A 57,671-nucleotide genomic window follows, 5' to 3' on the forward strand; every position below is an offset into this window, starting at 1 on the left:
CAGATCGAACTGGATCGCGCTGGTTGCGGCCAGGTGCTTGTTCGCCTCCCACTGCTCTGCCATGAGGTCGACGGCGCGCTCGTAGAGCCGGTGCCGCTGCCGGGGCAGCTCCGCGCCGCGGTTGAGCAGCGCGATGAGCGTGAGCAGCAGAGGGTTGCTGCACAGCTCGCGCACGGGCCTGCTCTCCTTGAGCGTCTGGCGAAGGCGCTCCAACCGCCGCGCCGCGGCCTCCGGTGCGCCGGGGAAGGCGAGCCGGTGCCAGCGCTCCAGGAAGGCATCGATCTGCCGATCATCGAACTCCTGCAGCGTGTAGGTCGCGAGCCCGGCTTGCTGGAAGAGCGGCTGTGCAGGGCGAGCGCCGACGATCCGGCTCGTCACGACGCCACGCCCTGCGTAGCGGTCGCGCGCGCCCACGATCATGGCGGCGTAGTCGCGCCGGGCGTGCGGGTCCGCCACCTCGTCGAGCCCGTCGAACAACCAGAGGAGCCGTCCCGCTTCGGCGAGTCGACGCAACGGCTCTCCGCGGAGCGAGAGATTGCGCTCCCGGTGGACCTCGTCGAGGTAGTCGAAGAAGTCGCACGAGCGGCCCGCCTGCCTGCACGAACGGTAATGAAGATCGAAGCGACGGAGCTCGATGCGCACTGGCACGAGGTCGGCGGGCAGATCGCCGAGCGACTCGCCTGGAGCAGACAGCTTGAGGACGAGCCACCGAGTGAGCGCGCTCTTGCCTGCCCCTGGAGCGCCCAGAATGAGGACCCAGGGCTCCCCCGGCGAGGTCACGACCTGATCGATCGGCCGCTGCGCGCCGGTGAGGGCGATGCGAGACCTCGCGTCCTCTGCGCGGCCCTGTCGCGGGGCGCCGACGAGGCCTTCCTCTGCCAACTCGCCACCGATATCGCGCGGCAGGTCCAGGCGCGGCGGCTCACGCCGCGCGGTCTGCGGGAGAAAGACGTGCAGGAGGTCGAGCCCAGCCGGCACGTCCGCGTCCTCGCCCATCGTCGCGAGGTCGAACAGCGCCTCCCGCCGGTACGCATTCGCCCAGTGGCGACGGTACGCATCGACCATCTGCGCGAGATCGGCGAGCGGCGCCGCAACGGCTTCAGCACGACCCGAGAAGGTCCCCTCGACCCGCTCGAACGCCACCCTCTTCTCGATCCGCCACGCGCGCCCCTCCGGGTCGGACCTCAGGCACCCGATCCACCGCTTCTGGTCGGGGACATAGGCCCGCGTGCCATAGGTCAGCCGGTCCGGGTAGACTTGCACGACCTGGTACTGGTTCGGCACCTCCGGCGGCCGCTCCGGCACCTTGACGCCCGCGCTGCCGATCCCGAGGACAGGCACGTCGTTGTCGAGCCACCCGAGCTGCTCCTCGTGAAGATGGCCGTGCACCACGAGGTTCAGGTAAGGCCGAAGCATCCCCTTCAGGTCTTTCGCGTCCTGCCTCGCGGCGTCGTTCTCCCCGGGGTGCAGCGGATCGTGATGGATCGCCGCGATCCGAAGGAACCCCTGCTCCTTGTACGGCCGCAGCTTGCCCGCGAAGAACCGGAGCTGCTGCTCGCCCGCGAACCCGTAATGGTCCTCGGGCCGATGGCCCTCGGCAATCGCCGAGTTCAGCCCGGCGACCACAACCCGGAGGTCCGGGTACTCGAACAGGCTCCACGGCTCCGCCTCGGTGAACTGGATCCCGGTCTGCCCTTCGTAGAAGCGGGCAAAGAACTCCGCGTAGGGCCGCAGCTTGGGCCAGTAGGGCAGTGACGGCCGCTCCTCGTTGCCTTCTCGCTCGGCGAAGTACGCCTGGCAGAGCTTCCAGTTGACGTCGTGGTTTCCGGGGACGACGACCACCCGGCGCGGCGCCAGCTCCGTGAGCTCGGTGAGGCCGTGCGCGAAGGAGAGCAGCTGATCGAACTGCGACTTCATGCCGTACTCGGTGAGGTCGCCGGTGAGCAGGACGAGGTCCGGACGGATCCCTTCCTCGTCGCGCAGCCGATCGAGGTCATCCCGAAGACGGTGGAGGAGGCTGCCGGGTGAGTTCGGCCCTTCGAACCGGTGATGCGGTCCGAACTGCATGTCGGACAGATGAAGCAGGGTGATGGGCTTCTGCTGGACCACGCGCGGGTCACCTCCAGCTCACGAAGTTACCACAGCACCTCTCGTCTGCTGCTCGTGCTCGGCCACGATCACCGGCGCTCCGGGGCGAGTGCGCGGCCGATTGCGCGCGCTGCAGCGACCGGCTCTCGCGCACCGGCGTCTCGACGAGCTCACGCGCAAAGCTCGGGCACGAGCGGCGCTTCCTGGCCTGCCCAGAGCAGCATCACGCCCGTGCAGCACGGGCTAGAGGGGACGCAAGAGGGCGTCGGGGCGCCGCGGGAGCGCACCCGAGGCGGCGCAGGGGGGCCGCGGGCCGGCGCAGGAGGATGCCGGGGCTGCGCAGGAGGCACGCCGGGACCACGCAGGAGCATTCCGGAGGCGGCGCAGGAAGGCCGCGGGCCGGCGCAGGAGGATGCCGGGGCTGCGCAGGAGGCACGCCGGGACCGCGCAGGAGCATTCCGGAGGCGGCGCAGGAAGGCCGCGGGCCGGCGCAGGAGGATGCCGGGGCTGCGCAGGAGGCACGCCGGGACCGCACAGGAGCATTCCGGAGGCGGCGCAGGAAGGCCGCGGGCCGGCGCAGGAGGATGCCGGCGCTGCGCAGGAGGCACGCCGGGGCTGCGCAGGAGGGTGCCGGGGCTGCGCCGCCGGCGTTCGTACCAGCTCGGCCCACGCCTTGATGCCCGCGTGCTCGCCCGCGCTGGAACCCCGGACGCGCGCCCGAATGCCCCCGATCGCTCCTCAGAACGCGTTGTGCCCCGTGATCGCGTTCCCGAGGATCAGACAGTGCACCTCGTCCGTACCCTCGTACGTGTACACGCTCTCCAGGTTGAGCATGTGCCGGACGACCGGGTAATCGAGCAGGATCCCGTTCGCCCCGAGCACGCTCCGCGCGGTCCTCGCGATCTTGAGCGCCCACCCCACGTTGTTCCGCTTGCACAGCGACACCTGCACCGGGCTGATCCCGCCGGCGTCCTTCTGCCGCGCGAAGTGCAGCGCCATGATCTGCCCCTTCGCGATCTCGGTCGCCATCTCCACGAGCTCCGCCTGGATGAGCTGCCGCGACGCGATCGGCTGGCCGAACTGCGTCCGCTCGCGCGCATACGACACGGCCGTCTCGTAGCAGGCGCGCGCCGCGCCCAGCGCGCCCCACGCGATCCCGAAGCGCGCCTGCGTCAGGCAGCCCAGCGGGCCCTTCAGGCCGACCACCCCCGGCAGCATGTTCTCTTCCGGGACGCGCACCTCGTTGAGGACGATCTCGCCGGTCGGGCTCGCGCGCAGGCTCATCTTGCCGTGGATGAGCGGCGTCTCCAGCCCCTTCATGCCCCGCTCGACCACGAAGCCGCGGATCGACTCGGGCCCTCCGTCATCCACCTTGGCCCACACCACGCAGAGGTGCGCGATCGGCGCGCTCGTGATCCACATCTTCGTGCCCGTGAGCACGTACACGCCGCCGTCCTTGCGGGCGCGCGTCTTCATCGAGCTCGGATCCGAGCCGCTGTCGGGCTCCGTCAGGCCGAAGCAGCCGATCAGCTCGGCGGCGGCCATCTTCGGCAGCCAGCGCTGCTTCTGCGCCTCGGAGCCGTACTTCCAGATCGGGTACATCGCCAGCGAGCCCTGGACGCTCACGAAGCTGCGCAGGCCGCTGTCGCCGTACTCGAGCTCCTGCAGCGCGAGGCCGTAAGCGACCGAGTTCATGCCCGCGCAGCCGTAGCCCGTCAGCGAGCCGCCGAGCAGGCCGAGCGCGGCGATCTCGGGGATCAGGTCGGTCGCGAACTCCTCGCGCGCGAACAGGTCGGCGGCGCGCGGAAGGTACCGCTCGCGAACGAAGCGGCGGACGGAGTCGCGCACCATGCGCTCTTCCTCGGAGAGCAGCGGATCGATCGCCATGAGCTGATCGAGCGAGAGGGGCTCCTGCGTGGCCATGGACAACGCGTGTAGCCTGCCTCGGGACGGCGCGGAAGGGGCAGCGCCGGCGCGGCCGGCTCAGGAGCACCCGCGCACGGAAGGCCAGCTCACGGACGGATCGAGACGAGCGTGCCCTTCCGCAGCGAGAGCGCGCCGTGCCACGCGGCCGGCACCTCGGGCGTCGTCCACTCGAACAGCCAGGCGGCGTCGAGCGGGGAGAGGTTCACGCAGCCGTGGCTGCGCGGCGTGCCGAACTGGTCGTGCCAGTACGCGGCGTGGAACGCGAAGCCCTCGGTGAAGTACTGGACGAACGGCACGTCGCGGAAGTCGAACGGATCCTCGTCCTCCTCGTCGCCATCCATCGTGACCGTGACGTGCTTCGTGTGGATGCGGAACAGGCCCTGGATCGTCGAGCGCGTCGTCTTCGGGTCGCCGAGGCCGTCGGCGCCGGTCGAGACGAGGGTCACGTACACCGGGCGGGCGCCCTCGTAGGCGACCAGGACCTGCTGGTTGATGGAGACGTCGATCCACTTCCGCCCGCTCACCGCCCACGCGGGCGCGCTGCGGAGCGGGTCGACGCGCAGGACGTCGTCGACTCGGACGAGCCCGCCGCCGTGCGTCTCCAGGTACTCGACGCCGCCGAGCCGCCGCGCGGCGCCGGTCAGCGGGAGCGCCTCGCGGAAGCCGAGCGGGGCACGGGTGAGGTGGCCGCGCGCGTCCGGGACGAGCCGCGCGGCGTGGCGGCGCTTCGCGAACGCGACCGGGAGCGTGACGTCCGCCTCGAGCCGGAGCCCGGCGAACGCGCTCGGCCGGATGACGCGGGTGCGGTCGAGCGGCAGGACGGCGAGATCGGTGGTGAGGCCGAAGCGGCGCCCGTCGTGGTCGAAGGTCGAGAGCAACGCGAACCCGGAGCGGGTCCGGGCGTGGCCGAGGACGAGCGTGTCGGGCGACCGGCGATCACCGGCGAGCCCGGGCGCCGGCCGGCCGTAGAGCAGCACCGAGGGGGTCGGGTCCAGGGGCGGCGGGGCCACGAAGTCGGGCGCGCGCGCGGCGCTCGCGGCGCGGAGGAGGTGCGGGCCGAGGTCGGGCTCGACGCTGCGCTGCTCGTCCTCGGTCGGCAGGCGAGCGTAGAGCGGCGGGGTGGGGGAGCGCGACATCACGTACGGGTAGGGAAGGCCGTTGAGCCAGGCCGCGCGCTCCGCGTCCGGGGAAGCGAGGGCGCCGGGCGCTGCGTCGGCCGAGGTGGGGAGGGCCGCGCGCGCTGGGGCGGGCGCTGCGGGGAGGGGCACGGGGGCTGCGTCGGGCGCGGCGGCCACCGGGACTGCGTCGAGCGCAGCGGGCGTGGCCTCGCCGGGGACGTCCAGCGCGGCGAGCGCGGCCGCGCCGGCGATGGCCGGCATCGTGGCCCCGCGATCGGCGTTCAGCGCGGCAGTGCGGGTGTCCGGCGCCGTGGGCGTGGCGGCCCCGGCGAGGAATCGACGGACCGGGCGGCGGGACGAGGCCTCGACCGCGAGGTCGTGGATGTTGAGCGTGGCGCTGGCGCCGATGCACACGTAGCCGTTCGGCTCGACGCGGTACCAGCCCCCGCCGCACGACTTCCTTCCGGACGGCGCCGGACGGCGCGCGACCACGGCGCCGGCGCGCAGGTAGCCGATGCGCCGGCTGGTCCAGCTCGGCTCGGCGAAGATCCATGTCTCCCTGGCGATGCTCGCGAGCTCGTGGACATCCTCCTCCGGCTGCGGCGTGGTGACCGGGGGCGGCTCGAGGCTGGGCAGCTCGTCCGAGCCGTCGTCGACGAGCTGCGGCGGCAGCACCGCCAGGGCGAGCGGATCGACGCCGGGCGCCGCCAGGTCCTTGGCCGGATCGGCCGTGGCGCTCGCGGCCGGATCCATCGTGGCGCTCGCGCTGGGCGGCGCCGCGTGCCCTGCCGGATCCGCGGAGGTCACCGGATCCGTGGGCGAGGGAGCCGGGGCCTCGAGGGAGGGCGCCGCCGCGCCGAGCGGCGCCGTGACGGCCGACGCGGGCGCCGGGGCAGGGGACGTCGCGGCTGGTTCCGGTGCAGGGCGCGGGCAGCTCACGCTGAGCGCGGAGAGCGCAATCGCCGGCAGCAGGAAGAAGCCTCGCACGCGCATACGGAGCGCGCGTATCAGGAGGCGCGGGGACGGGCCAAGTTCGAGGGGGTCCGCCCGGGAGGGCGCGGGCTCACGCGCGAGCGCCTCATCACGCCGAGGCGCTCGCCCCGGTCCCGCGAGGGCCGGCGAGCGCCTGGGCGCCTGGACGCGACGCGGCGCGGCTGACCCGCGCCGCCCGACTTCAGCTCACAGGTCGCGCGCGCACGTGGCTCCGGAGAAGTAATACCGATTGATGGCCGGGTACGAGACCTTAAAGGTCGTCGTCTGCACCGCGCCACGGGCCACGTAGCTGCCGCCATGCAGCCAGCGTGTGCTGGCGGCGTTGTCGAGCAGCGAGCAGTCGTTACAGGGCATCGGCACCTGATAGGGGTCGGCGCTGTCGCGGGTGGCCTTGTACGCCTCGCCGGCCAGGTCCATGTGACCCCACCGCCCGGCGCCCTGGGGAAAGAGGCCGACGTCCGTGAGGTCCGCCGGCGTGCAGGAGTAGCTCGGCCCGAGCGAGTTGATGCAGGTGCCCGAGACCGAACCGTCGCCCTGGCAGCACCAGGCGGCGTCGTTGGCGGTGATATCGTTGGCGCTCGAGCCACCCCACGGAAAGATGCGCTGCTGGCTACCGCCCGCAGCAGCGTAGTTTATCTCTGCATAGGTCGGCAGCCGGCCGCCGTCCCACGCGCAGAACGCAAACAGCTCGTACCAGGTCGCGCAGACGAGGGGCTTGTTCTCCTTGGTGTCCGGGCTATTGCTCCAGGATGAATAGCCCCAGTCAGCGCAGATGAGCGCCGAGCGGAGCGCGCTCGTGTCGGCCGTGAGCTGCGTGTTCCACCTCGGATCCCAGCCGCTGTTCGGGATCTTCGGATGGGCGCCCGCGCCGGCGGGCGGCGGGTTGGCCTGCGTCGGTCCGCCCGTCTGCTCGATGTACTGCCGGAAGCGCCCGACCGTGATCATGTACTTGTCGAGGTAGAAGTCGCTGACCGTCGCCGGCACGCTCGCATCGTTGAGCCGGTTGAACGTCCCGCCCGGGACCGGCAGGCTAGAGCAGCAGCTGTCGTTGTGATTGACGCCGCAGTTGTTCCCCGCGCCCGGCGTGTTGTTGTTGCAACTGACCGACACGCCAGGCACGCCGCCACCACCTCCGCCACCCGCGCCGCCGGCGCCACCCGCGCCGCCGGCGCCACCCGCGCCGCCGGCGCCACCCGCGCCGCCGGCGCCACCCGCGCCGCCGGCTCCGCCAGAGCCTGAGGCCGAGGAGCTGGAAACAGAGGAGCTGGAGCTGGAAACAGAGGAGCTGGAGCTGGAAACAGAGGAGCTGGAGCTGGAGGCCGAGGAGCTGGAGCTGGAGGCCGAGGAGCTGGAGGCCGAGGAGCTGGAGGCCGAGGAACTGGAGGCCGAGGTGCTCGAGCCGGATCCCGTCGCGCTGTCATAGCAGACCGTGAGCTTCGGCTCCTTGTCCTCCCACCGGTTGTTTTCGTTCTCGCTGGTTCGGATGGTGGTGCGATTCGCGGTCTGCTCGAAGAGGATTCCGTAGTTCGCGACGGTGCCGTTCACCCAGCTCTGCACGGTCGCCGTGAGGTTGACCGTTTGGTAGGCGTAATTCTGGCCCGCCGTGAAGCTCCCCAGGACTGCGGGATCCCATGCTTCCGAGTGCGTGTTCCAGTTGGCGGTGGTCTCCTCCCAGGGCAACGTGACCCGGTGGATGCGGACCACCTCGGGCGTCGTCGGGTTTGAGGCGCTCACGGAGAGGTTCGCCGAGACGATGCTGGCGCCGGAGGGAATGGACGAGAGGTCGAACGCCATCAGCCCGCGCACGCGGCCCGAGGCGTCCTGGCCAACATTCATGTCGTACCCGTTATCCCCCCAGGTCTTAGATGCCTCAAAGATGGTCACATCCTTGACCACGTTCGTCGCCCCGATGCGCTGGAGCGTCACGCAGTTCGTCACCGCCTGCTGCGCGTCCAGGATCTGCTCGTCCCCCGCGTCGTACGCGCCGACGCACCCCGCGAGCGCCGCGCTCGAGGCGGCGGCGAAGGAAGCCAGGACCAGACTCCGAGACCCTCTCATCATCGTGCGATTCCTCATGGTGCTCTCCGATCCGCGTCGCCGGGCGACAACGCCCGCGATGTTGGTTGTGATGCCATCGCTGGAGCGCCAGAGAGCGCCCCAAAAAGCCATCATCTACCTGCGCGCCGCAAAGCATCTCCTGTCACCAGGTCAGCGGTCGGATCGTTCTGGCGTCGATCGGCACGCGAGGAAAACGATACCGTTTTACGTCTTCGGATCGAATACGTCAATCACGAATCGCTATTTGTTGCGCGCGGCTTGCTGAGCCTGCCTATTGTGCAGGGGTAAAACTAAACAGTATCGCTCAGACGGCATGTGGTTGTCGAGCGCCGCGGGGGATTTCTTTTGTGTCTGCTCGCAGCCGTTTGCCCAGGCAGGCCGGCAAGCAGGCCACGCGGCGCCTGTTTCCGCTCTTGCTGTCTTATTTTTGGCAGCGCTGTGCCTTCGGGCGGCGCCCGATGTGTAACTCGATGTGAGACCGGATGTGTGGGCGACGAGCGGTCGAGTAAGGGTGAGGAGCAGCGGAGGCTGCTTCTACCCACCTGATTGCCCAGAGTCCTACTGTCGGTATCTGGTCTTTTCGGCCGGCTTTCCGGTTTCCGGGCGGCCGCCGCGTTTATCCGGCTGCGCGCCCGTGGCCGGCCGCCGCGGCCAGGCCTTCCTCGACCTCGGTGACGATCATCGTCGCGAGGAGATCGAGCAGGTCGCGGCCCTCGTCCTCGGAGGCCTCGCGCGGAGCGCCGGTGTACGCGGCGTCCATGCCGAGGGCGCGGAAGGTCTTCGCCCCGGCCTTGATGCCCTCCGACAGGCTCACGCCGACGTCCGGCAGGGCCGCGGCGATGTCCCTCCGGACGAGCGCGGCGTCCGCGGCGAGGACGAGCGAGGTCTCGTAACGTCCCGCGTGGCAGGCGCCGCTCCGGAACTCGGCGGAGAGCGTCCGCGCCCAGCGGCGCGCGAGCGGGCACGCCACCGAGACGCGGCCCGCGGGCAGGTCGGACGTCGCGGCCCGCACGGCCCGGTCGTGCTCCGGCTCGAGGTGGTTGTTGATGAAGCAGACGTGCGACAGGCCGGCGGCCAGGTACGCGCCCGCGACGGCGCGCAGGAACGCGGTGAGCGCGGGCGCCGGGATCGAGATGGCGCCCGGGAAGCCCGCGGCGAAATCGGTCACGCCGTAGCCGACGGGCGGCGCGATCAGCGCGGCGACGCCGCGCTCCCAGAGCCGGCGGCCGGCCCGCTCGGCGGCCGCCTCGCTGATGACCGTGTCCGTGCCGAGCGGCAGGTGCGGGCCGTGCGGCTCCACCGACCCGACCGCGACCAGCGCGACGCACGGCGCGCCGGCCGAGAGGAGGCGGCGCAGCTCCTCGGTCGTCAGCTCGGCGAGGCGCGGCGCGGGGTGCACGCGCGTCACCTGCCCGCCGGGTTCTCGCCGGCGAGCTCGCGCTGCCGGAGGACCTTGCGGTCGACCTTCCCGCGGTCGTTCCGGGGGAGGTCGTCGACGAAGGCGACCCAGCGCGGGTACTTGTGCTTGCTCAGCCGGTCCTTCACGAACGCCTTGAGCTCGTCGGCGAGCGCGGCCTGCCCCTCGTCGGTGGCGACGCGGGCCCGCGCGTCGTCGCGGACCACGACGAACGCCTTCGGCTTCACGAGGCCCGCCTCCTCGGCGCCGATCACCGCGGCGAGCGTGACGGCCGGGTGCTCGGTCAGGCACTCCTCGACCTCGGTCGGCGCCACCCAGACGCCGCCCACCTTGAGCAGCTCGTCGGCGCGCCCGCTGAACCAGAGATACCCCTCGGCGTCCATGCGGAAGAGATCGCCGGTGCGGCACCAGTGCCCGTGAAAGGTGCCCCAGCTCTTGTCGCGATCCTGGAAGTAGCCGAGCGCGACCGAGTCGCCCTTCACCCACATGACGCCGGTCTCGCCGGGCGGAAGCTCGGGCGCGCCCGGCCCGACCGCGTCCGAGGAGAGGATCTTGATCGTGTACCCCTCGACGACGCGACCGAGGGATCCCGGGCGCACGTCGCCGGGCCGGTTCGTGCAGTAGATGTGGAACATCTCCGCGGAGCCGATGCCGTCGTAGACCTCGGCGTGGAACCGCGCGCGGAAGCGCTCGAGCAGCGCCGGCGGGAGCGCCTCGCCTGCGGAGAGGTGGAAGCGCACGGTGGAGAGGTCGAGCCGCAGCGCGCCGCGTGCCGCGCGGGCGTCGTCGTCGTCGAGCAGCTTGCCCATCATGGTCGGGACGTTCGTGACCACCGTGGGGCGGTAGCGCTCGATGTAGTGGGCGATCGACTCGGCGGTGGGCCGCTCGACGAAGAGGCCCGCCGTCGCGCCGACCGCGAAGGGGAACATCAGGTTGGTGCCCGTGGCGTAGCCGAAGAAGAGGCGCGGCACCGAGAGGGTGATGTCGTCCTCGCGGTAGCCGACCGTGGCCTTGGCGTAGCGCTCGGTGTTGAACGCGAAGTCGCGGTGCGTGTGGATTGCCGCCTTGCTCTTGCCGGTGGAGCCGGACGTGAAGAGCCATATCGCGACGTCGTCGCGCCGGGTGGGGCGGGGCCCTCGCACCCCGCCCGTGGTCGCGGCGCGCCCGGTCGCGAGGGCGCTGTGCAGCGACACCGCCTTCAAGCGCGCGAGGGCCGGCGGGATGGTGACGTCGCCCTCGAGGTCACCTCCGGTCGGGACCTCCGGCGCGAGCACGAGGGTCCGGAGGTCCGCCGCGGCGAGCGCCCCTGCGATCGCCTCGGCGACGCGCGGGATCGTGATCACCGCCGCCGCCCGCGTGTAGTCGACGAGGTACGCGAGGTCGGCCGCGGGCGCCTCGGGGTTGCCCATCGCGACCACGGCGCCGTGGTGGAGCGTCGCGAAGAACGACCAGACGAATGCCGGCGAGTCGTGCAGGAGGAGGAGCACCCTTTGCTCGGCCGCGACCTCCGCGAGCGCGAGGTGAGCGCGGAGGCTGCGGACCTTCTCGGCGACGTCCTCGTAGGTGTGCCGCTGCTCTCCGAAGCGCAGCGCGACCTTACCGCCCCTCCCCTCGCGCAGCCGATCGAAGAGGTAGTAATCCGCGAGGTTGAAGTCGTCAGGAAATGTCGTTGCATTCATGTTCACGGCTCCTCTCGATCCCTCCCGCCCAGCCCCACCCGCTCTCTCCCAACTCCCGTCTCCCGTCTCCCGTCTCCCGTCTCCCGTCTCCCGTCTTTCGTCTCCCGTCTTTCGTCTCCCGTCTCCCGTCTTTCGTCTCCCGTCTTTCGTCTCTCGTGCTCGTCTCTCGTGCTCGTCTCTCGTGCTCGTGCTCGTGCTCGTGCTCGTGCTCGTTCCGTCCCCCTCCCATCCTCTCCGGCCCCCCGGGCGCACTCCTCCTCACCCCCACCGCGGCGCCGTAAGCCTCCTCTTCCCCTCCACCGTCACCACCCCCGGCTCCCCGATCCCCACCCGATCCCAGAGCTGGCACGTCACCACCCGGTGCCTCTGATCAAGCCCCTCGCAATAATTCGAGTACACACAGCGGCGAACCTCCGCCCCACGCCCCACCCGCATCTTCAAGAACCAGTCAGGATCCGCCAGCGTCTGCCGCGCCGCCCCGATGAGGTCGCCCTCCCCGCGCGCCAGGATCCCCTCCGCCTGCACGAACGTGCAAATCCCTCCCGCCACCACGACCGGCGTCTCGAGCCCCGCCTCGCGCACCGCGCGCCGGATCCGCGCCTGCTTCGGGATCTGCCGCCCGAACGGCCCGGCCGCATCCGACAGCGCGGTCGGCATGCACTCGTACCCGCTCGGGCCGGTATACGGATACGCCGCCTCGCCGACCTTCGGCTGCTTCGCGTCCTCGAACTTCCCGCCGGTCGAGAGCGAGAGGAAATCCATGCCCGCGCGCGCGAAGGCGAGCGCGAAGAAGATCGCGTCGTCGACCCGGCTGCCCCCCTCCACGACGTCGTCGCAGAGGAAGCGGCAGCCCACGGTGAACCGCGCCGACACCGCGTCGCGCACCGCTGCGTAGACCTCGAGGGGGAGCCGCGCGCGTCGCTCGCGCTCGCCGCCGTAGCCGTCATCGCGCGTGTTCAGCGCCGAGAGGAACGACGCCATCGTGTAGGCGTGCGCGTAGTGGAGCTCGACGCCGTCGAAGCCCGCCTCGCGCGCGCGCGCCGCCGCCGCGGCGAACAGTCCGGGCAGCGAGCGCGGCAGATCGCGGATGTGGGGGAGCGCGACGTCGGTGACGCGCTCGCGCTCGCCGAAGCGCAGCGCCTCGAGCTCGCGGCGGTCGAGCACGGCCTCGAGCCGCTCGTCGTCGAGCGAGAGCAGCCGCTCGCGGACCTCGGCCTCCGGCGCGTCGCCGATCCGCTCGTCCCCCAGCGCGTCGGCGAGCGCGCGCCGGTGCGCGCCGGTGATCGCCAAGAACTCCCGGAGGAACCTCTCCTTCGACGGGCGCCTGCGGATGCGGAGGAAGTCGATGAGCTGGAGGAACACCCGGGTCCGCCCCGCGCTCCGCGCGTGGACCGTCCGGACGAGCTCGCGGAGCCCCGGGATGAACCGATCGTCGCCGGCGCGCAGCAGCGGACCGCTCGGCACGTCGCGGATGCCCGTGGCCTCGACCACGAGCGCGCCCGGCTGGCCGTCGGCGAAGCGACCGTACCAGTCGAGCACGTTCGCGGTGACGAAGCCCTCCTCCGTCGCCCGCCAGGGGACCATCGCCGGTACCCACGAGCGCTCGGCCAGCTCGAGCCCGGAGGCGAGCCGGAGCGGCGAGAACAGCCGCGCGCGCGCCGCCTCCTCCTGCGTCGGGGGCTCGTCGCGGGGCAGCGCGTGGCGGATCCTCTCCTTCGGCTTCCACATGGCTACCGCGCCCGGTCCGGAGCGGGCTCTTCCGCCGCGACCTCCGCGGCGGCGCGCTCCAGGATCCCCTTCGCGATGATGAGCTTCTGGATCTCCGTCGTCCCCTCGTAGATCCGGAGCGGCCGGATCTCGCGGTAGAGCCGCTCCACCTCCGTCCCTTCGACGACGCCCATCCCGCCGTGGAGCTGGACCGCGCGGTCGATGATCCGCTGCGCCGCCTCCGTGGCGAACATCTTCGCCATGGCGGCCTCGGTCGACACGCGCGCGCCCGCGCCGCCCGCCTCCGCCGCCGTGTCGCGCTTGTGCGCAGCGCGCGCCACGAGGAGGCGGGCCGCGTCGAGCTCGGTCGCCATCTCGGCGAGGTAGGCGCGCACCATCTGCTGCTCGGACAGGGGCGCGCCGAACTGCCGGCGGCGCGTGACGTGCGCGATCGCCTCGCGGAGCGCGCGCGCCGCCATCCCGTTCGCCGCCGCGCCCACCGAGATCCGGAACGCGTCGAGCGTCTGCATCGCGAGCCTGAACCCGCCGCCCACGTCGCCGAGGCGCGCGCCGTCCGGCACGCGGCAGCCGTCGAAGCGGAGCCGGCCGATGGGGTGCGGGACCGACATCGGGAGCGGCTCGGCGGAGACGCCCGGCGCGTCGAGGTCGACGAGGAACGCCGTGATCCCGCGGCGCCCCGCGCCTTGACCCCCGGCCGGGCCGCCGTCGTCTCCCGGCGCCGCGCCCGTGCGCGCGAACACCACGGCGTGGTGCGCGAGCGGCACGTTCGAGATGAGCACCTTCTCGCCGTCGAGGACCCACCCGGCGCCGTCGCGGCGGGCCTGCGTCCTCAGCGAGGCGACGTCGCTGCCCGCCTCGGGCTCGGTCAGCGCGAAGGCGCCGACGCGGCGCCCCGACAGCACGCCGGGCAGGATCGCGCGGCGCTGCGCGTCGCTGCCCGCCAGCACGACCGGGTAGGCGCCGAGCCCCTGCACCGCGAAGATCGCGTCGGCGAGCGGCGCGACCTGGCCGAGCGCCTCGCGGACGAGGACCAGCGATCTCACGTCGATGTAGGCGGGGTGCGCCGGGCGGCCCGCCGGCGCGCCGCCGAGCGCCTCGGGGACGAGGTGCGCGTAGAGCCCGAGCGGCTCGCCCATGCAGCGCGCCAGGGCGGCGGGGTCCGACGCGCCCGCGAGCGGGGCGAGCGCCTCCGGGGTCAGCCGCGCGGCGAGCGCCGCGTGGCGGTCCTCGAAGAAGACCGCGAGGTCGTCCGAGGAGAGCGCGAGCCGCTTCATGACCGGGGGGTCGCCGTGCCGGTGTTCCGGGGGGTCGCCGTGCCGGTGTTCCGGGGGGTCGCCGTGCCGGTGTTCCGGGGGGTCGCCGCCTCGTCCAGGCCCTCGGAGGCCGCCTCGTCCAGGTCGGCGCCTTCGAACCGCGGCGGCCGCTTCGACCGGTTCGCCTCGTAAGCCTCGCGGAAGTCGGGGTGCGCCATGCAGAGCGCCTGTGCCTGCGCCTCCGCCTCGATCGCGGCGGCGAGCGGCATCGTGCGCTCGCTCTCCAGCATCTGCTTCGTGATCGCGTGCGCGAAGGCGGGCCCGCGCGCGAGGCGCTCGGCCCAGCCGCGCGCCGTCGCGAGCGCCTCGCCGTCGGGCACGACGCGGTTCACGAGGCCGATGCGGAGCGCCTCGTCGGCGTCCACGAGATCGCCGAAGAGGAGCAGCTCGGCGGCGCGGCCCTGGCCGACGAGGCGCGGCAGGAGGTACGACGCGCCCATGTCCGCGCCGGACAGGCCGACCTTCGGGAAGATGAACCCGAAGCGGGCGCTCGCCGCGGCGATGCGCAGGTCGCAGGCGGCGGCGATCACCGCGCCCGCGCCGACGGCGACCCCGTTCACCGCGGCGATGACGGGCCGCCGGAGCTCGCAGATGCTCTGGATCAGCGCGCCGGTGACGCGGGTGAACTCGAGCAGGCCCCGCGCGTCGCGCGCGAAGAGCTCGGCGATGATCCCCTCGACGTCCCCGCCTGAACAGAAGCCGCGCCCCGCGCCCGTGAGCACGACCGCGCGCGCGGTGGAGCGCTCGAGCGACCGGAACGTGGCCGCGAGCTCGCCGTAGATCTCGAAGGTGAGCGCGTTCAGCCGATCGGGGCGGCTCAGCGTGATCTCCGCGACGCCGCGGCTGATCTCGAGCTGGAAGGAGCGGGGGGTGAGCGTCATGGACTGCCTTTCGTTTGGGTGCGCGTCGTGTGTCGGGTCTGTGCGCCGCGGCGCCGGGTCTCTGTGCCGCGGCGCCGGGTCTGTGCGCCACGGCGCCGGGTCTGTGCGCCATGCCGCCGGGGCGCGTGCCGCGCGCGCCTCGCGCGGTCAGGGCTTGGAGCGCGTGCGCCGCGGCGGGCTGCGCGCGCCGCGCTCCGCGTGGGCGCGGGCGCTGCCGGGGCGGGACGGGACCGCGATGTCCTGCTCGCGCAGCGTCGCGCGCAGCTTGTCGAGCAGCCGCGTCAGGGTGGAGAGCTCGGCCTGGCTGAGCGCGGAGAACACCTTCGCGACGCGCGCGGCGTGGCGCCGCTCGGCGTCGCGGAACGCGCGCTGGCCCTTGGCGGTCAGGTGCACGCGCCAGGCGCGGCGGTCGCTCGGATCGGCCCGCCGCTCGACCATGCCGTCGCGCGCCGCGCGGTCGACGAGCCCGGTCAGGTTGCCGGCCGTGACGAGCATGCTGCGGGAGAGCGACGCCAGCGTCTGCCCGTCGCTGCGCACGAGGTTCGCGAGCAGGTCGAAGCGCGGGAGGGTCATCTCGTGCTCCAGGTCCTCGCGGATGGCGGCGAGCGCGCGCTTGTGGACCGCGAGGATGCGGACCCAGGCGCGGACGGCGGCCTGATCGCCGCGCGCGCTCTCGGGCGGCGGGGCCACGGCGAGCGGCCGCCGCGCCGGCGCCCCGCGCCTCATGCGCCGCCCTCGCCGCCGCCGGGCGGCCGGGCGCCCTCGCCCTCGCCGGGCGCGCGGGCGCCCTCGCCCTCGCCGAGCGCCGCGACGGCCTCGATCTCGACGAGCGCGCGCGGCTCGAGCAGCCCCGCGACGCCGACGAGGGCCATCGCCGGGAAGTGCTTGCCGAACCGCGCCCGCCACGCGGCGCCGATAGCGCGGCGCGCGGCCCGGTAAGCGTCGAGATCGGTCACGTAGACGGTCATGCGCGCGACGTCGCCCGGCCCGCCGCCGGCCGCCGCCACGACCGCGAGCACGTTGTCGAGCGCCCGCGCGAACTGCTCGGCCATGTCGTCGCTCTGGATCTCGCCGGACGCGGCGTCCCACCCGATCTGCCCCGCGACGTGCAGCGTCCGGCCGCGCGTCACGACGCCGTTCGCGTAGCCGCGCGGCGCCGGCCAGCCGGCCGGCTGCACGATCTCGAGGCCGCCCTTCACCGCATCACCTGCCCGCCGTCGACGGAGATCGCCTGGCCGTGGATGCCGCGCGCCTCGTCGCTGCAGAGCATCGACACGACGAGCGCCACCTCCTCGGGCTCGACCATCCTCCCCTGGGGCGACATCGCCTCGAGCGACCGCCGCGCCGCGTCCTCGCCCCGGCCGGTCTTCTCGGCGATGCGCGCGACCGCGTCGTCGGCCATCTTCGTGTTCACCCACCCGGGGCAGACGCAGTTGATCGTCACGGCGGTGCGCGCGATCTCCGCCGCGATCGCGCGGGTCATGCCCACCATGGCGTGCTTCGACGCGCAGTACGCGGTCGTGTACGCGCAGCCGACGAGCCCCGCGCTCGAGGCGACGTTGACGACGCGGCCGAACCCGCGCGCGATCATGGGCGGGATGAGCGCGCGGCAGAGCGCGAAGGCGCCGGTCGCGTTGACCGCGAGCATCCGGTCCCACATCGCGTCGGTGGTCCTGTCGAACGGCGCGCTCTCGGCGATGCCCGCGTTGTTGACGAGCACGTCGACGGGCCCGAGCCGCTCCGCCGCCGCGGCGATGGCCGCGCGGTCGCCCACGTCGAGCTCGACGGCGAACCCGCCGACGGCCGCCGCCGTCTCCTCGATCTCGGCCCGGGTGCGGCCGGCGACGGCGACGCGCGCCCCGTCGCGCGCGAGCCGCTCCGCGATCGCGCGGCCGATGCCGCGACCTCCGCCGGTGACCAGTGCGATCCTGCCTGCAAGGGACATGCGGTGTACCTAAACCATATAGATGTGAAGCACAGGGGGAAGCCACTTTCGACGCGGCGCGCTGGACGTACGCTGGACGACGCGCTGAACGGAGCTGCCGCGCCCGCCTCGCTCCCCGGCGCCGCGCGCCAGGACCCTGGAAATCGAGCGAATTCGAGGGAATTCGAGCGAGGCGGGCGGACGCGGCGCGACGTGGGCGCGTCCGCGACGCTCTCGCCGCCCCGCGCCGACCGATCCGCTCGATCGCGCGCCTCGACCTGTCGATCTCGACGAGGGGCTGCGCCACTATGGCCGCCATGCGTGTCCCCTCCGCCGCGCTCACGGCCGCGGCATCGTCGCTCGTCGCTGCGCTCGGCTGCAGCGACGCGGGCTCCGGCGTCTCGTCGATCTGGGTTTTGCCCGGGGCGCCTGGCGAGCTCCGCGGCGAGCGTTTCTTCGACGCGCCGTGGCCGAGCGACCTGCGCCGCGAGGGCGGCGCGGTGCGGCTCGACGGCTACCACAACCCGCGGCAGCTCAGGACCCTCGCCGAGTACATCCGCACGATGGACGGGGTCCTCGACGGCTTCTCTCCTGCGGCGGCGGGGTTCCTCCGGTTCGCCGGGCCGATCGATCCCGCCTCGCTCCCCGAGACGCCGGCGCTCGCCATGAGCCCCGTCGGGCCGGTGCAGCTCATCGACGTCGATCCGGCCTCGCCGGCGCGCGGAGAGCGGCGCCCGGTCTCGGTCTATTTCCGGCGCGAGGCCGGCGTCTACTGGCCCGAGAACACGCTCGCCTTCATGCCCGGGATGGGCTTCCCGCTGCGGCCGCGGACCCGGTACGCGCTCGTGGTCACCGACGCGCTGCGCGGCGAGGACGGCGGCCCGGTGCAGGCGAGCGCGGAGCTGCGGAGGGCGCTCGGGATCGACGTAGCCGACGCCGGCGATCCCGCGGAGGCGGCCCGGGCGGCGTTCGCCCCGGCGGTGGACGAGATCGAGGCGGCCGGCGTCGCCCGGGAGCAGATCGTGCACCTCGCCGTGTTCACCACCTCCGATCCGACCGCGGAGCTCTTCGCGCTGCGCGATCACCTGCTCGCGAACGTCCCGCCGCCGGAGGCGCGGCCCGCGCTCTGGCGGCTCGTGAACCACAAGGAGACGTGGGACGAGTACGCCGGCGTGTACGGGCCCTCGCCGAGTTACCAGGAGGGCAACGCCCCGTACCTGAACCACGACGACGGCGGCGGCTTCGCGCGCAGGGATGGGGAGCCGGAGATCTTCGGCACGTTCGACCTGCGCTTCTCGCTCACGGTCCCCGCCGCGAGCCGCTGCCCCATGCCCGAGGCCGGCTACCCCATCGTGCTCTACGCGCACGGCACGGGCGGCGACTACCGCTCCTATGTCCACACGCACACCGGGCGGCAGCTGGCGCGGCGGTGCCTCGCGACCATGGGCGTCGATCAGATCTTCCACGGCGCCCGCCCGGAGGCGCCCCAGGATTCGACGCAGTCGGGGATCCTGTTCTACAACGTGCAGAACGTGGCCGCGGCGCGGACGAACGCGCGCCAGTCGGCGCTCGACGAGGTGCAGCGGGCGCGCCTCTTCACCGAGTCGGGCCTGACGGTGCCCGCGTGGGTGTCGAGCACGGGCGAGGAGATCCGGTTCGACCCCTCGAAGATCCTGTTCTTCGGGCACTCCCAGGGCGGCCTGAACGGCCCGCTCTACCTCGCGGCCGACGACTCCGCGCGGGGCGGCGTGCTCTCGGGTGCGTCGGCCGTCATGTCGATCACGCTGATCGGGAAGACGAACCCGCCGCCGAGCGTCGCGGGGCTCGTCAGGTCGGTCTTCCTCGGGCTCCGGGGCGACGAGGAGGCCGAGGTGAACGAGTTCCACCCGGCGATCTCGCTGGCGCAGTCGATCGTCGACGTGGTCGATCCGATCCACTACGCTGCGCGGCTGTTCGTCGCGCCCCGCGACGGTTTCGCCCCGAAGAGCATCTACATGACCGAGGGCATCAACCCCGACGGCAGCGGCGACACCTACGCGCCCCCGCGCGGCATCGAGATGCACGCGCTGGCGATGGGCTTGCCGCTGCAGTCGCCCGCGCAGCGCCGGATCCGGGAGTATGGCTGGGGTGGTCCTCCGACGGTCGAGGTGCCGGCCGGGGGCCTTGCGGGCAACCTCGCGGGCGGCCGCGCCTCGGGGGTGCTGGCGCAGTGGCCGGTCGCCGAGGGGAGCGACGGGCACTTCGTGGTGTTCGACGTGCCCGGGGCGACGGCCCAAGCCCACGGCTTCCTCCAGAACCTCGCGGAGGCGCCGGTGGGGCGCGTGCCGGCGCCGTGACCGCGGGGGTCGATCTGGCGGCGCGTGTGGCCGCGCTGATCGCGCGCGACGGCGTGGAGGCGCGGCCCGCCGAGGCCGGCGCGGGCGCGTGGCCGAGCGGGCTCGCCGAGCCGCCGGATCTCGCGGCGCTCTACGCGGCGGCGGGCGGGCTCGCGCTCCCGGACGGCACGGTGATCCTGCCGCGCGGCGAGGTGGCTCGGGCGACCGCGTGGCTCGTGGAGGAGCGGTCGCTCGACTGGGAGGACGACCTGCTCGTGATCGGCGAGCGGGAGGATCTCGTGATCGTGCTCGACCTCGACGTCGAGGGCGCGCGCGCCGGGGGCGGCGTGCTGGAGGTCCCGACCGACGGGCTCGCCTCGTTCCAGCGGGTCGCGCGCTCGGTGGTCGGCTACGTGGAGCGGCGCCTGGGCGTCCCGGGCGCCGAGCCGGCGTCGCCCGAGGTGCTGGCGCGCGAGGCGGCGGCGCGCCGGGACCTCCCGGCGCTCGCCGCGGCGCTCGCGGAGCCGATGTACCCGGGCGCGGAGCGGCAGACCGCGCACGCGGCGCTCACGCTGGGCGCGCTGCTGTCGGCGCGCGGGGACGAGGCGGCGCTCGAGGCGTTCGCGCGCTCGGTCGAGGCGCGGGTCGCGGCCGCGCCGCGGGGCGCCGCGGGGCCGGAGCGGGCGGCGGCGTGGCGCGCGTGCGAGATCGCCGCGCGGGAGGCCGGGGCGGAGGTGATCGCGGCGGCGTGCGCGGCGCGGGGGAAGGGCGGGGGGTAGGGCATCGGCAATGGCGCTGGAGCCTCCCCGACCAACGGCGGACATGCACTCCCCAGCGGAGTGCGTCTGTCCCTGGTCAGGCGAGGTCGCGCGGGCCTCTGCGACTTACTTCCTGCCCCGCTCCCTGAGCTTCGCGCGCCACGCGCGCACCACCGTCGTCTGGTCCCCCTCGCGCTGCATCAGCTCCGCGAGGTCCGTGACGTCGAGTCCCGGAAGGAGGCGGCTCCGCCCTGCCTCCATGTAGCCCTCGGGCCCGAGGAGGTGGATGGAGAGCTTCCCCTTCTTGAAGAACCACACCTCGGGTACCCCGAGCCCCGCGTACACGGAGAGCTTGTCGATGGTCCCGCTCTTCTCGATCACCTCGATCGCGAGCTCCGGGATCCCCCCATCCTCCACGGTTCCGAGCACGTAGCACTCGTCCGGCTCCACGCCCCGCTGCGCGAACCGCCTGCGGACGGTCATGCTGCCGTACCCGCTGAGCGGCAGCTCCGCTTCTTCTGCGTAGGCCTCGACGAGCCGGGCGAGAAGCTTCTTCCGTCCTTCGTGCGGTCCACCCGGGCTCATCAGCTCCAGCGTCCCCTCGCAGTAGGTCGCGCGCACCCCGGCGCGGTCACCGAGGGCGGCCAGGATGGTCTCGTACGCCTCCCACGAGACGTCATGAACGACCACGAGCTCGTCTTCCGCCCCGCCTGCCGCGGCCGTGCTGGCGCGTGGATCAGCGTTGGCGAGGAGGGGTGCAGCGGCGGCCATGACAACGTGCTCCTTCGGGGAGTATCACCGCCGCGCCGCCCGCTTGCAACCGCGCGGCCGGCGGAGGTGACGCAGCGCCGAGCCGCCCCGCGGGCCAGCGGCCAGGCGCGTCGCCCTCCCGTCAGAAGACGCGCCCGAGCCCGTCGAGCGCCGCGACCCGGTACGCCTCGGCCATCGTGGGATAGTTGAACGTCGTGTTCACGAAGTAGCGGATCGTGTTGTGCGGCGCCGGCTGCGACATGATCGCCTGCCCGATGTGGATGATCTCCGCCGCGTTCTCGCCGAAGCAGTGGATCCCGAGCAGCGCCAGCGTCTCGCGGTGGAAGAGCAGCTTCAGCATCCCGACCTGCTGTCCGGTGATCTGCGCGCGCGCGAGCGTCTTGAACGTCGACTTCCCCACCTCGTAGGGCACCTTCTCCTCCGTGAGCTCCCGCTCGCTCTTGCCGAGCGACGAGATCTCCGGCGTCGTGTAGATGCCCGTGGGGATGTCCCGGACCAGCTTGTAGTCGGCGTTGCCGCAGATGTGGCTCGCCGCGAAGCGGCCCTGGTCGTACGACGCGCTCGCGAGCGCCGGGTAGCCGACGACGTCGCCCACCGCGTAGATGTGCGGCTGGCTCGTCTGGAAGCTCTCGTTCACCTCGACCTGGCCGCGCTTGTTCGGCGTGATGCCGATGCTCTCCAGGCCGAGCTCGGCCGTGTTGCCCGACCGACCGTTGGCCCAGAGGAAGATGTCGCTCCGGACCTTCTTCCCGCTCTTCAGCGAGATCACGACGCCGTCCTTCGAGGGCTCCACCTTCTCGTAATCCTCGTTGTTGAGGACGCGGATCCCCTTGTCGCAGAAGTGGTAGCTGAGCGCGTCGGTGATCTCGTCGTCCAGGAACTCGAGCAGGTGGGCGCGCGTGTTCACGAGGTTCACGGCGACCTGCATGTTGCGCAGCATCGACGCGTACTCGCAGCCGATGACGCCCGCGCCGAAGATCGTGACGCTCCGCGGGGTGTGATCCAGGCGCAGCAGCGTGTCGCTGTCGAAGACGCGCGGGTGGCTGAAGTCCACGTCGGCCGGGCGGTACGGGCGGGAGCCCGTCGCGATGACGAAGGCGTCGGCCGTGAAGCGCCGGCGCTGCTCGCCGTCGGACTCCACCTCCACCGTGTGCGGGTCGACGAACCGCCCGAGCCCCGGGATGAGCCGCACGTGGTTCCGGTCGTAGAAGCTCTCGCGCAGGTCGACCTGCTCCTCGATGACGCGGTTCGCGGTCGCGAGCAGCTCGGCGAACGGGTACTCCGGAACCACATCCATCCGCTTGTAGATGGGGCTCTGGTTGACCAGGTTCATGTGGTAGATGGCGCGGCGCAGCGCCTTGCTCGGGATCGTCCCCCAGTGGGTGCAGCCCCCGCCGACCTGCGTGTAGCGCTCGATCGCCGCCACCGACTTGCCGTGCTTCGCGGCCGTCATGGCGGCGCCTTCGCCGCCCGGTCCCGTTCCGATGATGATGAGATCGAAGTGCGGGGTGGTCGCCATCGAGCTTGTGTCCTCCGGGGCGCGTCGCGCGCTCCGCGAGAGGCTACTCGAACTGGAGCGGCTCGTCCTCGTCGCCGACGCCGAGCATCTCGAGGATCTGCCGCACCTCCATGGCGGCCTCGACCTCCGGCCCGGCGTCGAGGAAGCCCTGGAGGTGCTTCCGCGCGAGCGCGCGGTTGCCGCGGGCCGCGTAGGCGAGCCCCATCGCGTGCATCGCCTCGCCGTCCTTGGGGAAGCGGCGGAGCGCCTCCTTCGCCTGCGCGATCGCCCCCTCCGTGTCGCCGAGCCGCCGGAGCGTGTGCGACAGGGCGACCCGCGCCCCGAGGAAGTTCGACGAGAGCCGCACCGCGGCGCGGTAAGCGTCGCGCGCCGGCTCCAGCTGGTTGAGCTCGTAGAGCGCGTGCCCGAGCAAGTTGTACGCGTACGGGTTCTCCGGGGAGGCCTTGATCACGTCGCGCAGCGCGACGAGCGCCTCCTGGATCTGCCCTTCCTGCAGCAGCTCGGCCGCCTCCTCGACGGTCTCCCAGTGGGCGGCGTCCACCGATTCGTCCACCACAGCCCTCAGCACCATGCGCCGCAGTATTAGCCAAGATCGCCGCGCCGTCCCGGCTCCCGTCGTGGTACCGGCCGTGGCGTGAGGCGCCCGCCCTGGCTCAGGCCGCTCCTCTTCGGCGCGAGCGCCGCGATCCCGGTCCTCGGCGCGGCCGCCGCGTTCTACGGCCCCGGGCTCGCGAGGACGGGCGTCTGGCCGGCGCCGCTCGACGACGTGTACATCCACTTCGGCTTCGCCCGCGCCGCGGCCCTCGGCCACCCGTTCTCGTGGATCCCCGGCAACGGCTACTCCTCGGGCGGGACCAGCCTGACGTACCCCCTCGTCCTCGCGCCCGGGTACCTGCTCGGCTTCCGCGGCCCCTGGCTCGGCCTCTTCGCCGCGCTCGTCGCCTGCGCTTCGCTGCTCGACCTCTGCCGCTCCCTCCGCCGCCTCCTGGCCCCCCGCGCCCCCGGCGGCGGCCCGGCCGCGCGCTCGTCCCGCTGGGTCGCCTGGGTCGCGCCGCTCTTCGTGGTGGCGGTGCCGCTGCTCGACTGGAGCTGGTTCTCCGGGATGGAGGTCGCGCTGCTCGGCGCCGTCCTCGGCCGCGCGCTGGTGGCGGTGCGCCGCGCCGAGCTCGCCCCGCCGTCGCGGCGCCCGGCCGCGCAGCTCCGGGCGGGGCTCGTCCTCGCGCTGCTCGTCGCGACGCGGCCCGAGGCGGTCGCGCTCGCGGCGCCGCTCGCCGTGGCCGTGGCCCACGCGGCGGGCTCGCTCAGCGCGGCCGCGGCGCTCGCGCGCGCGTCGTCGCCGACGGCGCTTCTGCTCGCCGCGCAGGCCGCCGCCAACCGCGCGTTCACGGGCGAGTGGGGCGCCGCCGGCGCCGTGCGCAAGCTCGTCCTCGCGAACCCGTACCCCGCGCCGATCGAGAAGGCCGCGGAGGTGATCAGGAACCTCGCCGCGCTGCGGGTGCAGGCGCTGGAGAGCGCGCTCGGCGGCCCGTCCTACGCCTGGATCTTCCCGCTGCTCGGCCTCGTCGCCGCGCTCGATCGTCGCGCGCGGCGCCTCGCCGTCCCGCTGCTCGTCGGCGCTTACGGCTCGCTGCTCCTCGTCGCGCTGAACGCGACCGCGCGGTACCAGAACCTCCGCTACGCCGCCCCGGCGCTCATGATGCTGCTCGCCGCCGCCGTCCTCGGGACCGAGGCGCTCGCGCGGCGCGGGCGCCTCGCCGCGGCGCTCGCCGCGGCGCTCGCGCTCGCGGCGCTCTCCGCGCCCGCCGCGTGGTTCCCGCGGCAGATCGATCATTTCGCCCGCGCCTCGGCGAACATCGCCGGCCAGCACGTCGAGGTCGCGCGCCGCCTCGCCGCGCGCGCGCCGCGGCCTCGTCGGGTGTTGCTCGGCGACGCCGGCGCGATCCCCTACCTGTCGGGCATCCCTGCGATCGACGGGCTCGGGCTGGGCGGGTACCGGGGCCTTCCGTTCGCGCGGGCGTCGGTGCACGGCGTGCCCGCCGTGGTCGAGCTCATCGAGCGCCTCGGCGAGGGCGAGCGCCCTGACGTCTTCGCGCTGTACCCGTCCTGGTGGGTCGGCCTCGCCGACGTCTTCGGCCGGCGCGTCGACGCGGTGAAGATCGAGGACAACGTGATGTGCGCCGCGGACGAGAAGGTGATCTACGAGGCCGACTGGTCGGCGCTCGCCCCGCCCGGAGACCGCCGCGACGGCGCCGTCGACCAGCTCGACGTCGCGGATCTGGTCGACGAGCGCGCCCATGGTTACGCCTTCCCGTCGCCGCGCGGCGGCTGGGTCGTCGCCGCCGTGCTGCCCGACGGCGACGGCGGCGCGCCGCGGTTCGACGCCGGCCGCCTGATCCCCGAGGGCCGCGAGCAGTCGTTCGCGATCGCCCCGCCCGCCGCGCTCGCCGGGGGACCGGCCGCGCTCGCGCTGCGCACCGACGGCGGCGGCCCGATCGCGCTCGGGGTGTCGGTCGAGCGCACCGGCGTCCTCCTCGGGCCGGGCGAGGAGCGCGTCGAGGTGCCCGCGCGCCCCGCGGACCGCTGGTCCGAGATCCGGGTCCCCCTGCGCGACGTCGCGCAGGGAGACATCGTCCGTATCCGCTCGATCCAGGGCACGTTCCGCAGCTTCCATGTCTGGCTGTTGCGGCCGTGATCGCCGGGCTCGCAGCGCAGCGCGGTCGGAGGACCGCAACCCTCCCGGCCTGCACAGCGGCCTCCGCGCCGCCGTCTCCGCGACAGCGTCCGACCGCCCGCGACACAGCGCGTCGGCCGCCTGCCGGACCGTCGCGCGGGGGATCCATGGTAAGAACCCCCGCGTGGTGAAGTGGTTGCGTGCGTCGTCCTTCGCGGCGACGGCTGGCAGGGAGGTGGCCTCGTTTGCGCGGCAGGCGGTCCTCTTGCCGTACGACCTCCGCTCGCCGGTGATCCCTGCCGGGGCGTGTGACGGCGACGACGTCGTGATCGTCCTGCACGGCCTCTTCGCGTCTGCCGGCGTTCTCCGGCCGCTGCGGGAGACGATCGAGCGCCACGCGTCGGCCTCGCGAGCGCCTGGCCCTGGCGCCGCGCGCGCCGCGGCGCCGGCGTGTTCGGTCCACACCGCGACGATGTCGTACGCCCCGGGTCCTGGCGTCGAGGAGCTGTCCGCGCGTCTCTCGACCATCGTCTCGGCGTTGCCGACGGGGGTGCGCCTGCACCTCGTCGGCCACAGCCTGGGCGGCATCGTCTGCCGCTTCTTCGCGCAGGAGATCGGCGATCCGCGCATCGTGCAGACGATCTCGATGGCGAGCCCTTTCGGCGGCATCCCGCGCGCCGGTTTGCTCGGCTTTGGCGGTGCGCGCGACCTCGACGTATCGAGCCCGCTCCTGCGCCGCATCCTCCTCGGCACGGCGCGCTCGACCGTCCCGCACCTGTCGATCATCGCGGGCGCCGACACGTTGCTCCGCTCGCCCATCGCGCACGCCTTGCCGGGCGGCGAGGTGCGGGTGATGGCGGATCGTGGTCACAACACGTTGCTCTTCGACCCCGAGGTGGCCGCGCTCGTCGCGCGGCGGATCGTCGAGCGCCGGCTCGCGCGCTGACCTGTATCCCCGCTCGGCGCTTCGTGCTAGCTCGCACGCGTGCGTTCGCCGATCGCCCCTCTCCTCGCCTTGGGCGCCTTGCTCGCCCCGCTCGTCTGGACGTCGCCGTCGCGCGCGGACGCCTCCGCGTGGGTCTTCACCGGCGCCGGCGCCGTGGCCTGGAAGCAGGGCGACAGCGACTTCGTCTTCGACGGCGCCCTCTCCCTGGACGTCGGCGTCGGCACCACCCCCGACGCCCCTTTCATCTTCGGCGGCCTAGCCCGCGCCACCCCGATCCTCGACAGCGGCATCGATCTCGCGCTGCTAGCCCGCGCCGCCACGCGCGGCTTCCAGGCCGGCGATTTCGGTCTGGCCCTCGACGCCGGCGCCTACACCCGCCTCTGGGGCGAGCGTTCCACCGGTTTCACCGGCTCCCTCACCCTCGGCGCCCCTCCGGGCATCACCCTGTCCCTGCAGGGCAGCATCGGCACCAACGACGCCGTCTCGTTCGCCGCCGTCGCCGGCATCGACCTCTTGCGCCTCACGGTCTACCGCCAGTCTTTCCTCCCCCTCTGGCCGAACCCGTCCCCTGCCCAGCAGGACCGCTCCCCCACGGTCGCCGCCCGCTAGCGGTCGCGTCCGCCCCCCCACTCCGTCGACGTCAGCGCCGGCGGGCGGGGCCGCGCGGCGGGGGCGGGCGGGCGCGCCGAGCACCGACCGAGGTGCCATAAGGTTTCAGGAGGCTGGAGGCCTCAGGCGCGCCTTATGTGGCGCGCAACGAAACGTCTCAGCTGGCGAGGCCCGAAGGGAGACATGCCGGGCGGTGTTCTCATGCGCAAGCTCTCGCGCCGCCAGCCTCGGCGGATGGCCAGCGCCCGCCCGCCCCCGCCGCGCGGCCCCGCCCGCCGGCGCGCCGCCGCCGCCGTCTCCCCCCCGGGCAAGTCCGCCGCTACCCAGCGAACCCGCCGAGCCCTTCCACGAGCCGATCGAGGTCCGCCCGGCTATGCCGCTCGGTCACCGCGACGAGCAGATCCCCGCGCCTCCGCGCATCGACCCGCCCGAGATCGAGCCCCGCGATGATGCCCTGCTCCGCCAGCGCCCGCGTGAGCTTCCCGGCATCCCCCCCGCGGACCTTGACGACGAACTCGTGGAACGTCGGCGCCGACATCGGCAGCGAGTACCCATCGAGCCGCGCGATCTCCCGCTTCAGGTGCTCGGCCTTGGCGAGGCACTGCTTCGCCGCCTCGACGAACCCGCGCTTGCCGAGCATGCACATGCGCATCGTGACCGCCGTCGCGCACAGCCCGCTGTTCGTGCAGATGTTGCTCGTCGCGCGCTCCCTCCGGATGTGCTGCTCGCGCGTCGCGAGCGTCAGCACGTACCCCCGGCTCCCGTGTTTGTCGACCGTCTCGCCGACCAGCCGCCCCGGCACCTGCTGCAGGTACTTGCGGTCGTTCCTGCACGCGAACAGCCCCACGTTCGGCCCGCCGTACTGCGGCGGCAGCCCGAGGGGCTGCCCCTCCGCGACCGCGATGTCGGCGCCGAGCGCGCCCGGCGACTCCAGCAGCGCGAGCGCGTACGGATCCAGCGTCACCGTGATGAGCAGCGCCCCCTTCTGGTGGCACGCCTCCGCCACCTTCCGGATGTCGCCCACCGCCCCGAAGAAATTCGGGTACCCCACGACCACACAGGCCGTCGTCTCGTCGACCGCCCGCGCGAGCGCGTCGAGGTCGGCCGTGCCGTCGCGCCCCACGGCGACGCGGGCCAGCGACGCCTTGCCGGTCCCGATGCCGTGCACGTACGTCTCGACCGTGCCGGCGTAGTCGGGGTGCACGCCCTCCGACAGCACCGTGCGCTCGCGCCCGGTGAGCCGCCGCGCCATCAGCACCGCCTCCGCGAGCGCGCTCGCGCCGTCGTACATCGAGGCGTTCGCCACCGGGAGCCCGAGGATCTCGCTCACGATCGTCTGGAACTCGAAGATCACCTGGAGCGTGCCCTGGGCGACCTCGGGCTGGTACGGCGTGTAGGCCGTGTAAAATTCGCTCCGGAGCAGGAGCTGATCCGCCGCCGGGGGGAAGTGGTGCTCGTAGGCGCCGGCCCCCAGGAACGAGAGCATGCGCCCCGCGCGGTTCTTCTGCGCGAGATCCTCGAGGTGCCGCATGAGCGAGGGCTCGTCGAGCGGCGGATCCATCGACAGCGGGCGCGTGAGGCGCGCCTCCTTCGGGATCGCGCTGTAGAGCTCCTCGAGCGACGACAGGCCGACGGCCTGCAGCATCTCGCTGATTTCCTCGGGCGTGTGGGGCAGGTAGCGCATGGTCTTGCAGCGGGGAGGGGGGGAATGTCGGGGTGAAACGGACGTGTCTCGGGGGCGCTCAGTGCGCCGCGGTCTTCAGGAGCTCGGCGTACGCGGCGGGCTCCAGGAGCCCGCCGAGCTCGCCCTGGTCGGAGGGCGAGACCTCGATCATCCACGCCTTGCCGTAGCAGTCGTCGTTGACGAGCTCCGGGCGGCTCTCGAGGTCGGTGTTCACGCGCACGACCTTCCCGCTCAGCGGCGCGAACAGGTCGCTCAGCGTCTTCACGCTCTCGATCGTGCCGAAGGCCTTGCCCGCGGTGATCGTGTCGCCCGGCTTCACGTCGAGGTTGACCAGCGTGATGTCGCCGAGCTGATCGACCGCGAACGCGGTGATCCCGACGACCACGCGGTCGTTCTCCTGCTTGGCCCACTCGTGGTCCTTCGTGTACCGCCGGTCCGTTCGGACATCCTCGCTGCTCGCCATGCCTTCTTCTCCTTCGCCAACGTGGGTCTCGGGTCGCCTGCTGCGCGGCGCGCCGCGGGCGGGGGCGCGTGGCCCGCGGCCCCGCGGGGCCGCCTCGCGGGTCAGGCCCGCTTGTAGAACGGGGTCTTGGCCACGACCGCCTCGACCGTGCGCCCCCGGCAGTCGACCAGGAACGGGGTCCCGATCTTGGCCATCGTTGCCGGCAGGTAGCCGAGGCCGATGTTCTTGCCGACGGTCGGCCCCGGGCTGCCGCTCGTGCAGACGCCGACCTTCGCGCCGCCCGCGTCGAGCAGCGGGTAACCGTGGCGCGCGATGCCGCGCCCGAGCATCTCGAAGCCGACCAGCCTGCGCGTCGGCCCCTCGTCCTTGACGCGCTGGAGCGCGGCGCGCCCGATGAAGTCGCCCTTGTCGAGCTTCACCACCCAGCCGAGGCCCGCCTCGATCGGGTTCGTGGTCTCGTCGATGTCGTTGCCGTAGAGCGACAGGCGCGCCTCGAGGCGGAGCGTGTCGCGCGCGCCGAGGCCCGTCGCCTCGATGCCGAGCGGGCCGCCGAGCTCCATCAGCGCGCGCCAGAGCCGCTGCGCGTCGGAGGGGGAGCAGAAGATCTCGATGCCGTCCTCGCCCGTGTAGCCGGTGCGGGCCACGGTGCACCGGACGTTGGCGAGCGTCGCGTCGCGGAAGTGGAACGGCGGCAGCTCGCGCAGCGCCGCGCCGTCGCCGCCCGCGAGCGCGGCGATGTCGAGCGCCTTCGGTCCCTGGAGCGCCATCATCGCCGTCCGGTCGGAGGCGTCCTCGAAGCTGCAGTGGTTCTGCGCGGCGCTCCGGAAGTGGGCGGAGATCTTGTCGCGGTTCGAGGCGTTGCACACGATGAGCCACTGCCGCGCGTCGATCCGGTAGACGATGAGGTCGTCGAGGATGTGGCCGGCCTCGTTGCACGCGACGGTGTAGAGCGCGTGGCCGTCCTCCAGCTTCCGCGTGTCGTTCGTGATGAGGTAGTCGACCACCTGCCCGGCGTGCTCGCCGCTCAGGATCATCTCGCCCATGTGCGAGACGTCGAAGAGCCCGGCGGCGGAGCGCACCGCCTTGTGCTCCTCGGTCACGCCCTTGTACTGGACCGGCATTTCCCAGCCGGCGAACGGGACCATGCGCCCGCCGAGCTTGATGTGCTCGTCGTAGAGCGGGGTCCTGCGGAGCGGAGCGGTGGGGAGCGTCTTGGTCGACACGGGCGCGATCTACTTCGGATGCCCGAGGTTGTCGACTGGCGAGGCGGCCCCTCGCGGCGCAGGATGTCGAAGCGGCCGCGGCCGTGCGCGGGCGGAGCGCGACGCGCTGGCCGTCGCGCGCGCCTCACTCGAGGCGGGTGGGATCGAGCACCTTGCCGTCCGGCGTGAGCCCGGTCCGGCGCCACCGCTCCTCGACGGAGAGCCCCGGCTCCGGCGGCGACCGCGTCTCGTCGCGAACGACGAGCTCCGAGACGTGCGCGCGCGAGACCACCTCGATCCGGATTCTCCGCTGCGGCGCTGCCTTCACGGTCGCCTGCGCGAAGATCGTCTTCGCCGGCCCGGTCTCGACATTGCCGGCGAGCACCCGCGCGCGCACGTAGTTCGCCACGCGCTCGGCCGGGATCTCCCCGATCGCGAAGACCGCGTCCGGGAAGCGCGCGCGCACCTTCATGCGCCGGGGGATGGGGAAGCCGAACGCCTGCTCGATCCCCTCGGCGAGCTCGCCCGGCAGCGCCTGGTCGACCGGCGGCTTCGGCGCCGGCGCCTCGCTCGCGGACGGCGCGGGCGCGGGCGCGCCTTCGCCGCTCCGGCAGGCGAGCGGCGCGGATGCCGCGCAGGCGGCGAGCGCGGCGAGCACCCTCGCGGCGCGCGGCAGGTGGGCGCGCCTCATTCGATGATGCTCGCCCACGAGTCGACCCTGACCACGGTGTTCGGCGGCGGCAGCGTCCTCACCGAGGTGCGCGCCTCGGCGCCCTGGACGTCCTCCGAGCCCGCGGCGCCTGTGTGGAACACGAGCTGGTACTCGGGCGCGCTGGCCTGGCGAATGACGGTCTGCGCGCCGAAGTAGGGATCCGAGACGGTCTCCACGTCCACGCAGGTCGGCTTCTGCGTCACGGCGACGCCGAAGACGATCGTGCCCGGCGCCTGGTCCTCGAAGTGCTGGGCCGGCGCCAGCGGATCGACCCGGAGGCAGGCGTTCGGGTACGCGGCCGGGGTCCCTGACTGGCCGTACAGGTAGTCGACGCCCCAGATCGAGCCGAGCCCGTCCGCGCACGCGTAGGTCCCGGGCGCCGCCGGCGTGAACGTCGAGAAGTACGCGCAGCCGTTGAAGAGGGAGATCGGCCCGGTCACGCGCTTGCCGCCGGTGAAGGGGATGACCCAGTTCTCGCTCACGCGGAAGCTCCCGGAGTGCGGCTTCTCGGTCACCGACCAGGCCCGCGTCTCGATCGCGCCGCCCGCCGTGAACGCCTCCTGGTCGCCGGTGGAGAACAGGATGACCTTGTTGCCCAGCGGATCGAGGCTCACGATCGGCGTCGTCTGGATCGGCTGGCTGCTCGCGGCCGTGTCGCCCGGGAGCGAGTAGGCGTCCCAGGCGAGATCCACCGTCCAGTCGGCCGGGTTCGGCCGCGACAGGTTGACGCGCCAGAGCGTCCCGTCGGCGTCCCCGACGTAGATGCGATCGGCGACCTGGCCGACCTGCGACGGGTACGCCACGGGGACGCCGCTGATCGGCGAGTCGAAGTCGACCACGGTGGTGAGCGTCGACGCGATCGAGGCCGGCGCCTCCGACGAGTGGCCGCGGAAGGTGCGGAGCACCTCGCCGGTGTCGAGCCGGACGATCGTCAGCGAGCGCGCCGGGCCGACGACCCCGTTGGTGCCCGCGGTGCCCCAGCACCGCACCGAGCCGCGCACGCTCAGGCTGCCGGTCGGGAAGAAGACCGGCGTCGTCGTGTTCTGCCGCGGGCACGAGCTCGCGCTCGTGTCGATGGGCGCGGTGCCGCCGGCGAGGATGGCGACCGAGACCTCCCGGATCTCGCCGTTCTGCTCGACCTCCACCATGGCGATCGTCGGCGTCGGCGTCGTCTCGCCGAACAGCGGGTTGCCGCTGCGGTCCGTGGAGAGCTGCCAGAGGAACTGCGGGTCGCGCGGGTCGGTCACGTCGAGCGCGTAGTAGAAGCTGCCGCCCGCGCCGCCGCTGGCGACGAGCACCGTGCGCCACGTCGCGCCGGCCGCCGTCCCCGCGGCCGCGGCCTGCGCCGCCGTGCGCTCGAAGACGACGTTCTTCACGACGGGCGCGCCGTCGAGCAGGAGCGACTGCTGGTTGAACGTCGGCAGGAGGCGCGGCAGCACGTACGGCGGCAGGAACGACCAGAGCTCGTTGTTCTGGAGCCGGTCCACCTTGAGCGGGTCGGCCGCGGTCGACGGGGCCACCTGGAAGGCGTGCAGCTGCCCGTCGGTCGTCGCCGTGTAGAGCACGAGCGGCCGGTTCGCCTGGGCCTCCGCGAAGAGCTGGTACGACTCGTCGGGGATCAGGTCGCGCGGGGGACCCATGACGACCGGCGTGGCGTGGTAGATGCTGCCGAGCTCGTTGCCGTCGCGGCTGGCGATGTTCGAGGGCATCGGCTCGCCGGTCTCCCACTCGATGATGCGCTCGGCGCAGCCCTGGGCGGTCGTGGTCTGCAGCCCGCCCGAGCACTGCGAGGGGAGCGGGCTGCTCGGGTCGAGCTCGAGCGCGCGCGGCGCGCTCCCGAGCTCGTCCGCGAACGCCGCGGCGGGCACCGGGTCGCCGTTGCCGGTCACCGTGCCCGTGTAGTCGCTGAGATCGTCGTCGGCGGCGGCCGCGGGGCGGATGGTCCGCGTCGACCAGATGGCGCCCGCGTCGGGCGTGCCGATCACGCTGAAGAAGCGGCGCGGGTTCGCGAGGTCGTTGGAGTTCATGTTCGCCGCGAAGTCGTCGCCCTTGCCGGGGTCGATGTCCTCCAGCTGGGTCGTGAGCACGCCGTTCACCGCCTCGCACACGAAGCGCTTGCGCTCGAGGTTGCCGGTCCAGAGCGAGCCGTCCGGCGGCGGGCTGAACGAGGACGAGAACTGGTACGCGACCCCTTCGGCGGTGCTGCCGGTGTTGCCGGTCGCGGCCGCCGTGGCGAAGACGGGGAGGGTGCGGCTCGTCGAGTTCGCCGCGATGTGCGCGAAGATCTGCGACATCACGGCGGAGAGCTCGTTGGCGTCGTCCGGGAAGTAGCCGTGATCGGTCCCGCCCTCGATCGCGATGCGCGAGAGCGTGCAGCACGCCTTGAGCGCCCCCGTGGCCCCGTCGCAGCGCCCGCCCGACTGGAAATCGGACTCGGAGATCGTCGCGCAGTCGGTGCCCGCCTCGGTGGAGAGGCCGAACCCGACCGTGTAGGTCCGCACGCGCCGGTTCGGGTTGATGTTGCTGTTCAGCGAGTGCGCGATGACGTGCGGCTCCTCGTACGGACAGCCGGTGCCTTCGGGGCCGGGGCCGGGGGCCTGCGCGCAGCTCGGGCGCACGTCGAGGTTCGGCTCGCCGTCCGAGATGAGCACGATGGACGTCTTGCGGCAGCCGCCGGCGATGTACGGGTCGTCGCGCGGCCCGAGCGGCCGGCCCTGCCACGTGGTCCCGTCGCCGAGGATGTAGTGGCGCGCGTCGGACAACATCCCGGCGATCGGCGTCGCGCCGTAGGGGCGCGTCGCGATGAGCGCGTCCTGGATGCGCGTGTTGGTCGTGTGGACGTCGGTGATCGGCGCGGTGAAGTCCGGGAAGGGCACGAGCGGCCCTTCCCAGAGCGGCGCGGCGGGGTTCCTGGCGCCGACCTCGACGTCCTCGACCGCGCAGTCGGGCGGGTTGCCCCGCGCCGGGAACCCGCCCGTCTGGAACTCGGGGAAGTAGCTCCACATCCCCTCCATGCCGCCCGCGTGATCCGGCGTGCCGCCGAGCAGCCCGGTGCTCGCGTCCGGGAGCGTGTCGAAGGTCATGAGCCCGAACCGGATCCGGTCCCGGTAGACGTCGAGCAGGCCTGTCGGCGGCTGCGTCCACGCCGGGCAGCTCTGGGAAGCGTCGTTGTAGTGGTGGTATCCTATCGAGTTCTCCGTCGCTCCCGGGCCCGGCGTGCAGCCGGCGGAGAGCAGGCGGTGGAACGGGATGTAATAGTTCTTGTCGTAGGGCTCCACCGTCCCGAGGCTGAACTCCTGGACGAACGCGGCGCTCGTGCGCGGCTGGGCGTAACACGAGAAGTTCGGGATGGGACCCGTGAGCGACTCGACGAGCTTCGCCCAGCGGCTCTTGAGGCTCTCGTTGGCGGGAGGCGTGAGCGGCGTGCAGTCCGGCTCCCCGCCCGCGACCGTTCGCTCCATCGAGCCCGACGTGTCGACGAGCAGGAGGACGTTGGGGAGCGGCGGCTCGACGTCGGCGGCCTGCGCGTGGGCGCGGAAGGAGACGAGGCCAAGGGTCGCCGCCGAGCCCGTCGTGACAAGTACCTTCGCCAGGTTTCGCATCGTGTGCTCCCGGATCATTGGGTCGAGCAGGGCAAGGTGAGGTGGGCGCTCAGGGACTCCTGGCTGCCGGCGATCGCGATGTCGTCGGCTTCGTCGCTCGTCGCGCTCGGCCAGACGAGGCCGCGCGCGTTCAGGGTGACCATGCAGTATTTCACGTTCGCGGCGCCGGCGGAGGTCTCATCCATCCCCGCAGGACCGGCGATCCCTGCGGTCTTGTCGGCCAGCTCCACCTTGAAGTTCCAGCTGACGTCGGAGAGGCCGAGGCTCCCCGGCTCGTCGGCCACAGGGTTGCCCGGCACGGGCGGCTCGACGAGGTTCTCCGCCGCCTTGGCCTGGAGCGTCCTCGGGATGAACGAGAAGCAGTACGGCGTGGTGTCGAGCGTCGGGACGGAGCACTGCGGCGGGGAGCCGGCGAGCGTCGACTGGCGGACCGCGGCGTCGATCTCGTTCAGGCTGCCGGCCCTCTCGAGGTCGGCGAGCACCAGCGACATCGCGTACTCCGTGACGTAGTGCGTCTGGGTCATCTGCCGCTCATGGCCGCTGGCGATCGTCGACAGGGTGGCGGCGTGCGCCGCGAAGACGCCGATCGCGGTGAGCATCGAGATGACGAGCACGACGATGAACACCGCCGCGCCCCGCTCTCCGGAGCGCCGTGAGACCTTCGCTCTCCTGGCGTCCAGTCTTGCGTCCACTCTTGCGTCCACTCTTGCGTTCACCATGGGACAACCGCCTGGTTGGGGAGCGCGACGTCGGCGTAGAGCGTGCGCAGCCGCGCGAACACCGGAGGGGCCCCGGCGGGCACGGTGGCCGTCGGGGTGTTCACGCCGGCGACGATGCCGGGGATGAGGAACCGGTTCCTGCGGCCGTCGGTGCCGGCGGCGAGGAAGGCGCTGCGATCGGGCGCCCGGGAGCGGACCGCGAGCCGGACCTGGACCGTCCGGACGCGCTCCGGCGCGGCGCCCGGCTGGGTGTTGTCGGCGCCGATCAGGTACACGTTGGGGTTCTCGACCGGCGCGGTGATCGGAAACCGGGTGATCTGCGGGTTGGTCACGCCGTTGTCGAAGGGCCCGCCCTCCGGACCACTCGCGGCGGAGAGCCCGAACTTGAGGTCGACGGCGTACTCGGCGATGAGCTCGCGCGTCGCGTCGATCGGCTGGTCGTCCGCGTCGAGCTCGACGCGGACGAGCTCGGTGCGCCCGTTGTCGCCGGTCAACGCCGGGTTGACGGGCGCGACGAGCGGACCGTAGGCCGGGTCGTTGAGGAGGCTCTGGATCTCGTAGCGGACGCGCGAGACCGGGTTGGCGAACCCGCCGGCGCCGTTGAACCCGTTGCTCACGCCGCAATCGCCGAAGGCCTGGAGCTGCGGCAGCGCGGGCGTGGTCGCGAGGCTCACCTGGATGGTGGCGGGCGGGACGCCCGCCACCACGGAGCCCTGGATGACTCCGTACATGGTCTTGCTCTGCCCGAGGATCTTGAGGCGCAGGACGCGCCCGACGCGGAAGATGTCGCTCAGGCTCTCCCCGCCGCCGCTCTCGCGGGCGAGCGTCCGCTGCACGGCGCCGCTGAATGGATCGATGTTGACGACGCAGCCCCCGGCCGTGCAGTTGATGCTGTTGAAATAGAACTGCTCGGTGGTGTTGAAGCTGCCGCCGACGACGAGGGAGTCCGGCCAGAGGCTGTTCGCGATGCTGTGGCCGAGCTCCGCGGGGTGGAGGAACACCGACCCACGGCGCTGGATCGCGACGCCCGCGATGCGCCGCATGCCGTCGGGCCACGTGGCCGGGTTCCCGCAGACGAACGGATCCCGCTGCACGTTCGGGGACGAGAGGTGCGACGCGCGCTGGAGATCCGCGACGATCCGGTTCATCGCGAGCGTCGCCGCGAGGTGCGAGGCGGAGGCCCTCGCCTCGTTCTGGAAGAAGCGGGTCGCGTTCTTCGAGAGCAGGAAGGCGGCCATCGAGACGAGCAGCCCGGCGGCCATGGCCACGAGCAGCTCGACCAGCGTGAAGCCTCGCGGTCGCTGTCGTCGCGCGCGCGTCCGCGCGGGGGAGGGGCGTCGGCGCATCATCATCAGTTCTGGCTCGTGTTCCTGCGGACGCTGGTCGTCAGGTAGACCGCGCCGTAGCGGTCCGGCTGCGCGTCGACGGTGGCCGGGGCGACCCCGCAGTCGATCGGGCCGCCGCTCCGCTCCCAGAAGACGCGGATCTCGACGCGGATGAGGCTCCGCCAGAGCGGCCCCCCGCCCGCGTCGGTGAACTGGCGGAAGCGGAGGTGCGTGCAGAACGCGGCCGCCGCGGTGTCGCCGTCGAAGATGTCCGCGCCGATCACGTCGGCGCTCGGCGCCCCGAGCCCGAGGATCTCCGTCGGCGCCACCTTGACCGGGAACGGCTGGGTGGACGCCGTGACGACCCAGTCGGTGCTCGCGAGATCGGGGATCCCGCCGGGGTCGTTCCACTGGAGCGCGTCCGCGCGCAGCCGCTCGGCCCAGGTCATCGCGATGTTGTTGGCGACGGCGATGTTCCGCGCGTTCGTGTTGCTGATGAGCGTCGCCTTCTGGAGCGCGACCACCCCGGTGGCGCCGAGCGCGAGCACGCCGAGCGCCGCCATGACCTCGATGAGCGTGTACCCGCCGCTCCCCGGCCTGCGCGCGCTCACAGGGCGAGCCTCGCGACGCCGTTCGGCGGGATGAAGACCCGGCGCAGCAGCGTGGTGTTGGTGTTGGTCACGTTCACCCGGAGCGCGCCGACCAGCGGCACGAACGCGGCTCCGGTATTGTATCGGACGAACGTCCGGCCCCGCGCGGTGAAGCAGACGTCGGCCTGCGGCTGCACGGTGCCGTCGGCGCCGGAGGGGTCGCGGAGCTCCACCTCCGCGAGCTCGACGCCCGCGGTGTTCAGCCGCGTGACCTGCGCCGTCGTCGCCGGGCTCGTCCAGTCGACGTTGGCGCAGCTGTTCGCGATCAGCGAGCCGCCGACGTCCTGGACCAGCGCCTCGCGCACCTCGAACACGCCGGTCGCGTCCGTCCACCGCACGAGGACCGCGGTCCCGCGCCCGAGCGCCCGGTAACGCGCGAGGCGGTAGACGCCGCTGATCTCCATGGCGGCGCGGTTCACGCGGCGGTCGCGCATGGCGTTGATGAAGCTCGGCGACGCCACGGCCGCGAGCACGCCGATGAGGATGATCACGGCGAGCAGCTCCGGGAGGGTGAAGCCGCGCGCGGCGCCGCGGCGCCGCGCGCGCGCTCGCGGAGCGCACGCCGGACGGCGGCCGGGGGCGCGAGGAGGGGGTCGCGAACAGGAGAAGGAACGCACCGAATGCCCGGCAAAGGCAAGCCGCATGCCCTGTAGCGCACGCGCTAACCTGTGGAATTCCATCATGAATTCCTCAAAGTGCCCGGCGGCGGGCGCTAACGATTGCGTCGTTATGAAAAAAGGTGCAAGGCGAACGGGCCATGCGATTCTCGCCGGAAAGGTGTTCCTTGAGCGTTGACCCTGCGCCCAGCGCGCGTGTTGAAGGCCGAGCGGGGGCCTCGTGCGCCCGCGCGGCGCGCTCCGTGGTGCTCGCCGGGGCGGTCGCGGCCGCGCTGTGCGCCGCGGGCTGCAAGAAGGACGAGCCGCAGGGCGCGCCGCCGCCGCCCGCGCCGGCCGCGGCGCCCGCGGCGTGTGCGGGCGGCGGTGGGACGATCGGCGACGCGGCGAGCGCGCCGTTCTTCCCGCGCACGACGGGCGGGTTCTGCCTCGACCCGAACGGCGCCGAGAAGACGTTCGGCGAATCGGCGCCGCTGCCGCTCGACAGCATCTGCGACATGTTCGACGGGGAGTGCGAGATCTACAAGGGCTTCGGGGTCCGCCGGGTGGTCGAGGCGCGGTACGTGAGCGGCAGCGGCGGCACCGCGACCGTCGACGTGCACCTCTCGAAGTTCGGCTCCACCGAGGGCGCCTACGGGATGTTCACGAAGCGCACCGTGGGCGACGGCGACCCCGCGGACGAGGCCACGCCGCGCTCCATCGACGGCGGCGGCGCGGCCGCGATGGGGGTCGGCAACGCGTACCTCTGGCGCGGGCAGTACCTCGCCGAGATCACGTACAACGACGAGGCGCTGGCCGAGGCGGCGCTCAAGTCGTCGAGCGAGAAGGTCCTGCCCGGGCTCGTGAAGGAGCTGGGCGCGAAGCTGCCCGGCGAGGCGGCGCTGCCGCCGGCCGCGGCGGCGCTGCCGCCGGACAACCTGATCGCGCTCGGGATCCGCTACGAGACCAAGGACGTGCTCGGCGTGGACGGCGCGGGGCCCGGCGCGTTCGGCTACTACAAGGAAGGCGACAAGCGCTACCGGGTGGTGGCCGTCGTGCGCGACGACGTCGATCAGGCGAAGGACGTGCTGTCGACGCTGGCGAAGCTGCCGGGCGCGGCCAGGGAGAAGGGCATCGGCGACGGCGCGGTGCGCCTGATGCACAAGGAGGGCGAGGGCCCCGCGACCGAGTGGCTCTTCGCCCGCGCCGATAAGACCGTCTACGGCGTCGGGGACGAGTCCCGCGTGCTCCGCAGCGGCATGACGTCCGACGAGCACGCGAAGCTGACGCTGGGGAAGGACGAGAAGGCGGCGCGGCTGAAGAAGCTCGTCGCGCGCTGAACGGCGCGCCGCGGGGTCGCGGCGCGCCGCCTGCGGTTACTGCGTGCGCAGGATGACGTGGAAGCCGAACGGGGTCTCGACGAGGTCGCTCACCTCGCCGACCTTGATCTTCTCGAGGCCCGCCTGGAACTCCGGCACCATCGCCCCCTTCGGGAACTTGCCGAGGTCGCCGCCGCGTCGGTCCGCGCCCGGCTCGTCCGAGTACTCCTTCACGATGTCGGCGAACTTGCTCGGATCGGCCTTGGCCTTCTGCATGGCCTCGGTCGCGCGGGCCTTGGCCTCGTCCTTCGTGCGCTCGATCGTCGGGGGCGCGCGGCGGCTCCCCTTGTACATGACGAGCAGGTGCTTCGCGCCGAACATCTCCCGGGGCGGCTGCGCCGAGGCCGCCGGGCGAGGGGGCGGCGCGGGCGTGGCCGGGGTGGCGGCCGCCTGCACGTGTGTCTCCTCGGGCTCCGGAGCGACAGGGGCGGCGAGGCGCGCGAGCGGCGTCTTGTTGAACATGCCGACGAAGCCGAGGAGCCCGATGAGCACGAGCGCGCTGAGCACCGCATGCGGCGTCCACCAGTACGGGTCCTCCGGCTCGGCGCCGTCGTCCTCCGGCTCGTCGTCGTCGTTGTGCGCGTGGACGCGGCCACGGACCGCGGCGGCCCTCGTCTTGCCCACCTCCCCCTCGTCCTCGTCGGTCGACTCGTCGTCGTCCTCGAGATCCTCGTCGTCCTTGGCCTTGTGGTGCTCGCTCTTCTTGCTCATATCGCTTCCCTGGTCCGGGCCTCGGCCCTTAGCACGCGGTCGCGCCGGGCGTCAGCCGATCTCCGCCCAGGCGCTCGTGAGCACCGGGTCGGGCCGCCCTTTCACCGAGGTGACCACCGCGATCTTGCCGCCGTCGAGCGCGTAGCCCTGGGTGACGAGCGTGTCGCCGGGCCACACCGGCTTGCGGAACTGCGCGCCGTAGGCCCGCAGCCGGCTCGCGTCGCCGCCCGCCGCCTTCTGGATGATCGCGCGCGCGGCGAAGCCGTACGTGCAGAGGCCGTGCAGGATGGGGCCCTGGGCGAAGCCCGCCTTCTCGGCGACCTCCGGGTCGGCGTGCAGCGGGTTGTGGTCGCCCGAGAGCCGGTAGAGCAGCGCCTGCTCCGGCGTCGTCGCCTCCTCGACCACCCAGTCCGGCTCGCGGTTCTTCGGCACGGGGGCCTCGGCCTCCTCGCGCGGCGGGCGCGGCCCGCCGAACCCGCCGACGCCGCGCGCGATGATCGACCACACCGTGTCGAAGAGCGGCGCGTCGTCGAGCGTCGTCCGCGTCTCGACGATCACCTGCGCGAACTTCTTGAGGTCGTAGATGGCCGACAGGGTGGCGGTCGTGATCAGCGTGCCGCTCGTCGGGATCGGGCGGTGGACCCGGAGCGTCTGCCCGCCGTGCACGATCTGCGACAGCTCGGCGCCGGCGACCTCGAGCACCTCGAACGCCGCGTCCTGGGACGGGATGACGCCGAACGTCGGGTAGACCTTCATGCCGCCCGGCGCGCCCTCGTAGAGGTACCCGAGCTCGTCGCGCTTGGCGCCGATGCCGAGCGCGTACGTCGCCAGGGTCTTCCAGTCGTAGGTGAACGCGCGGGGCTTGGTCGTGTGGCCGACGTTCGACAGATTGAGCGGCATCGGAGGCTCCTCGTGAGGATGGGACCGGGCGAGGAGGCGTACAGACCCGGCGATGTCGCGTCAACTGCAGCGGCTCGGGCCAGCGCGCCGCGTGCGTTCAGGCCGCGCGCGCGCTCAGAGCGCCACGCCGTACGCGATGACCAGACCGATGTTGAACATGTCGACCCGCTTCGAGAGCGAGGCGAGATCGCCGGTCGGCGAGCGCTTGCGGTCCTCCGGGAGGAACCAGCTCGAGTAGCGTAGGTGGCCCCCGAGGCTCCAGTTCGCGGCGAAGGTCCACTCGCCGCCGGCCGCGAGCCCCGCGGCGACGCCCTCGGTGCTGAGCGTCGCGGCCCTGGGGCCGACGTAGGCCGTGTCCGAGTACGGCTCGCGGTCCGCCTTGACCGACCAGGAGTCGTTCACGACGATGCCGCCGAGCGTGGCGCCGGCCCACCACTCCCAGGTGGGCGTCCGGATCCCGTAGTAGCGGAACAGCCCTTCGACCATGAAGTAGCGGCGCGAGTGATCGCGCTCGAGCTCCGGCGCGCCGCGCGCCCCCTCGGAGCTCAGCGTCGCCGCCCAGAAGATGCCCGCGCCGAAGCCGATGTCGCGCCAGCGGTAGAGGTTGTGGATGCCGAAGGAGATGCTCGTCTCGCCCTGCTCGCAGGGCGACGAGGCCGAGTGGGGGCAGACGTCGGCGCCGGGGAGCGTCATCACCCCGGTGCCCACCTCGACCATGGTGTAGGGGCGGCCGCGCTCGCGCGCGGCGGCGGCTCGGCGGGCGGCCCTGCTCTCGTCGCCGATACCCGGTGTGGCGAGCAGGAGCAGCGCGATCGCCGCGCCCGCCGCGGCGGCGCGCGCCGACGGGGCGCGCGCTTGAGCGACGCGGTGGACGGGGGGCGGCGCGAGACCACGCGCCGATGATGCGCGGGGTTCGGCGGGCGTTCGCGACATCGGGTACGGGCCGCCTCGGTTCACCTTCCGCCGATTATAGCCACGGACCTGTCGAGGAGGGGAGCGGCGCGACGGCATCCGCTGGCAACGGCGGCGGCGGCGGCGGCAGCACCGGCGCGGGCGCGGCGCTGGCCGGCGCCGCGTCGACCGGCGGCGTGTTCGTCGGCGGCGAGGATGTGCCGGCCTTGCCGGGCGCGGGAGCGCTCGCCGAGGTGGCCCGCGGCGCCGGCGCGGTCGAGGGGGCCGGCGGGGCGGCGGCAGCGCCGCGGCCTTCGGCGGGCGCGACCGCGCGCGGCGGCGGCAGCTGGGGACCGGGCCGTGCGCTCGGGATCCCGGAGCTCTGCGGGGCGATCTGCGGCGGCGGGTCTCCGACCGGCGCCGGCTCGGGGCTGCTCGCGAGCTCGGCGGCGAGGTGCTGGGCGGTGGTGAGCTCCGGCCGCAGCTCGAGCGCGAGCCTCGCGAGCCGGAGCGCGCCGGCCCTGTCGCCGGCATACTTCCGTCCGAGGGCGTCGGCGACCATGCGCTCGGACGACTCCCGGCGCAGCTCGGCGACGCGCGCGTCGGCCGGCCACCGGGCGAGCGCCTGCGCGATGAGGTCCTTCACGTTCTCGCCGGGCGGGGCGTCCCACGCGTGCCTGCTCATGCAGTCGCGCGCGCGCTCGACGTGCTGCTCCAGCGAGCCGCCCGCGGCCGGCCCCCCGAAGGCGCCGAGGTGCCGCCCGCCGACGAACACGACGAACACCACCGCGGCGGCGCACGTGAGCAGGGCGGCCGTGCGGGCGATCACGGCGCGCCGGGGGAGCGGCCGCGCGGCGGACTCGAGGCCCTGCATGGTCGACGGGACCGGCGCGGAGTCGCGCGGCGGGTCGACGTCGAGGCCGATCGGCGTGCGCGCCGGATCTTCCGGCTCGTCCGCTGCCGCGTGGTGGTGGGCCGAGCTCCGCGAGGCGCGCGGCTCCGGGGCGAGGTCCTCGCCGGGCTCGACGAGCGCCGGCGAGGAGGGGTGCGAGCCGCGCGAGGGCCGGTCGGCCGGCGGCGCGGCGGCGCGCGCGGAGGTCCACGACGGGCTCGAGCCGCGGCCGACGGGCGAGGGCCGGCCCTCGTCGCGGCGCGACGACGCGGGGTCGCCGAAGAAGTCGGCCTCCGGGTCCGGCTGGAGTGGATCGAGGTCCGAGATGCGCGCGCTCTCCAGCGTGGGCGAGGCGATGCCCCCGATCCGCGCGGCGAGGGCGGGGGAGAGGTCGAGCGACCTCGTGCGCGACTTGGAGGCCAGGCTCATGACCGGGCTGGCGCGCAGGAGGCCGGGCTGGGCCGCGATCTCGTCGGGATCGAGGCCGCTCGCGCGCACGGCGAGGGCGAGGGCGCGGCCGAGGGCGCGCGCGTCCGGGGCCCGCTCCGAGGGCCGCTTCGCGAGGTTCTTCATGACGACCTCGGCGATGGGCGCGGGCACGTAGCTCGACCGGGCGATGCTGCGCAGGTCGGTCGGCGGGGCGTGGGTGTGCTGGACGAGCAGCGCGACGGGCGAGTCGCCCTCGAAGGGCGCGCGCCCGGCGAGGCACTGGTAGAGCATCGTCGCGATGGAGTAGACGTCCGCGGGCGGGCCGACGCGCTGCCCCTCGGCGCCTTCGGGCGAGATGTACTTGGCGGTGCCGAAGATGAGCCCGGCCTGGGTCGTCATCGCCTTGTCGGCCCAGTCGAGGCGGGCGATGCCGAAGTCGAGCACCTTCACGAAGTCCGGGTCCTCGCCGCGGCGGACGAGCATGATGTTCTCGGGCTTGAGATCCCGGTGGACGATGCCCTGCGCGTGCGCCTCGCCGACCGCGTCGCAGACCTGGAGGATGACGTGGAGCGCCCTCGGGAGCGGCAGGGCCTCGCTCTCGCCGGCGGCGCCGGCCGCGGCGAGCGCGGAGAGCAGCGAGATGCCGTCGAGGTGCTCCATCACGAGGTAGAGCTCGCCGCCGATCCTGGCGTCGGCCGTGGAGGGGACGCTCCCGGTCATGAGCACCTGGACGACGTTCGGGTGGACGAGCCGGCTCGCGATCTTGGCCTCGCGGTGGAAGCGGCTCACGAGCTCGGCGTTGGTGCTGAGCTCCCGGTGGAGGATCTTCACGGCGACGTCGCGCTCGATCCCCGCCTGGAACGCGCGGTAGACGCGGCCCATCGAGCCGATGCCGATGAGGTGGTGGATCTGGATCTGCCCGTCGAGCGTGAGGCCCTGGTACGGGTCGCGCTCGGAGGCGCCGAACGCGGAGCTCTTGCGCGAGCTCGCGATCGGCGTGCCGTCGCGCGGGCAAAAGAGCACGCCCGCGTCGTAGCGCTCACCGCACGAGGGGCAGCTCTTCGCGGGGGACGGCTTCATCGACAGCGCCGAGTCTAGCACCGCTCCCGCGACAAATTCCCGGACGGAGCGGAGTTTTGGCGCGCCGCGCGCCCGGGGGGCGCGAGGGCGTGGACCGACCGGCGCCTTGCGACTACGGTCGCGGCGTGAGCGGTTCGAAGGCGGGCGCCGCGAGGGCGCGCAGCGGCAAGGGGCGTGGTAGCGCGAGCGCCGCCCCTGCGCCCGCCGCGCGCGACGCGGCCTCCCGCCATGCTGCCGCGCGCGAGGCCGCCGCCCGCGACGGCGCCGCGCGCGAGGCGGCCGCCGGGGCCCCGGGCGCGGCGGCGGACGCGGGGCCTCGCGAGGGCGAGTACGTCGTCCAGCTCCCGACGTTCGAGGGGCCGCTCGACCTGCTGCTGCACCTCATCCAGCAGCACGAGCTCGATATCCTCGACATTCCCGTGAGCTTCGTCACGGAGAAGTACCTCGAGTACCTGAAGATCATGCGCTCGCTGTCGATCGATCTGGCGAGCGAGTACCTCGTGATGGCGGCGACGCTCGCGCACATCAAGTCGAAGATGCTGCTGCCGAGCGTGCCTGCTGGGCAGGACGACGACGGGATGCCCGGCGAGGAGGAGGATCCGCGGGCCGAGCTCGTCCGTCGGCTCCTGGAGTACCAGAAATACAAGGTCGCCGCGGCGGAGCTGGCCGAGCGGGGCACGCTGGGGCGCGACGTGTTCACGCGCGGCATGAGCGAGAGCGAGGTGCCGAAGGGCCCGGCCCCGTTCGCGCCGACGAACATCTTCAGCCTGCTCGACGCGTTCGAGCGGGTGCTGAAGCGGACGAACGTCCAGATCGATCACGAGGTCGTCTTCGATCGGATCAGCATCACGGATCGCATCGTGGAGCTGACGGAGAAGCTCTCGGCGCGGCGGGCGATGCGGTTCGAGGATCTGCTGCTCGACAGCGTCTCGAAGGGGGGCGTGATCCCTCGCTTCGAGGTCGTGATCACGTTCCTTGCCGTGCTCGAGATGTGCAAGCTGAAGCTCATCCGCGTGCACCAGACGGATCCGCTGGCGCCGATCCACATCGAGCTCTCGGTGACGGACGGCGCGCCCCCGGCGGCGGCGGAGCCCCAGGACGACGCGCCCGCGGAAGTTCCGATCGCGGCGCACGGGCGCGAGGAGCGTGGCGCGCCGCCCGCCGGCGAGCGCGAGGTGGTGGCGGCGGTCGGCGGCGAGGCGGAGCGTCCGGCGCCCGTCGAGGTGGGCGAGGAGGTGAGCGGCGCGTCCGGGGTTGCCGGGGAGCCGCCCGCGATGGAGGACGCTGCGGCGCCGTTCGCGGAGGTGGACGAGCCTGCGTCGGAAGCTGCTGCGGCGCCGTTCGCGGAGGTGGACGAACCTGCGTCGGAAGCTGCTGCGGCGCCGTTCGCGGAGGTGGACGAGCCTGCGTCGGAAGCTGCGGCGCCGTTCGCGGAGGTGGACGAGCCTGCGTCGGAAGCTGCTGCGGCGCCGTTCGCGGAGGTGGACGAGCCTGCGTCGGAAGCTGCGGCGCCGTTCGCGGAGGTGGACGAGCCTGCGTCGGAAGCTGCTGCGGCGCCGTTCGCGGAGGTGGACGAGCCTGCGTCGGAAGCTGCTGCGGCGCCGTTCGCGGAGGTGGACGAGCCTGCGTCGGAAGCTGCTGCGGCGCCGTTCGCGGAGGTGGACGAGCCTGCGTCGGAAGCTGCTGCGGCGCCGTTCGCGGAGGTGGACGAACCTGCGTCGGAAGCTGCGGCGCTGTTCGCGGAGGTGGACGAGCCTGCGTCGGAAGCTGCTGCGGCGCCGTTCGCGGAGGTGGACGAGCCTGCGTCGGAAGCTGCGGCGCTGTTCGTGGAAGCGGACGAGCTGCGTCTGGAACATGCCGCGGCGGCGCCCGAAGCGATGGCGGAGCTGCCTCCCGAAGACGCCGCGGCGCTCGAAGTGATGGCGGAGTCGCCTCCCGAAGGTGCCGCGGCAGCGCCCGAAGCGACGGAGGAAGCGCCTCCCGGAGATGTCGCGGCGGCGCCCGAAGCGGTCGAGGAGTCGCCACCCGAAGGTGCCGGAGCGCCGCCCCCGGAGGTGGAAGCGTCGCCTCCTGAAGGCGCCGCCGCGCCGCCGGCTGAGGTGGATGGGGTAGACGCGGAGAGTGGTCGTGACGGTGGCTGATGCCGCGGCCAAGCGGCGGCGCGGATCAAAGACGGCGGGGCAGAGCGCGCCGGCGCAGCTGAGGGCGGCGGCGCACGCGTGGCTGGGCGGGGCGAGGCGGCCGCGAGGCGCGAAGAAGGAGCCGCGCGCGCCGAGGACGACCGCGCAGAACACGTCGAAGGCGGCCGGGCAGACCACGCCGGCGCGGCTGAGGGCGGCGGCGCACGCGTGGCTGGGCGGGGCGAAGCGGCCGCGAGGCGCGAAGAAGGAGCCGCGCGCGCCGAGGACGACCGCGCAGAACACGTCGAAGGCGGCCGGGCAGACCACGCCGGCGCGGCTGAGGGCGGCGGCGCACGCGTGGCTGGGCGGGGCGAAGCGGCCGCGAGGCGCGAAGAAGGAGCCGCGCGCGCCGAGGACGACCGCGCAGAACACGTCGAAGGCGGCGGCGCAGACCACGCCGGCGCGGCTGAGGGCGGCGGCGCACGCGTGGCTGGGCGGGGCGAAGCGGCCGCGAGGCGCGAAGAAGGAGCCGCGCGCGCCGCGGGCGGCGCGGCAGGATCCGGCCGCTCGCCTTCGCGCGTCCGCGTGGGCTCAGCTAGGCGACCCGGCGCGGCGAGGAGCCGCTCCCGTCAAGAACGTCGGCGCGGCACCCGGGCAGGCGCCGGCGCTCTCGGCCGTCGCGCGCAAGCACCTGAAGGGAGTCCTGGAGGCGCTCATCTTCGCGTCGGAGCGGCCGGTGCCGGCGCGCGAGCTCGCGCGCTCGGCGAACGCAGAGCACCGCGTCGTGCGAGAGCTGCTCGCCGAGCTCGTCGCGGAATACGACGGGCGCGGGTTCCGCCTGGACGAGGTCGCCGGAGGGTACGTCTTCCGGACAAGCCCGGCCTTCGCGCCTTTCGTCCGCGAGGTGACCGATCAGAAGCCGATCAAGATGTCCCGCGCCCAGACCGAGACACTCGCGATCGTGGCGTACCGCCAGCCGATCACGCGCCCCGAGATCGACGAGGTCCGAGGCGTCGACTCCGGCGCGGCGCTCAAGTCGCTCCTGGAGCGCGATCTGGTGAGGATCCTGGGCAAGAAGGACGAGCCCGGGCGTCCGATGCTCTACGGAACGACGGCTCAGTTCCTCGAGTTCTTCGGTCTGAAGGCGCTCGGCGAGCTGCCGACGCTGCGCGAGTTCACTGAGCTTACCGAGGAGTCGCGCCGCGCCTACGAGCGCGAGCTCGGCGAAGAGCCGCCGGACGGGCCGGCGGGGACAGCCGTACAGGAGAGCTTCGCGGGCGCGGAAGGGACGATCCGGACGAGCGTCGCCAAGGCAGGGGAGGACCTGCCGGACGACGCCGACGGCTCGCCTGCCGCGCCTTCGGGGGGAGAGGTGCCCATGGGAGCGATCGACGACGCAGAGCGCCAGATGGAAACGGGAACCGAGGCGTTTGCCGAGCCCGGCGAGGCGGGTGAGAAGAACGCTGCACGACGGGACAGCGAGGACGAGGAGGACGAAGTGCGCGACGAAGACGAGGACGAAGAGGACGAGGACGAAGAGGACGAGGAGAGCGAAGAGGACGAGGACGAAGAGGGCGAAGACGAAGAGAGCGACGAGGACGACGAAGAGAGCGACGAGGACGAAGAGGACGAGGACGAAGAGGACGAAGAAGAAGAGGACGAGGAGAGCGAAGAGGACGAGGACGACGAAGAGAGCGACGAGGACGAGGACGAAGAGGACGAGGACGAAGAGGACGAAGAGGACGAGGACGAAGAGGACGAGGACGACGAAGACGACGAGGATGACTGAGCCGTCGGCTCCCTCGCATCGCCGAGCGTGTCGGCCCGCCGCTCACGAGGGCGGAGCGTCGTTCGGATCCGGATAGGCTTCTGCCAGCTTCAGCGCAGCGGTCCGCAGCTCCGCGTGGGAGAGGAGCTTGCGGACCAGCCGCCAGAGCTCGGGATCGGCGAGCAGCTGGAGCGGCGAGGCAGCCGTCTGTTTCTTCTTCTTGCGGGGGATCGCCTCCGGACCCTTGCGCCGCAGCTCCTCCATCATCCCGACGAAGCGCTTCGTGGGGAAGAGATCGCCGTGCTCCCACGCGAGCACCGTCTCCTGCTCGATGCCCAGCGCGCCGGCGAGCTCGCGGGCCGTACAGCCAAGCTCCTGCCGGAGCTTCTTGATGTCCTCGGGGGCCATGCGAGGCGAGGGTAGCGGCCTCGGAAAAAAAAGCGACGCCGGGCAACTGGCAGCGAGCTGCTGCCGAACACCGCGTCATGAACCATCGTCTCCTGACCCGCCCCTCGTGGACAACCCGCGCCCGCCGCGCCCTGCTGCTCGCGCTCGCGCCGCTCGTCGCCCATCCCCTCGCCTGCGCGCCGGAGCTCGCTGCGCCCCCTCCCGTCGAGGCGGGTGACGGCGATCTCGACGACGCCGTCGACGAGGCGAGCGTCGAGCTCCAGATCGAGCCCCCGGCGCCGCTCGACGCAGCGCCGCCCGTGCTGCGCCTGCGGGTTCACCTCCCGGCCGTCTCCGCCGAGGACGTCGATCTCGCTCGTGTGCTGGTCATCCGAGGGAAAATCGGGGCGGCGCATGTCCGGCAGCTCGAGCAGGGCGAGCCGTCGAAGGCGCTCTCGGAGCGCGTCGTCCCCTCGCTCGCCTGGCTGCAAGAGGCGCCTCCGGGAGATCTCTGGCTGACCGTGGCCCCGCTCGCCCCGCTGGTGCCCGGGGAAACCTACGCCGTGGCCGGCGGCAGCCCGTCCTTCTCGCACCACATCCAGATCGCCGCCCAGGGCGCGACGCCCGTCCTCCCACGGATCTGGCCGCCGGCCGACCTCGGCGCGAGCCTCACCCTGGGCATCTGGTGCGGCGATGTGGTCCTTCCGGAGAAAGAGGCTGCGGTGACGCTGGCGCCCGACGGACCGGCGGGCGAGCTGCGCCGCGGCGCCGTGGATGACCTCGGCGCGCGTTGTCTGCGCTTCGAGGCGGAGAGCCCGACACACCCGACGGCAAGCCCAGCGGACGGCCGCCACCTGGTCGGACCGCCGGCCGCCTTTCCGGGAGAGCCGGACGCCGTGAGCCTCGACCCGCGTCCGTTTGTGCTGGAATCAGAGCCCCTCCACGCGGCCGCGGCGGTCTGCGAGGCGGGCGAGGTGCCCCTGGGGCCGGGCTGCGCGCAGGTGGCCGACGACCGGATCCACGTCCGTTCGGCGGAGGTGCCGCTGCTCTGGGCGATCGCTGGCGAGGGGCTCGATGAGGTCGTCGCGGTGCCTCCAGGCGAGCGGTTCGTCCTCGCCCCCTTGCCGCCCCTCGCCCCTGTCGCGCTCGACGTGGCCACCGTCGACAACGCCGGGCGCGTGGCCCGCCAGACGTTCTCGGCCGTGACGCTCGCGCCCATGCCCCATGTGGTCATCAACGAGGTGCTGTCGAATCCGCGCGGGGCCGAACCGTCTCAGGAGTGGGTCGAGCTCTACAACGACGGTGACGTCCCGGCTGAGCTCGGACGATATGTGCTCGCTGATGTAGGCGGAGAGACGGAATTGCCCTCCACGCTCCTTGAGCCGGGCGCTTATGCGCTGGTCGTCAACGAGGTCTACGCGCCCGAGGATGAGCTCGATCCTTCGCCTTGTCCTGAGGCGCTGCTGCTCCGGGTGCCCAAACTTGGCAATCATGGGCTGTCGAACACGGGAGAACCGCTCAAATTGAAGGATGGAGGAGGTGCAGTCGTGTCGAGGTCGCCCGCTCTGCCCGAGCCAAAGGCAGGGATGAGCCTGGCCCGTGTGGAGCCGCGCGCTCCGGACGGCTCGCCCGGCTCTTTCGTGACCACCTGGCCGACACCCGGCTGCGTGAACATAATGAGCCAGGAGATCCCCTGAAGGATCGGGAGTTTGCCTCCGCGCGGGGCGGTTCCTCTCAGGGGCTGAGAAAATTCGAGCAAAGCGGGTGACGGACCCGTCCGTGAGAGCTAGGTTTCAATCGAGTAAGCATACGGGTGGGGGGGCTGCCACCTGGGGAGACGCTGCCGCGCTGTGAACGCGAGCTGTGCGGCGGGTGCCTTTCGCGTGGAGTTCGGCGATGGCTGGTGTTCGGGAAAAGCTGTTAACGGCATCGGATCTCGCAGCCTTGTGCGAGGTCGACTTGAAGACAATCCATAACTGGGTAGATCGAGGGAGGATCGCCCATTTTCGTACGCCAGGGAGACATCTACGCTTCAAGGCGGCCGATGTGGCCGAGTTCCTCAGGGCGTGGGGTTATTCGGTGCCCAGGGAGCTCGCCAGGGCGACCTCCAAGTCGATGATGGCCATCGGCACCAAGGACACGATGGCCCACGTGGCGCGGGCGCTCGGAGAAGGTGTGCCCATCCGGCACGCGACCCATCCGTACGACGCGCTGATCTTCGCGGGAGCCGATCCCGCGGACGTGTACATCATCGATGTAAGGGGGATCTCCGGCGAGGTGGACGTCGCCTCCCTGTTCGAGGCGCTCCACCGGGCGTGCTCCCAGGGGACGTTCGTCGCCTTGTCGGACGAGCCGATCAGCTTGCCGCCGTTCGTGACCCGGTTCGGGCGCAACGACGCGCAGCAGCTGAAGGCGTTCCTCTTGCCGGAAGCGCCGGCGCAGGCAGGGACGCCCTTGCAGGCGGCCTCGGGCGCGGGCTCGGAAGAGCCCCCGCGGAGCCTGGCCGCAGGCGGGTCGTCGCGCTGACGCAGCCCGGCCGCAGGGGGCCCTCGCGCTGAGCGAGGGCCGGGGCCGCCCTGCGCCGGCAGAAGAAGCGTGACGAGAGCAGGGTGCTGGAGAGCCTGGATCTCCGGCATCCTGCCAGGACGGCCGGCGGGAGCGGATGGCGATCCGCCGGCAACGGAAGCACTTCAGAACAACTGCCGAGAAGGAGCCTCTTCGCGGATCGTGACCGCGTGGAGGCTCCGAGCCTTCCGCTGAGCCCGCTCGTCCGGCCGCCTCCCCCGAGACAGCCCTGCCGGTGAAAGCTCCTCGAACGGAAGCGGCTCAGCTTCCGGCGATGGTCATGGCCGAGACCCGGATGGTCGGAGAGGCCGTCGCGGTCCGGAGGTCCAGGTCGTCGCCGACCGCGTCGATCCGCTGCAGCAGATCGTCGAGGTTCAGCGAGATGGTCACCTCGCTCACGGGATGGGTCAGCTGGCCGTTCTCGATCCAGAAGCCGGATGCGCCCCTGGAGAAATCGCCGGTCACGGCGTTGAAGCCGAAGCCCATCATCTCGGTGACGTACAACCCGCGCGCGGTGGAACGCACGATCTCTTCCGCGGACGTCGCGGTGGGTTGAAGGATAAAGTTGGACGTCGACGGGCCTACGCCGCCGCCGCCGCCGCGCGCGGCGCTGCCGGTCGACGGGCGGCCGAGCTTGCGGCCGCTGTAGCTGTCGCAGAGGTACGTCTTCAGCACACCCTGCTCGACCACGACGTTGCGCCGGGCCGGGAGCCCCTCGCCGTCGAACGGGCGCGATCCGGGGGCGCGCGGGATCAGCGGGTCGTCGACGACCGTGATGAGGTCGCTGGCGATGCGGGTGCCCTCGCGGCCGACGAGGTAGCTCGACTTGCGCCAGATCGAGCTGCCCATGATGCAGGAGCCGAGCAGTCCCAGGATGGAGCGGGCGGCGTCCGGGTCGAAGACGACGGGCGCCTCGCAGGTCGGCACCTTGCGGGCGCCGAGCTTGCGCAGCGTCCGGCGGGTCGCCTCGCGGCCCACGGCCTCCGGCGCGTCCAGGTCGGCGAGGTGGCGCCGGGCGCTGAAATGGAAGCCGCGGCGCTTCTTGTCGCCGCTGTCGTCGGCCACCGGCGAGACCACGAGCGACGCATACGAGCCCGCGTAGCCGCCGCGGAACCCGCCGGAGAGGACGAGCGCGAAGGCGCTCGCGGTGCGCGAGAACGTCGCGCCGTCGCTGTTCGTGATGCGGGGGTCGGCGTCGCGCGCCGCCTGCTCGCCGCGGCGCGCGAGCTCGATCGCCTGCGCGGCGGTGACCTCGCCGCCGGACGGATCGTACAGGTCGAGCGCGGAGAAGGGGCCCTTCGCGATGAGCTCGGGATCGGCCGGGCCCGCGAAGGCGTCCTCCTGGGAGATGTCGGCGAGCTCCAGGGCGTCCGCGACGAACCGGTCGATGCCGCGGGGCGTGAGGTCGGAGGTCGAGGTCAAGGCGACGCGCTGCTTCTTGATGATGCGCATGCCGAGGCCCTTGTGGACCGCCTCCTCGACGAGCTCGGGCTCGCCGAGCCGCACCTTGGTCGAGAGCTCCGACCCGGAGCGGGCGATCGCCTCGGCCACGTCGGCGCCGCCTTTCCTGGCGCGCGCCACCACCTGCTCGGCCAGCTCCATCAGTTCTTCTATCTGCTGATCCACGCGGGCTCGTTCGGACATGGGGCGACAGGGTGGTGGAGCGCTGTGGCTCCGTCAACGCGGGGGAGCCGCCCCCATCGTTCCCCGCCGAGGTGGATCAGCCCGGCCGGTGAGGCCGGCCGCCCTTGCCGACGCCGAGCCGGCGCCCCGGGCGCGCCGCGTCAGGCCCAGGCGGATCGGCCGCCGGCGCGGGCGCGCTCGCGGCGGCTCGCGGCAGCGCGTCGCGGCGGGCGCCCTCGTCCGGCGCCCGCGCGCCGGCCGGCGGCGGGCGCCGGACGAGGGCGCTCACGGTGACCGCGAACCCGGCGGCGAGCATGGTGTACATCCACAGGAGCGCATACCCGAGCGGGCCGCCGGCGACCGGATGGACGCCGAAGTCGCCCTCGACCTGCCGGTAGGTGCCGTCGAGCGCGAGCCGCCGGGAGAGGGCGAGGACCGCGATCGCGGCGGCGGCGAGCGGCACGCCGGCGAGCACCGCGAGCGCGCGGATCGAGCGCTGCGCCGTGGGCCTGGTGCCGGCCGCCGCAACGAGGCCCTGGAGGGCGAACCCGGCGGGGACGGAGCCGGCGTCGACGAGGAGCAGGAGCAGATCGACAGCGGACGGGATGCGGCGGGTGTCGACGAGGTAGGCGAAGCTCCAGTCGGGCGCGAAGATGAGGAAGTAAGCGCAGACCGGCGCGAAGACGAGGCCGCCGAACAGGGCGGCGAGGGCGAGCGGCCGGCCGCGCGACCCAGGGGTGAGCCGCGGCTCGGCCGCGCGCAGCGCGCCGGGGCGGTGAGGGGCTGCGGCGCTGAACCAGGCGAGCAGCGCGCCGAGGGCAAGGCCGACGAGAGGAGCGACGAAGGCGGGCACGCGGCGCGGAAAGTAGCCCCGCCGCCCCCTCCTGCGCAAAGAGCCTGGACGCTTTGCGCAACGGGACGTCGGGGCCGCTGGGCAAGGCCCGCCGACCGTCGGGGCCGCTGGGGAAAACCCGCCGACCGTCGGGGCCGCTGGGCAAGGCCCGCCGACCGTCGGGGCTGCTGGGCAAGGCCCGCCGACCGGCGCCCGCGTCGCGGCCGGCGACCGCTCGCGATGCCGTACGCGGCGGATCGTTGCCCTGGCGGCGCTGCCGCGCTAAGCGGCTGCGCTCATGGATCCGCGCCTCGTCCGGGAGATGCTGGAGCGCGTTCGCGCTGGTGAGCTGGCCGTTGAGGAGGCGCTCGAGGCGCTCCGCGGGTTGCCTTTCCGGGACCTGGGCGTCGCGACGGTCGACCACCACCGCGCGCTCCGGCAGGGCGTGCCCGAGGTGATCTTCGGCGAAGGGAAGACCCCCGAGCAGATCGCCCTCATCGCGCAGGAGATCGCGCGGGCCGGGCAGAACGTGCTCGCGACCCGGGTCGACGCCGCGAAGGGCGCGGCGGTGGCGTCGCTCCTGCCCGCGTTCCGTTACGTCCCGATGGCGCGGACGGGCAGCGTCGAGGTCGCGCCGACGCGGAAGCGCAATGTCGCGCCGGTCGCCGTGGTGAGCGCCGGCACGAGTGATCTCCCGGTCGCCGAGGAGGCGGTCGAGACGCTGCACGCCGTGGGGCTCGAGGCGAAGCGGCTGTACGACGTCGGGGTCGCGGGGCTGCACCGCTTCCTTCATCGCGTCGAGGAGCTGCGCAGCGCGGCCGCCGTGATCGTGGTCGCCGGCATGGAGGGGGCGCTGCCGAGCGTGGTCGGCGGGCTCGTGGCGGCCCCGGTCATCGCGGTCCCGACCTCGGTCGGTTACGGCGCGGCGCTGAACGGCTTCACCGCGCTCTTCGGGATGCTCACGTCGTGCGCCTCCGGCGTCGTCGTGGTCAACATCGACAGCGGCTTCGGCGCGGCGATGGCGGTGCACCGCATGCTGCCGAAGGACTGATCGCGGCGAGGGCGCGATCGCGGGAGCAGCGCGGCGGAGGCGCCGGGCGAACGGAGCAGGCGAGCCATGGGACACGGGCATTCTCACGACCACGGGCACGGCGACGGTCACGAGCACGCGCACGGCGATGCGCACGGTCATGAGCACGCGCATGGCCACGAGCACGCGCACAGCCATGAGCACGGTCATGAGCACGCGCATGGCCACGAGCACGCGCACGGCGATGCGCACGGTCATGAGCACGCGCATGGCCACGAGCACGCGCATGGCCACGAGCACGCGCATGGCCACGAGCACGCGCATGGCCACGAGCACGCGCACGGCCATGAGCACGCGCATGATCATCCGCACGGCCACGCGCATCCACACGCGCACGACCACCCGCGCGCGCCGCTCCTCGAGGAGGGGGCGGGGGCCGGCAAGCTCCTGTTCTTCGACGCATTCAGCGGCATCGCCGGCGACATGACCATCGCCGCGCTGCTCGATCTCGGCGTGCCGTTGCTCGTCATCGAGCGCGCCGTCGCGGCGCTGCCCCTCGAGGGATTCCACCTCCACCGCGGGCACGCCCACCGGAGCGGCATCGTGGCGACCTCGTTCGACGTGCACGTCGAGGCGCCGCAGCCCGAGCGCACCTACGGCTCGATCGACGCCATGCTCGCCGCGGCGCCGCTCGACCCGCCCGTCGCCGCGCTGGCGCGCCGGATCTTCCGTCGCCTCGGCGAGGCAGAGGCCGCCGTGCACCGGATCCGCCTCGAGGACGTCCACTTCCACGAGGTCGGCGCCGTCGACGCGATCGTCGACATCGTGGGCACCGCCGCCGCCATCGTGCACATCGGCGCGGAGGTCGTCGGCTCGCCGCTGCCCATGGGGCGCGGGTTCGTGAAGGCGCGGCACGGGATCCTGCCGCTGCCGCCGCCCGCGGCGGTCGCGTGCCTCCGCGGGGTCCCGACCTACGGCGTCGAGCTCGACGCCGAGCTCGTGACGCCGACGGGCGCGGCCATCATCTCCACGCTGGCGAGCCGGTTCGAGCGCTGGCCGACGTTCGCGCCCGAGCGGATCGGCTTCGGCGCCGGCCAGCGAGAGCTGCCCGATCGCCCGAACCTGCTGCGGGTCGTGCTCGGGACGCGCTCGGGCGCGGAGGAGAGCCTCGGCAGCGCGTCGCACGTCATCGTCGAGGCCAACGTCGACGACCTCACGGGCGAGGTGGCAGGGCACGCGATCGAGGCGCTCTTCGCGGCCGGCGCGCTCGACGCCTGGGCGGTGCCGATCACCATGAAGAAGGGCCGCCCGGCGCTGACCATCGCGGCGCTCGCCGCCGCCCCTCAGGCGGACGCGGTCGCGACGGCGCTGCTCCGCGAGACGACCAGCATCGGGCTCCGGAAGATCCCGGTCGCGCGCACCGAGCGCCCGCGGCGGATCACGACGGTGAAGACGGCCTACGGATCGATCCGGGTGAAGATCAGCGAAGGGCCGTTCGGACCGCCGCAGATCAAGCCCGAGTTCGACGACTGCGCCGCAGCGGCGAAGACGCACGGCGTGCCCGTGCGCGAGGTCGTCGCGGCGGCGCTGGCGGCCGCCAAGGGCTGACGCCGGCCAGCGCGTGAGCCCGCCGCGGCCCCGCCCGTCGCGCCCTCGCCCGTGACGCTCTCGCCCGTCACGCCGCCCGCGGAGCCGCCCGGCCCGCGGCGCGGCGCCGGGCGAGCGCGGGGGGCTCAGTCAGGGCGCTCGATCGGCAGCATCTCGGCTTCCCACAGCAGGAAGCCACCCTCGAGGAACGCGACGGGGACGCCTTCCTCGGCGAGCTTCGCGGCGACGTCCTTCGACTTGTCGCCCGAGCGACAGTAGAGGACCGGGGCGCCGGGGAGCATGTGGAGCTCGGCGAGCCGCCCCTCGATCTCCTCGAGCGGGATGTGCACCGCGCCGGGGATGTGCGCGCGGCCGTACGCGTTGCCCTCGCGCGTGTCGACCGGGACCACCTGACCCTCCCGGATCAGCTGGGCCAGCTCGACCGCCCGGATCGCGCCCTGAGCGCGCGGCAGGAACGGCTCGACCAGCTCGACCAGCTGCTTGTGCTTGAGGACGCCCTGCTCGGCGGCGACCGGGCGGCCCCTCATGAAGACCATGAACGTCGGGACGCTCGAGATGCGCAGGGTCTGGGCGATGCGCTTCGAGCGATCGATGTCGACCTTGACGACCTTGGCCTTGCCCTCGAGCTCTCGCGCGACGGCCTCGACCACCGGCGCGACCGTTTTGCACGGTCCACACCAGGTGGCAGTGAAATCGATGAGCACGGGCAACTCGCTGCGGAGCACCTCGCGCTCGAACTCCTGCTCGCTGATCTCGGGGACAGCCATGGCGGGCGAATTCATAGCGGGCCTGGCCATCGAGATCGAGGGGCGCGAGGTCCCCGCCGCCGAGCCCGCCCCCGGACCGGCCATTTCCGCGGCAAAATCGCCCCCCGGCCGGCCGCGGGCGAGCCGCCGCCGGGGGGGCCGCCCCGCTCAGCGCGGCGTCCGCGCGCGCACGGTGCGCGCGTCGATGGCGTCGCGGAGCGCGTCGGCGATGAGGTACGAGCCGCCGACCGTGGCCAGCAGCAGCAGGCCGGGGAACACGAGGAGCCGGAGCTCGCTCGGGTGGCGCGCCGCCTGGCCGAGCGTCTCCCCCCACGACGCCGCGCGGGTGGGCGCGCCCATCGCGAGGAACGAGATCGCCGCCTCGAGCAGGACCACGGACGCGACGCCGAGCACCGAGCTCACGATCGCGGGGCCGAGCGCGTTCGGGAGGATGTGCCGGTAGAAGATGCGCAGCCTCGTGCTGCCGAGCGCGCGCGCGGCCAGCACGTACTCCTCGCTCGACGCGCGCAGCACCTCGGCGCGCACGAGCCGGGCGATCTCGGCCCAGCGGACGAAGGCGACCGCGAGCACCAGCGACAGCGCCGAGGGCTCGCGCTCGATGGCGCGCACGATCGCGACGACGAGGATCGCCGGGAACGTGTCGACCGTCTCGACGAGGCGCACGAGGACGTCGTTCCAGATCCCGCGCAGCGTGCCGGCGAGCCCGCCGAGCACGACGCCGAGGAACATGCCCGCGAGGACCGCGCTGAGCGACAGGCCGAGCGCGGTGCGCGCGCCGTAGATCAGCCGCGCGGCGAGGTCGCGGCCCTCGAAGTCCGTGCCGAGCGGGTGGGCGCTCGAGGGCGACGCGTTCGGGCCGGCGTCGGTGCGCTGCTCCGGGCCGTAGCGGATCGGCGGCCACAGGGCGGCGCCGCCCTCGAAGCGGGCCGCGAGCTCGGCCTCGGTCAGCGCCTCGAGCGCCGCGATCTCGGTGACCGCCGGCAGGATCTCGGCGCCGCCCGGGCCGAAGCGGACGATCGGCGCGG

44 protein-coding genes and 1 pseudogene (2 of these 45 only partly in view) are annotated in these 57,671 nt (G+C 73.0%); 12 read left to right on the forward strand and 33 right to left on the reverse strand.

Annotation, left to right across the window (positions count from 1 at the left end; translation table 11 throughout):
* The 12 genes and pseudogenes from WMF43_RS11715 to WMF43_RS11770 all read right to left on the reverse strand — a co-directional run.
* Positions 1–2,109, reverse strand: partial view of a HipA N-terminal domain-containing protein gene (locus tag WMF43_RS11715; RefSeq protein ID WP_437679801.1) — the beginning only. 2,406 nt of this gene lie to the left of the window's left edge; 2,109 of the gene's 4,515 nt are visible here — the first part of the coding sequence; it begins with the start codon at positions 2,107–2,109; its stop codon lies off the left edge, out of view.
* A 717-nt stretch (positions 2,110–2,826) separates the two neighbouring features.
* Positions 2,827–4,011, reverse strand: a complete 1,185-nt coding sequence (locus tag WMF43_RS11720) for an acyl-CoA dehydrogenase family protein (RefSeq protein ID WP_437679803.1) — start codon at positions 4,009–4,011, stop codon at positions 2,827–2,829.
* Positions 4,012–4,100: 89 nt separating this feature from the next.
* Complete coding sequence (locus WMF43_RS11725) at positions 4,101–6,125, reverse strand: L,D-transpeptidase family protein (protein ID WP_437679805.1); 2,025 nt, start codon at positions 6,123–6,125, stop codon at positions 4,101–4,103.
* A gap of 186 nt (positions 6,126–6,311) precedes the next feature.
* Entirely contained in the window at positions 6,312–8,201 is a 1,890-nt protein-coding gene (locus WMF43_RS11730) for a DNRLRE domain-containing protein (protein ID WP_437679807.1), read from the reverse strand.
* Positions 8,202–8,799: 598 nt separating this feature from the next.
* Positions 8,800–9,582 (reverse strand): creatininase family protein, encoded by a 783-nt coding sequence (locus tag WMF43_RS11735; RefSeq protein ID WP_437679809.1) that lies wholly within the window; start codon positions 9,580–9,582, stop codon positions 8,800–8,802.
* 5 nt (positions 9,583–9,587) lie between these two features.
* Positions 9,588–11,279 (reverse strand): benzoate-CoA ligase family protein, encoded by a 1,692-nt coding sequence (locus WMF43_RS11740; RefSeq protein ID WP_437679811.1) that lies wholly within the window; start codon positions 11,277–11,279, stop codon positions 9,588–9,590.
* A gap of 258 nt (positions 11,280–11,537) precedes the next feature.
* Entirely contained in the window at positions 11,538–13,007 is a 1,470-nt protein-coding gene (locus tag WMF43_RS11745) for an NADH:flavin oxidoreductase (RefSeq protein WP_437679813.1), read from the reverse strand.
* 2 nt (positions 13,008–13,009) lie between these two features.
* Positions 13,010–14,281, reverse strand: a complete 1,272-nt coding sequence (locus WMF43_RS11750; protein ID WP_437679815.1) for an acyl-CoA dehydrogenase family protein — start codon at positions 14,279–14,281, stop codon at positions 13,010–13,012.
* Positions 14,278–15,210: pseudogene (locus tag WMF43_RS11755) on the reverse strand (enoyl-CoA hydratase family protein); the annotation flags it as partial. The pseudogene WMF43_RS11755 and the gene WMF43_RS11750, both read right to left, overlap by 4 nt.
* 138 nt (positions 15,211–15,348) lie before the next feature.
* Complete coding sequence (locus tag WMF43_RS11760; protein ID WP_437679816.1) at positions 15,349–15,927, reverse strand: MarR family winged helix-turn-helix transcriptional regulator; 579 nt, start codon at positions 15,925–15,927, stop codon at positions 15,349–15,351.
* Positions 15,924–16,400, reverse strand: a complete 477-nt coding sequence (locus tag WMF43_RS11765; protein ID WP_437679818.1) for a RidA family protein — start codon at positions 16,398–16,400, stop codon at positions 15,924–15,926. The genes WMF43_RS11760 and WMF43_RS11765 overlap by 4 nt, the downstream gene beginning before the upstream one ends.
* The gene (locus tag WMF43_RS11770; RefSeq protein WP_437679819.1) at positions 16,397–17,146 is read right to left on the reverse strand and encodes an SDR family NAD(P)-dependent oxidoreductase; all 750 of its coding nucleotides are present in this window, start codon (positions 17,144–17,146) and stop codon (positions 16,397–16,399) included. Before WMF43_RS11770 ends, WMF43_RS11765 begins: the two co-directional genes overlap by 4 nt.
* Before the next feature lie 296 nt (positions 17,147–17,442).
* Here WMF43_RS11770 and WMF43_RS11775 point away from each other — a divergent pair, with 296 nt between their 5' ends.
* Positions 17,443–19,461 carry a hypothetical protein gene (locus WMF43_RS11775; protein WP_437679821.1) on the forward strand — a complete coding sequence of 673 codons (2,019 nt, stop codon included), beginning with the start codon at positions 17,443–17,445 and terminating at the stop codon, positions 19,459–19,461.
* Positions 19,458–20,219, forward strand: coding sequence for a hypothetical protein (locus WMF43_RS11780; RefSeq protein WP_437679823.1), 762 nt, complete (start codon positions 19,458–19,460; stop codon positions 20,217–20,219). The genes WMF43_RS11775 and WMF43_RS11780 overlap by 4 nt, the downstream gene beginning before the upstream one ends.
* Positions 20,220–20,324: 105 nt before the next feature.
* Here WMF43_RS11780 and WMF43_RS11785 read toward each other — a convergent pair whose 3' ends face one another.
* The 3 genes from WMF43_RS11785 to WMF43_RS11795 form a co-directional block, all read right to left on the reverse strand.
* Entirely contained in the window at positions 20,325–20,969 is a 645-nt protein-coding gene (locus tag WMF43_RS11785) for a Uma2 family endonuclease (RefSeq protein ID WP_437679825.1), read from the reverse strand.
* 121 nt (positions 20,970–21,090) lie between these two features.
* Positions 21,091–22,488, reverse strand: a complete 1,398-nt coding sequence (gene sthA, locus WMF43_RS11790) for a Si-specific NAD(P)(+) transhydrogenase (RefSeq protein ID WP_437679826.1) — start codon at positions 22,486–22,488, stop codon at positions 21,091–21,093.
* Between the two features lie 43 nt (positions 22,489–22,531).
* On the reverse strand, positions 22,532–23,059 hold the full coding sequence (locus WMF43_RS11795; RefSeq protein ID WP_437679828.1) for a tetratricopeptide repeat protein: 528 nt from the start codon (positions 23,057–23,059) through the stop codon (positions 22,532–22,534).
* A gap of 63 nt (positions 23,060–23,122) precedes the next feature.
* Between WMF43_RS11795 and WMF43_RS11800 the strand changes: the two genes are divergently transcribed.
* The 3 genes from WMF43_RS11800 to WMF43_RS11810 all read left to right on the forward strand — a co-directional run bounded on the left by WMF43_RS11800 (position 23,123) and on the right by WMF43_RS11810 (position 26,714).
* A complete protein-coding gene (locus WMF43_RS11800) occupies positions 23,123–25,180 on the forward strand; it encodes a hypothetical protein (protein ID WP_437679830.1) in 2,058 nt (685 codons plus the stop codon).
* Positions 25,181–25,346: 166 nt separating this feature from the next.
* On the forward strand, positions 25,347–26,105 hold the full coding sequence (locus tag WMF43_RS11805; RefSeq protein WP_437679831.1) for an esterase/lipase family protein: 759 nt from the start codon (positions 25,347–25,349) through the stop codon (positions 26,103–26,105).
* Between the two features lie 39 nt (positions 26,106–26,144).
* Positions 26,145–26,714 (forward strand): hypothetical protein, encoded by a 570-nt coding sequence (locus tag WMF43_RS11810; RefSeq protein WP_437679833.1) that lies wholly within the window; start codon positions 26,145–26,147, stop codon positions 26,712–26,714.
* Between the two features lie 319 nt (positions 26,715–27,033).
* Here WMF43_RS11810 and gcvPA read toward each other — a convergent pair whose 3' ends face one another.
* The 9 genes from gcvPA to WMF43_RS11855 all read right to left on the reverse strand — a co-directional run bounded on the left by gcvPA (position 27,034) and on the right by WMF43_RS11855 (position 37,754).
* The gene (gcvPA, locus tag WMF43_RS11815) at positions 27,034–28,398 is read right to left on the reverse strand and encodes an aminomethyl-transferring glycine dehydrogenase subunit GcvPA (protein WP_437679835.1); all 1,365 of its coding nucleotides are present in this window, start codon (positions 28,396–28,398) and stop codon (positions 27,034–27,036) included.
* Positions 28,399–28,456: 58 nt separating this feature from the next.
* Positions 28,457–28,861 carry a glycine cleavage system protein GcvH gene (gene gcvH / locus WMF43_RS11820; RefSeq protein ID WP_437679837.1) on the reverse strand — a complete coding sequence of 135 codons (405 nt, stop codon included), beginning with the start codon at positions 28,859–28,861 and terminating at the stop codon, positions 28,457–28,459.
* Between the two features lie 101 nt (positions 28,862–28,962).
* Positions 28,963–30,084: a glycine cleavage system aminomethyltransferase GcvT gene (gcvT, locus tag WMF43_RS11825; protein ID WP_437679839.1), complete on the reverse strand. Its 1,122-nt coding sequence runs from the start codon at positions 30,082–30,084 to the stop codon at positions 28,963–28,965.
* Positions 30,085–30,208: 124 nt separating this feature from the next.
* Positions 30,209–30,754 (reverse strand): hypothetical protein, encoded by a 546-nt coding sequence (locus WMF43_RS11830; RefSeq protein ID WP_437679841.1) that lies wholly within the window; start codon positions 30,752–30,754, stop codon positions 30,209–30,211.
* The gene (locus WMF43_RS11835) at positions 30,751–34,377 is read right to left on the reverse strand and encodes a hypothetical protein (RefSeq protein ID WP_437679843.1); all 3,627 of its coding nucleotides are present in this window, start codon (positions 34,375–34,377) and stop codon (positions 30,751–30,753) included. Before WMF43_RS11835 ends, WMF43_RS11830 begins: the two co-directional genes overlap by 4 nt.
* 14 nt (positions 34,378–34,391) lie before the next feature.
* A complete protein-coding gene (locus tag WMF43_RS11840) occupies positions 34,392–35,069 on the reverse strand; it encodes a hypothetical protein (RefSeq protein ID WP_437679845.1) in 678 nt (225 codons plus the stop codon).
* A 20-nt stretch (positions 35,070–35,089) separates the two neighbouring features.
* Entirely contained in the window at positions 35,090–36,448 is a 1,359-nt protein-coding gene (locus tag WMF43_RS11845; protein WP_437679847.1) for a PilW family protein, read from the reverse strand.
* On the reverse strand, positions 36,448–37,032 hold the full coding sequence (locus WMF43_RS11850; protein WP_437679849.1) for a type IV pilus modification PilV family protein: 585 nt from the start codon (positions 37,030–37,032) through the stop codon (positions 36,448–36,450). The genes WMF43_RS11845 and WMF43_RS11850 overlap by 1 nt, the downstream gene beginning before the upstream one ends.
* Positions 37,029–37,754: a pilus assembly FimT family protein gene (locus WMF43_RS11855; protein ID WP_437679851.1), complete on the reverse strand. Its 726-nt coding sequence runs from the start codon at positions 37,752–37,754 to the stop codon at positions 37,029–37,031. The genes WMF43_RS11850 and WMF43_RS11855 overlap by 4 nt, the downstream gene beginning before the upstream one ends.
* 101 nt (positions 37,755–37,855) lie before the next feature.
* Between WMF43_RS11855 and WMF43_RS11860 the strand changes: the two genes are divergently transcribed.
* Positions 37,856–39,004 (forward strand): DUF6599 family protein, encoded by a 1,149-nt coding sequence (locus tag WMF43_RS11860; protein WP_437679852.1) that lies wholly within the window; start codon positions 37,856–37,858, stop codon positions 39,002–39,004.
* A gap of 36 nt (positions 39,005–39,040) precedes the next feature.
* Here the strand turns inward: WMF43_RS11860 and WMF43_RS11865 are convergent, their stop codons facing one another.
* The 4 genes from WMF43_RS11865 to WMF43_RS11880 all read right to left on the reverse strand — a co-directional run bounded on the left by WMF43_RS11865 (position 39,041) and on the right by WMF43_RS11880 (position 43,946).
* Positions 39,041–39,754, reverse strand: coding sequence for a peptidylprolyl isomerase (locus tag WMF43_RS11865; RefSeq protein WP_437679854.1), 714 nt, complete (start codon positions 39,752–39,754; stop codon positions 39,041–39,043).
* Between the two features lie 51 nt (positions 39,755–39,805).
* Entirely contained in the window at positions 39,806–40,654 is an 849-nt protein-coding gene (locus tag WMF43_RS11870) for a MaoC/PaaZ C-terminal domain-containing protein (RefSeq protein WP_437679856.1), read from the reverse strand.
* Between the two features lie 114 nt (positions 40,655–40,768).
* Positions 40,769–41,587 carry a hypothetical protein gene (locus WMF43_RS11875; RefSeq protein ID WP_437679857.1) on the reverse strand — a complete coding sequence of 273 codons (819 nt, stop codon included), beginning with the start codon at positions 41,585–41,587 and terminating at the stop codon, positions 40,769–40,771.
* 34 nt (positions 41,588–41,621) lie between these two features.
* The gene (locus tag WMF43_RS11880; protein WP_437679859.1) at positions 41,622–43,946 is read right to left on the reverse strand and encodes a protein kinase domain-containing protein; all 2,325 of its coding nucleotides are present in this window, start codon (positions 43,944–43,946) and stop codon (positions 41,622–41,624) included.
* Between the two features lie 125 nt (positions 43,947–44,071).
* Between WMF43_RS11880 and WMF43_RS11885 the strand changes: the two genes are divergently transcribed.
* Positions 44,072–46,087 (forward strand): segregation and condensation protein A, encoded by a 2,016-nt coding sequence (locus WMF43_RS11885; protein WP_437679860.1) that lies wholly within the window; start codon positions 44,072–44,074, stop codon positions 46,085–46,087.
* The gene (scpB, locus tag WMF43_RS11890) at positions 46,074–47,855 is read left to right on the forward strand and encodes an SMC-Scp complex subunit ScpB (protein ID WP_437679862.1); all 1,782 of its coding nucleotides are present in this window, start codon (positions 46,074–46,076) and stop codon (positions 47,853–47,855) included. Before WMF43_RS11885 ends, scpB begins: the two co-directional genes overlap by 14 nt.
* Before the next feature lie 42 nt (positions 47,856–47,897).
* Here scpB and WMF43_RS11895 read toward each other — a convergent pair whose 3' ends face one another.
* Positions 47,898–48,242, reverse strand: coding sequence for a helix-turn-helix domain-containing protein (locus tag WMF43_RS11895; protein ID WP_437679864.1), 345 nt, complete (start codon positions 48,240–48,242; stop codon positions 47,898–47,900).
* A 77-nt stretch (positions 48,243–48,319) separates the two neighbouring features.
* Between WMF43_RS11895 and WMF43_RS11900 the strand changes: the two genes are divergently transcribed.
* Both WMF43_RS11900 and WMF43_RS11905 read left to right on the forward strand, forming a co-directional pair.
* Positions 48,320–49,918, forward strand: a complete 1,599-nt coding sequence (locus WMF43_RS11900; protein WP_437679866.1) for a lamin tail domain-containing protein — start codon at positions 48,320–48,322, stop codon at positions 49,916–49,918.
* A 199-nt stretch (positions 49,919–50,117) separates the two neighbouring features.
* Positions 50,118–50,747, forward strand: coding sequence for a helix-turn-helix domain-containing protein (locus WMF43_RS11905; RefSeq protein WP_437679868.1), 630 nt, complete (start codon positions 50,118–50,120; stop codon positions 50,745–50,747).
* A 300-nt stretch (positions 50,748–51,047) separates the two neighbouring features.
* Here WMF43_RS11905 and WMF43_RS11910 read toward each other — a convergent pair whose 3' ends face one another.
* Positions 51,048–52,412: a TldD/PmbA family protein gene (locus WMF43_RS11910; RefSeq protein ID WP_437679870.1), complete on the reverse strand. Its 1,365-nt coding sequence runs from the start codon at positions 52,410–52,412 to the stop codon at positions 51,048–51,050.
* Positions 52,413–52,506: 94 nt separating this feature from the next.
* On the reverse strand, positions 52,507–53,262 hold the full coding sequence (locus tag WMF43_RS11915) for a hypothetical protein (protein WP_437679872.1): 756 nt from the start codon (positions 53,260–53,262) through the stop codon (positions 52,507–52,509).
* Between the two features lie 277 nt (positions 53,263–53,539).
* Here WMF43_RS11915 and larB point away from each other — a divergent pair, with 277 nt between their 5' ends.
* Together larB and larC are read left to right on the forward strand one after the other, a co-directional pair.
* The gene (larB, locus tag WMF43_RS11920; protein WP_437679874.1) at positions 53,540–54,292 is read left to right on the forward strand and encodes a nickel pincer cofactor biosynthesis protein LarB; all 753 of its coding nucleotides are present in this window, start codon (positions 53,540–53,542) and stop codon (positions 54,290–54,292) included.
* 66 nt (positions 54,293–54,358) lie between these two features.
* Positions 54,359–55,879: a nickel pincer cofactor biosynthesis protein LarC gene (larC, locus tag WMF43_RS11925; RefSeq protein ID WP_437679876.1), complete on the forward strand. Its 1,521-nt coding sequence runs from the start codon at positions 54,359–54,361 to the stop codon at positions 55,877–55,879.
* 125 nt (positions 55,880–56,004) lie between these two features.
* Here larC and trxA read toward each other — a convergent pair whose 3' ends face one another.
* Complete coding sequence (gene trxA / locus WMF43_RS11930) at positions 56,005–56,646, reverse strand: thioredoxin (protein ID WP_437679878.1); 642 nt, start codon at positions 56,644–56,646, stop codon at positions 56,005–56,007.
* A 147-nt stretch (positions 56,647–56,793) separates the two neighbouring features.
* Positions 56,794–57,671, reverse strand: partial view of an ABC transporter permease gene (locus WMF43_RS11935; protein WP_437679880.1) — the 3' portion only. The gene runs 118 nt beyond the window's last position; the window shows 878 of its 996 coding nt (coding positions 119–996); its start codon lies off the right edge, out of view; its stop codon occupies positions 56,794–56,796.

This window comes from Sorangium sp. So ce131 (assembly GCF_051519095.1).
GTDB lineage: Bacteria > Myxococcota_A > Polyangia > Polyangiales > Polyangiaceae > Sorangium.

Excerpts from the sequence above, each read along its gene's own strand:
- WMF43_RS11720 (WP_437679803.1), bottom strand. The coding sequence starts at position 4,011 with ATGGCCACGCAGGAGCCCCTCTCGCTCGATCAGCTCATGGCGATCGAT.
- WMF43_RS11875 (WP_437679857.1), bottom strand. The coding sequence starts at position 41,587 with ATGTCGCGAACGCCCGCCGAACCCCGCGCATCATCGGCGCGTGGTCTC.
- larC (WP_437679876.1), top strand. The coding sequence starts at position 54,359 with ATGGGACACGGGCATTCTCACGACCACGGGCACGGCGACGGTCACGAG.
- WMF43_RS11770 (WP_437679819.1), bottom strand. The coding sequence starts at position 17,146 with ATGTCCCTTGCAGGCAGGATCGCACTGGTCACCGGCGGAGGTCGCGGC.
- gcvPA (WP_437679835.1), bottom strand. The coding sequence starts at position 28,398 with ATGCGCTACCTGCCCCACACGCCCGAGGAAATCAGCGAGATGCTGCAG.
- WMF43_RS11730 (WP_437679807.1), bottom strand. The coding sequence starts at position 8,201 with ATGAGGAATCGCACGATGATGAGAGGGTCTCGGAGTCTGGTCCTGGCT.
- WMF43_RS11750 (WP_437679815.1), bottom strand. The coding sequence starts at position 14,281 with ATGAAGCGGCTCGCGCTCTCCTCGGACGACCTCGCGGTCTTCTTCGAG.
- gcvH (WP_437679837.1), bottom strand. The coding sequence starts at position 28,861 with ATGGCGAGCAGCGAGGATGTCCGAACGGACCGGCGGTACACGAAGGAC.
- WMF43_RS11745 (WP_437679813.1), bottom strand. The coding sequence starts at position 13,007 with ATGTGGAAGCCGAAGGAGAGGATCCGCCACGCGCTGCCCCGCGACGAG.
- WMF43_RS11740 (WP_437679811.1), bottom strand. The coding sequence starts at position 11,279 with ATGAATGCAACGACATTTCCTGACGACTTCAACCTCGCGGATTACTAC.
- WMF43_RS11880 (WP_437679859.1), bottom strand. The coding sequence starts at position 43,946 with ATGAAGCCGTCCCCCGCGAAGAGCTGCCCCTCGTGCGGTGAGCGCTAC.
- WMF43_RS11830 (WP_437679841.1), bottom strand. The coding sequence starts at position 30,754 with ATGAGGCGCGCCCACCTGCCGCGCGCCGCGAGGGTGCTCGCCGCGCTC.
- WMF43_RS11725 (WP_437679805.1), bottom strand. The coding sequence starts at position 6,125 with ATGCGCGTGCGAGGCTTCTTCCTGCTGCCGGCGATTGCGCTCTCCGCG.
- WMF43_RS11845 (WP_437679847.1), bottom strand. The coding sequence starts at position 36,448 with ATGATGATGCGCCGACGCCCCTCCCCCGCGCGGACGCGCGCGCGACGA.
- larB (WP_437679874.1), top strand. The coding sequence starts at position 53,540 with ATGGATCCGCGCCTCGTCCGGGAGATGCTGGAGCGCGTTCGCGCTGGT.
- WMF43_RS11870 (WP_437679856.1), bottom strand. The coding sequence starts at position 40,654 with ATGCCGCTCAATCTGTCGAACGTCGGCCACACGACCAAGCCCCGCGCG.
- trxA (WP_437679878.1), bottom strand. The coding sequence starts at position 56,646 with ATGGCTGTCCCCGAGATCAGCGAGCAGGAGTTCGAGCGCGAGGTGCTC.
- sthA (WP_437679826.1), bottom strand. The coding sequence starts at position 22,488 with ATGGCGACCACCCCGCACTTCGATCTCATCATCATCGGAACGGGACCG.
- WMF43_RS11785 (WP_437679825.1), bottom strand. The coding sequence starts at position 20,969 with ATGGCCGCCGCTGCACCCCTCCTCGCCAACGCTGATCCACGCGCCAGC.
- WMF43_RS11775 (WP_437679821.1), top strand. The coding sequence starts at position 17,443 with ATGCGTGTCCCCTCCGCCGCGCTCACGGCCGCGGCATCGTCGCTCGTC.
- WMF43_RS11760 (WP_437679816.1), bottom strand. The coding sequence starts at position 15,927 with ATGAGGCGCGGGGCGCCGGCGCGGCGGCCGCTCGCCGTGGCCCCGCCG.
- WMF43_RS11895 (WP_437679864.1), bottom strand. The coding sequence starts at position 48,242 with ATGGCCCCCGAGGACATCAAGAAGCTCCGGCAGGAGCTTGGCTGTACG.
- WMF43_RS11905 (WP_437679868.1), top strand. The coding sequence starts at position 50,118 with ATGGCTGGTGTTCGGGAAAAGCTGTTAACGGCATCGGATCTCGCAGCC.
- WMF43_RS11835 (WP_437679843.1), bottom strand. The coding sequence starts at position 34,377 with ATGCGAAACCTGGCGAAGGTACTTGTCACGACGGGCTCGGCGGCGACC.
- WMF43_RS11900 (WP_437679866.1), top strand. The coding sequence starts at position 48,320 with ATGAACCATCGTCTCCTGACCCGCCCCTCGTGGACAACCCGCGCCCGC.
- WMF43_RS11855 (WP_437679851.1), bottom strand. The coding sequence starts at position 37,754 with ATGATGGAATTCCACAGGTTAGCGCGTGCGCTACAGGGCATGCGGCTT.
- WMF43_RS11795 (WP_437679828.1), bottom strand. The coding sequence starts at position 23,059 with ATGGTGCTGAGGGCTGTGGTGGACGAATCGGTGGACGCCGCCCACTGG.
- WMF43_RS11865 (WP_437679854.1), bottom strand. The coding sequence starts at position 39,754 with ATGAGCAAGAAGAGCGAGCACCACAAGGCCAAGGACGACGAGGATCTC.